Origin of the sequence: Aurantimicrobium sp. (assembly GCF_036667855.1) — a bacterium.
Taxonomy (GTDB): domain Bacteria; phylum Actinomycetota; class Actinomycetes; order Actinomycetales; family Microbacteriaceae; genus Aurantimicrobium.
On the sequence record NZ_JAVWTF010000005.1, the window covers coordinates 1 to 57,507 of the forward strand.

Here is a 57,507-nt window from a genome sequence, read left to right on the forward strand (position 1 = left end):
GGCGCGGGTGTCACCCGAGCAGCGCAGGCCGATCATTGCTTGGCGGTAGAACCCCAGTTGCATGGGGTCGGTCACAGCGACCACCTGCATCACGCCGGCATCTGTCAGCTTCTGCACGCGCTGGCGCACAGCAGCCTCCGAGAGACCTACCGCCTTGCCAATTTCGGCATAGGAGCGACGACCGTCTTCTTGCAGCTCTTCAATGATGGCCTTGGACACATCATCGAGCTGCGCGGCGCGAGTCTTAGAGTTCATGGGGTTGATTCTGACAGGAAAAAACACCCGAAGCAAGTGAAACCGCACATTTATGTGGATAAAACTACGAAATCCTCAGAATTACCCTTCTTTTACTATCGGTTTTCGCCTTATGCTGGGTTCATGAGTACTCACGCATTGAAGAACTTCATCAACGGCCAGTTCGTCGAATCCACCACAGACGAGCGTCTGGACATCCTCGACCCCGCCACCGAAGAGGTCTATGCCACTAGTCCCGTCTCTAGTGACAAGGATGTTGCCGACGCCTACGGCGCCGCGGCAACAGCATTTGAAGCATGGGGCGAGACCACCCCGAGTGAGCGTTCCCTGGCCCTGTTCCGCATTGCAGATGCGATGGAGTCCCGTGCTCGTGAGTTTGCCGAGGTGGAATCTAAAGACACCGGTAAGCCACTCGAGACGCTCGTGGAATACGAAATCATGCCCTCAGTGGATCAGATTCGTTTCTTTGCCACCGCAGCACGCCACCTGGAAGGTAAGTCTGCCGGCGAATACATGGCCGATCACACGTCCATGATTCGCCGCGAACCCATTGGTGTGATCGGACAGGTCACGCCCTGGAACTATCCGCTCAACATGGCGGTCTGGAAGTTCGCTCCGGCTATTGCGGCGGGTAACACCATCGTGCTCAAGCCCTCTGACACCACCCCTGCCTCCACGATGTTGCTGGCAGAGATGGCATCTGAATTCCTGCCCGCCGGTGTCTTCAACGCTGTGATGGGTAACCGTGACACAGGTAAAGCCATGGTGGAGAACAAGACTCCCCAGATGATCTCCATCACCGGTTCTGTTCGTGCGGGCATGGAAGTGGCCAAGAGTGCAGCTACCGATCTCAAGCGCGTCCACCTCGAACTTGGCGGCAAGGCCCCTGTCATCGTCTTCGACGATGCAGATATTCCTTCTGCCGTCGAGGGCATCGTCGGTGCCGGATACTTCAACGCTGGCCAGGACTGCACCGCAGCAACACGTTTGCTCGTGCAAGAAGGCATCTATGACGAATTCATGGCAGAGCTGGTGAAGTATGCGCGTGCGAACGCCATCACCGGTTCACCGCTGGATGCCAACACCATGTTTGGTCCCGTCAACAACGTGAACCAGCTGGCTCAGGTGCAGGGCTTCATTGAGCGTCTGCCAGATAACGCCACCATTGAACTTGGTGGCAAGCGTCAAGGCACCACCGGCTACTTCCACGAAGCCACAATTGTTTCTGGCCTCAAGCAAACAGATGAGGTTATCCAGAACGAGATCTTCGGGCCAGTTATGACGGTGCAGAAGTTCACTGACGAAGCTCAGGCACTGACCTGGGCGAACGACGTGAACTACGCCTTGGCTTCTTCGGTGTGGACACAGAACCACGGCCGCGCCATGCGCATGGCAAAGAAGCTCGACTTTGGGTGCGTGTGGATCAACACGCACATTCCCATTGTTGCTGAGATGCCTCACGGTGGCTTCAAGCACTCCGGATACGGCAAGGACCTCTCTGGATACGGATTTGATGACTACACCCGCATCAAGCACGTGATGAGCTACATCGGAAACTAAGCCGGAGTAATTCCGAGGTTTATTCCTGCACGACTGGGCCCGCTGTGAGCAATCACGCGGGCCAGTTCTGTAATGGCCTGTGCTGCAGGATCTGCAGGGTTGGAGAGCACGATCGGGGTTCCCTCATCGCCGCCTTCACGCAGACCTAGGCTCAGTGGAATCTTGGCAAGAACTTCAACTGCCTTGTCTTGACCAATGCTCAGCTCGTTGGCAACGGTCTCTGCACCACCCTCACCAAAGAGAGCGAGAGCTGAACCATCTGGCAGAACAAGTGGACCCATGTTTTCCACGACGCCCAAGATGCGTTGGCCAGTCTGGCGGGCCACGACGCCGGCCCGCACAGCAACCTCACTTGCTGCAGTCTGGCCCGTGGTGACCACGAGCACTTCAGCGTTGGGAAGCTGTTGGCCCACGGTGATGGCCACATCACCGGTGCCAGGAGGCAGGTCTAGCAACAAGAAGTCGAGGTCGCCGAAGTAGACATCGGTCAAGAACTGGGTGATGGTGCGTTGCAGCATGGGTCCGCGCCAGGCCACGGCCGCATTGGCGTTCTCCACAAACATGCCAATGCTGATCACCTTCACGTCGTGGCCAACCGGGGGCACAATCATGTCATCCAGACGTGTGGGCTTTACTGCCACACCATCGGGAGCAAGACCCATCAGCGCGGGGATGGAGAAGCCATAGACGTCGGCATCCAGGATGCCGACACGAAAACCTTGCTGTGCTAGAGCAGCTGCCAGATTCGCGGTCATGGTGGACTTTCCCACACCACCTTTGCCACTGGTGACGGCAATAACGCGCGTGAGCGTTCCTGGGCCAAAGGGGTTTTGCTTAGGTCCACCAGGACGCAGTCGTCCCAGCAGCTCAGCACGTTCTTCTGCTGTCATGACCTGAACATCAACAGTGACATCCTCGATGCCCGAGACGCTCAATGCTGCAGCACGAACGTCGCTTTCAATTTTCTGCGCTGCCGGGCAGCCCGAAATAGTGAGACGCACCTCAACTGATGCCGTGTTGTTCTCTGTCGAAACAGAACCAATCATGCCGAGTTCACCTAGGCTGCGGCGAAGCTCGGGGTCGATTACTGCCCCCGCAGCCTCACGAACGAGCTCTGTGTGATTACTCACGTGCTACTTGGCAGAACGAGTGGCAGGACGCGTTGCGGGCTTCTTTACAGGAGCCTTAGCCGCAGGCTTCTTGGCAGCAGGCTTGGCAGGTGTTTCATCCTTCTCGAGTTCCTCGAGCAGGGCACGCAGTTCAGCCTTGATGAAGTCCTTGGTGGCCATGTCTTTCATTGCCAGACGCAGTGCAACAACCTCACGGGCGAGGTATTCAGTGTCGGCAAGGTTGCGCTCAGCACGCTGGCGGTCCTGCTCGAACTGAACGCGGTCGCGGTCATCCTGGCGGTTCTGTGCCAACAAGATCATGGGAGCTGCATAGGACGCCTGCAGTGACAGGATCAGGGTCAGTGCCGTGAAGCCGATGGCATAGGAGTCAAAACGCCATGCCTCGGGAGCAAAAGTGTTGAACAACATCCACACCACAGCGAAGATGGTGAGCCCGAGCAGGAACCAGGGAGTACCCATGCCTCGCGCAATGGTTTCGGTGAATCGACCAAAGCGATCGCGTGAACGCGAAGGACGTGGGTTCAGCGCGCTGAAACCTTTGGGGGAGTCGAAGCTTTCATCGTGACGGTTGCTTCGTGCCATGTCAGCCCCTCCTTCCTCGGGTTGCGGGCTTTGCTGCAGGAGCAGCACTCTTCTGTGCGGGACGCTTCTTCGGCGCACGTTTACTCATCGCTGCAGAAGCAGGAGTGTCTTCGTCGTCGTGACTGCGCCAGTCATCAGGGAGCAAGTAGTCGAGCACGTCATCGACGGTGACCACGCCGACAAGGCGGTGGTTTTCGTCAATCACGGGAACAGAAACCAGGTTGTAGCTGGCAAGAATACGGGAGACCTCTGCGGCAGGGGTGTCTACCGAGATGGGCTCAAGACCAGGGTCAATGAGAGCGCCCAGGCGCTCGTGTGGTGGGTAGCGCAGCATGCGCTGGAAGTGAACCATGCCCAAGAAGCGTCCGGTGGGGGACTCATAGGGAGGCAGCGTAATGCAGACTGCTGCTGCCAAGGCAGGTGCAGTCTCATTACGGCGAATCATGGCCAAACCTTCGGCAACGGTTGACTCAGCAGAGAGAATGATGGGCTCAGGGGTCATCAAACCACCCGCAGTGTCTGCACCGAAGCTGAGCAGCAGACGAACGTCGTCTGCTTCCTCGGGCTCCATCAGCTCAAGGAGGTGTTCACCACGCTCTTCGGGAAGCTGGGCAATGAGGTCCGCCGCGTCATCGGGCTCCATCTCATCGAGAACGTCCGCAGCACGCTCGTCGTCGAGCTGCGCCATGATTTCAATCTGGTCGCTCTCGTCCATCTCTTCGAGAACGTCAGCAAGACGGTCGTCGGGGAGCTCTTCAGCAACCTCGAGCATGCGCTCCTGTGGCAGATCCAGCAGAGTGTTGGCCAAGTCAGCAGGACGCAGTTCAGAGTAGGACGCAATGAGGGCTTCGGCAGACTGTGGTTCGCCCGCTTCGGTCTTCTCGGTAATCAGCGACCAGGGAACAAGTGCAGTGGGGCCCTTAGCAAAGGGAGCACCTGCTTGGCGGGGGCGGCGCACAAAGAGCTGAGAGATTGCCCACTCGCCGGGACCGGTCTCTTCGATAGCAGCGTCTTCGATTTCGGCTTCGCCGGAACCGTCGTTGAAGGTGACCTTGCGGCCTAAGAATTCAGCCAACAGGCGGACTTCGCCACCGCGCTGTTCAAACTTGCGGTCAGAGATAGGACCGGTGGTGATGACCTGGCCGCTGCCAATGCTGGAGACGCGGCCAATCGAGATAAACACACGACGCTTACCTGGAAGTTCAGCCAGCAGACCAACCACGCGGGGAGCATTGTCCTTGCGGTACACCACGAGGACATCACGAATACGACCCAGGCGGTCACCCGCGGGGTCGAAAACGCCGCTGCCTGTCAGGCGCGCTACAAATACTCGTGTTCCAGTCACGTCTCTAACCTACCCGTTAAGCACTGTTTGCGCCCCTTGTGGAGGCGCAAACAGTGTGTGAACAGTGTTGTTTAGATCAAGGCATCGCTGAGGTGATTGGGGGTTCCAAAGCGGTGCGCGGTGATGCTCACAGCCTGCTCGCGCAAGAAGGGGAGCATTTCGATGCGGCCTGCCAGAAGCACAGGACCTGCATAGACGGCCACATCAGGGCGACCGTTGGTTGCCGCGGTGACCTGTGCTGCGGAGCCTCCAATCAGGCGGATGCGAGCATTGGTTAGATCCAACTCGTTCAGGCTAGAAAGCCAGGAGCCGTCTGAACGCTGGTCAACGCGAATACCGGTGGCTTGCAGTGCCCAGAGGTAACGCTCACCAAGGTTTGCAGGTACCGAGATGGTGAAGTTAGATTCTGCACGCATGGCGGCCAGCACCACGCGGAAGAGTTCAACTGGGTTGCCTGCTTCCATGAGGCGAATCTGGGTAGGCACCGAGCGGTAACGGAAGACGTTGCGCTCCACACCCAACTGGGACACATCGATTGCCTGACCAAACTCAGTTGACCACGAGAACTGGTCCAGGCTTGCAGCCTGGCGAACCCACGCCAGCTCGCCACCATTGAGTGTCTCCGAACGCTCGATGGCGTCAAGAAGAGTGAGCACGTGCTTGGAGATGGGAGCCTGGCCGATGTCTGCTGTGGCAGCAATTTCCCAGTTCCCGAGACCAAAGAGGTAGTTGGGGCCACCTGCCTTTGTGCCAGCACCCACAGCAGACTTCTTCCATCCACCGAAGGGCTGGCGCTGCACAATGGCACCGGTAGTGCCACGGTTGACGTAGAGGTTTCCAGCCTGAATGGTGTCCAGCCACAGGCCTACTTCGTCAGCATCCAGGGAGTGGATGCCCGAAGTGAGGCCGTAGTCAATGGCGTTGACCAATGCAATGGCTTCTTCAAGCGTGCGGGCAGTCATGATGCCGAGCACAGGGCCGAAGTATTCGGTGAGGTGGTATTCGCTACCGGCCTTCACGCCGTCGCGCACACCAGGAGACCATAGCTTTCCGGTTTCATCGAGCTGTGTGGGCTCAACGAGCCACTTTTCACCCTTGCCCACTGAGGTGAGCGCAGAAAGCAGCTTGCCCTTCGCTGGTTCAATGATGGGACCCATCTGGGTGGTGGCGTCCTGGGGGTAGCCGACCTTGAGGCTAGAGACGCCATCGATGAGCTGGTTGCGGAAGCGCTGTGAGGTAGCAACCGAACCGACCAGAACAACCAGGGAGGCAGCAGAGCACTTCTGACCTGCGTGACCGAAGGCCGAGTAAATGACATCCTTGGCTGCCAGGTCAAGGTCAGCACTCGGGGTGACAATAATGGCGTTCTTTCCGCTGGTTTCTGCGAGGAGTGGAAGGTCATGACGTAGTGAACGGAACAGCTCAGCTGTTTCGTAGCCACCGGTGAGGATCACGCGGTCAACGCGAGGGTCCGAGACGAGCTTGCTGCCGAGGGCGCGGTCTCCCATGTTGACCAACTGGAGAGCATCGCGAGGAACACCTGCCTCCCAGAGTGCTTCCACCATGACCGCACCACAACGACGAGCCTGGGCTGCGGGCTTGATAATCACAGGTGAACCTGCTGCTAGAGCAGCCAAGGTTGAGCCCGCAGGGATAGCAACGGGGAAGTTCCAGGGTGGAGTGACCACGGTCAGGCCAGCAGGAACAAACTCAGCTCCAGAGATGCGACCGAGCTTCTTGGCCTGCTCGGCGTAGTAGTGAGCAAAGTCAATGGCCTCGGTGACCTCAGGGTCAGACTGGTCAAGCGTCTTGCCGGTTTCGCTGGCCGCTACTTCCATCAACTCTGCACGGCGCGCTTCGAGAACTTCACCGGCACGGTGAAGGATCTCAGCACGCTCTTCTGGCGAACGAGTGCGCCACGAAGCACCAGAACCGGTTGCGGTGGCAAAGACAGCCTCGAGTTCAGCTTCAGAGTTGACGGTGTGTGTGGCCACGGTGTCATTGCCCAGCTGTGAGGTGGCGATGCGAGAAAGGATGCCATCGCCCCAGGCGCGGTTAGCCGCAATCGCAGGGTCTGTGTCTGCTGCGTTCTCGAAACGGTCGGTGGGCATGGGCTTGGCTGGCTTGGTGCGGTCCTGCACGCGGTGTGAAGCAGGGACGGTGTCATCCAGCTCAGCCAGTGAGTTCAAGAAACGAGTTTGTTCGCGTTCGAACAGTGCTTCATTCGCGGAGAGTTCAAACACCGCCGACATGAAGTTGTCCTGAGACGCGCCTTCTTCGAGGCGTCGGATCAGGTAGGCAATGGCAACGTCAAACTCGGCCGGGTGAACAACGGGTGTGTAGAGCAGGAGTCCGCCCACGTCCTTCTTGACGGCTTCGGCCTGACCCTGGGCCATACCGAGGAGCATCTCGAATTCAATACCGGACTGAACGCCACGCTTGCCGGCAAGAAGCCAGGCGTAGGCCACGTCAAAGAGGTTGTGACCGGCAACACCGATGCGGACGTTGCCAATGCGGTCAGGGTGCAGGGCGTAGTTGATCACGCGCTTGTAGTTGGTGTCGCTGTCCTGCTTGGTGTGCCAGGTAGCCAGTGGCCAGTCGTGCAGAGCAGCCTCGACACGCTCCATGGGGAGGTTGGCGCCCTTCACGACACGAACCTTGATGCCTGCACCGCCGCGTGCGCGGCGAGCAGTAGACCATTCCTGGAGCTGGATCATGGCGGCGAGGGCATCAGGCAGGTATGCCTGGAGCACAATGCCAGCCTCGAGGTTGAGAAGTTCAGGACGGTCCAAGATGCGGGTAAAAACCGCAATGGTGATGTCGAGATCCTTGAACTCTTCCATGTCCAAGTTGATGAACTTAGGGCTAGCGCTCTCGGCGGCTAAGTGGAACAGGGGGAGAAGGCGATCAACCACGTGCTCCACGTCCTGCTCAAATGCCCAGGCAGAGTGAGGAGCAACAGTGGAAGACACCTTGATGGAGACGTAGTCGACATCATCTCGAGCGAGAAGGGCACGAGTTCCTTCGAGGCGGCGAGCAGCTTCGCGCTCGCCAAGAACAGCTTCACCCAGCAGGTTGACGTTGAGGCGAACACCGGGCTTGCGTAACTTGGCAATAGCTCCACCGAGCTTGGCATCGGTGGCGTCCACGATGAGGTGGCCGACCATGTTGCGCAGCACCTTGCGAGAAATGGGTATAACTACACCAGGAAGAATCGGAGCGACCAGCCCACCCACGCGCACTGCAGCGCGCATATACCAGGGCAGGAATGCAGGAACCTTGGGGGCGAGTTCCTTGAGATTACGCGCAGCAACACTCAAGTCTTCGGGGCGAACCACGCCATCCACGAACCCGACGGTGAAGGCAAGACCGTTGGGGTCCTTGAGCACACCGGCCAGCATGACGGCGCTGGAATCAACGGGGAAACCCTGTGCTTCGGTCAACCATTTGCGAACTAATGCAATGGAATCTTGGGCAAGTTCAGGCGAGAGAGCATCTGCGGTCATGTTCTTAGTCTGGTACCCAAAAGACTTAAGATAAAGCGCACATTAGTTACTAATACTCATTAGAATTACTTAACCTTTAAAGGAGTGCCATGCTCGACCTCAGACGACTCCGTCTCCTGCGTGAAGTCAAGCTTCGTGGCACCCTCGCCGAGGTGGCAGAAGCGCTCAACTACAGCCCCTCTGCTGTATCCCAGCAGCTTGCCCTGTTGGAAAAGGAAGTGGGTATTCCCCTCCTTCGCAAGTCTGGTCGCCGCGTCACCCTGACGCCCCAGGCCGAGATCCTTGTAGCCCACACTTCAACCGTTCTGGAAGTGCTTGAACAAGCAGAAGCTGAGGTCACCACCTCGCTCGAGCGTCCAGCAGGTTTGGTGCGTTTGGCGGTATTCCAATCAGCAGCGCTTGCGCTTCTTCCTGATGCGTTGACTCTTGTTCGGAGCGAATACCCAGAGATGCGGTTGGAAGTAACCCAGCAAGAGCCTGAAGCCGCCCTTCACGCCACCTGGACTCGTGACTTCGACCTCGTTGTTGCTGAGCAATACCCCGGCCATGCTGCTCCTCGTCATCCTGAGCTCGACCGTGTTGATCTGACCACCGATCCCATTCGCTTAGGCGTCACCAAGAAGCTCGTTGCTGAACACAACATCAAGGCCTTGGCTGACACTGCTGGTCTGCCCTGGGTGATGGAGCCTCGTGGCACGGCATCCAGGCACTGGGCTGAACAAGCCTGCCGACAGGCAGGGTTTGAGCCAGATGTGCAATTCGAAACGGCAGATATTCAGGCACACATTCGTCTCGTGGAGTCCGGCAATGCTGTGGCCCTGCTGACGGGTCTGGCATGGGTGGGTAGACCTGTGACTGTGGAGCTCATCGACCTGCCTGGTAACCCTCGAAGGACAGTGTTTACCGCAGCTCGTCGTGCCAGCGCCAAGAGCCCGGCCATTGTGGTGTGCCGAGACGTGCTGGCCCGCACAGCAGAGATAATTACTTCGACCGAAGAATAGTTCTCGTCGGGGATTTCCACGCCCACCACAGCAATGGAAGCTGCAGTGGAATGCGGACCCAGGCAATCACCGTGAGCACGGTGTTGTCAGAGCTCAGTTGATCGAAGGCGAACCAAATGTTGGCAGGCCACACCGCCAACAAGGTGAGAACTGTCAGCATAGGAGCCCAGTTCCAGCGTTTGAGCAGTCCCAGAACACAGGTCAGCTCCACGACACCGGAAACATAGACCAGAGCAAGATTCGTACTCTCACCGAGCTCCGGTGGCATCAGCCACATGAAACCACCGGGGGAGACCAGGTGCAGAACGCCACTGACCGTAAACAGCGCAATGACAATCCAACTACCGACACCGCGCTGGGTCATGGCTACTTCCTCTTTTTCTTGGCTAGGGCGTCAGCTTTGATCTGAGCTGCCTTCTGTGCCTTTGCAGCAGCGGCATGGGGTGCAAGCCATGCCTCCACGTCATCAGCGGTGCGAGGCAAAGCAATGGTGAGGTTCTCTGCACCGGTGGCAGTGACCAGGATGTCATCCTCGATGCGCACGCCTATGCCGCGGTATTCCTCAGGCACGGTCAAGTCATCAGGCTGGAAGTAGAGCCCGGGCTCGATCGTGAAGATCATGCCTTCCTTCACGATGCCGTCCATATACATCTCACGACGAGCTTGTGCACAGTCATGCACATCAATACCCAAGTGGTGACTGGTGCCATGAACCATGTAGCGGCGGTGGTGACCATTTTCGGGAAGAAGTGCTTCTTCTGCCGTCACAGGGAGCAGGCCCCACGCGGCTGTCTTTTTCGCAATGACACCCATGGCGGTGTTGTGTACGTCACGGAACGTGATGCCGGGCTTCACTATGGCGAAGGCAGCATCTGCTGCTTCGCGCACAGCTTCATACACCTTGCGCTGAATCGGTGTGAAGGTGCCATCAACAGGCAGGGTGCGGGTGACATCGGCGGTGTAGTAGCTGTCTCGCTCGACTCCAGCATCAATCAAGATGAGGTCGCCGTTGTTGACCACACCATCATTGGTCACCCAGTGCAGGATGCAGGCGTGTGCGCCGCTGGCGGCGATCGTGCCATAGCCCACCCCATTACCTTCAAGACGTGCACGTGAAGCAAATGCGCCCTCAACAAGGCGCTCGCCGCGCTTGTTGCCGGCGATAGCGGGCAACACACGAGCGATATCAGCGAACCCGCGAATGCTGGAGGCAACCGCTTCGCGCATCTCGTTGATTTCATATGCGTCCTTGACCAAGCGCATTTCAGAGAGGTCCTGAGCAAGGTCTTCGGGAAGTGCCGTCACTTCAGCATCCTTGGCAGGAAGTTCATCCAGGTGGCGGGTGGCAATTGCGAGATCACCCGCAACCTGCGCAAGGGAAGGTCGTGGACCAATCCAGAACTCACCAATGTCGCTATTGGCATAGAACTCGTCAGAGTCTCGCCCCGCGCGCTCGCGGAAGTAGAGAGTGGCTTCGTGACCTGATGCTGTGGGTTCCATCACCAACACAGAGTCAGGTTCACTGTCGGAACCCCAGCCGGTCAGCCAGCTAAAGGCCGAATCAGCCCGGAAGGCATAAAAGGTGTCATTGCTGCGGCGTTTCATAGCGCCAGCAGGAATGACCAGACGCTTGCCTGGATATTTCTTGCTCAGTTCAGCACGACGTGCTGCGGCATAGGAAGCCTGTTCGCGAGGTGCGGGAATTTCTTCAGCACGGTCAGCCCACTGGCTGGAGATGTAGTGCTTAAAGGTGTCAGATCCAGGAGTTGTTGAGCGGTTCTCTGTGCCTTTAGGGACCTCGTGGGTGGCTTCCTCAGCGTTCATGCTTCCAGTCTGTCACTGCTGGGAGCAGAAAGTAGGAGTTGTCCCCAGCCGGGCATAGAGTGAAAGGGTGGAAGCATTCTTGAGAGCCCAGGGTCCAATAGACCTTCACCTCCACAGCAATGTCTCCGATGGTACCGGATCCCCTACCGATGTTGTTCGTGAAGCACATGCTGCCGGTGTTCGCACCATGGCTCTCACTGACCACGACACTGCAGCGGGCTGGGATGAAGCCCGGGAAGAGTGCCTGCGCCTAGGGATGACATTTATCCCCGGCATGGAGTTCAGCTCGCGCATTGAACATGGCAGCATCCACATCCTGGCGTATCTGATTGACCCCAACTTCGCTCCGCTTGCTGAGGAACTGGACAAACTTCAAAATGACCGCGAGAACCGTCTTCGCCAGATGACGGAGAACGTCAGTGCTGACTATGACATCACCTGGGACCACGTGATGGAGCAGGTTGCTGCCTCAGGTAAATCACTGGGGCGCCCTCACCTGGCAGATGCTCTCGTTGCGCAGGGCATTATTGGTGAACGTAGTGAGGCTTTTGATGGCATCTTGTCCAAGAATGGCCCCTATTACGTCTCGCAATACGCGTTAGATCCCGTCTCTGCCGTGAAGCTCATTCGAGCTGCCGGTGGCGTTCCGGTGATGGCTCACCCCACCACCAGGGGGCGCGTGGCACCGATGGAATACATCGACCGTCTCATCGAGGCTGGTCTCGGTGGCTATGAAATTGAGCACAGAGAAAACATGGAGCCGGGGAAGACCATCTTGCGCGAAATCTGTCTCGAACGCGGGCTGATCATGACTGGGTCAAGTGACTATCACGGCACGGGTAAGCCCAACCAGCCAGGGGAGAACACCACTTCACCTGAGATGCTCGCCAAGATTATTGAGCAGGGAACAGGCGCTTCGCCCAGTTATCCGGCGTAGAAGGTGCCTTTGCCCTTCACGGCAGAGGCAATGCTGGGGATTTTGCCATCGCCATAGGCGGCAACGACTTCTGAAATGACTACTTCGTAACCGTCATACCAGCGCTGAACACCGGCCTTCGCGCTGAGGTGATCGGGAAAGCGCGAGAACTCTTTCAGAGTCTCTTTATCGGCGAAGTAGTAAATGGAGTTCTTCACGCCACCTTCGGGTGCGAGCCAGCGCTCAACACCAAGATAGCCAGGCATCGCCTGAACGAATTCTTCAATGGCGTCGTCGAGACGGTAGAACTCGTCATCGTAGGTGCCGGGTTTGAAGATGAACTGTGCAGAGAACATGTTTCAGTTCTACCAGCTGATCAGAGCAAATTGATTGGGTCCAATAGCTATCAATGCGCAATAGATAGCAAAGATGGCTGCAATGACGCCCAAGATTTGGAACTGGTGATCCATGGTGAAGCGAAACAGATTCGTGAGCTGAACATTGCCCTTTTCGCCGCGGAACAAACGCCACAGCGGTGGCAGCAGCACAGGCACCATCGCCACGATGTAGACAAGTAACACGGTGGGCAGCTGGAGCCACCAGGGAACATCCGCTGCTGTCACATCGTGAATAGCGGGCACCAACATGGCAAAGCTGGTGATGTCTTTAATGCTCAAGGCAAAAGCGAAAGCAAAGAAGGTGACAGTCTTGGCTTTTGCAATGCGGTGCGTCAGTCCTTGTTCTGCCTTCTTGGCCAAATCAGGGTGGGGAATAAACAGCCACACAGCAATACCAGTCAGCACCACAGCTGCCGTGGACCAGACAATCCCACCAATAATGTCGGGGGAGTGAGGTGCTGGTTTGGGCAGAGAAGCGAAACCTGCCGTCAGCAAAATACACGCCAGCAAGAAGGCGCTACCGGAACCGGTAGCCACCGCAATGCTGCGTCTAATCCACTTCGAGGAACTGGTGGAAAGAAGTTGAAGGCCCAGAAGCGACGGAGTGAACGAAGCACCGATGGCGAGCGGAATAACCCGCACCAACAGCTCTACTTCGGCCACTCCGATGTTCATGGAGAAACTACTTATGCTCCGCCGAGACCTGGACCGCGACGACGGTTACGGGTGCGGGTGCGCGACGGGTTGTTCCCGTCGTGGTGTTCGTCTCCGCGACCATCGTGTGCTCCACCGGCAACGCCATGGGTGCCCTCGGGGCTGACGTGCTTGGGTGGGTTGTTGGTGCGACGGCGGTTACGATCGCCAGAACCTTCACGCTTTTCACCCTCGCGCTGACGACCGGTGTGACCTTCGGCGGTCTTGGTGGGAGGAGTGGACTTGAGGCGACCCTTGGCATCGGTGGGGATGTTCAGGTCGGTGAAGAGGTGAGGGGATGACGAGTAGGTCTCGGTGGGTTCTGGCTGACCGAACTCGAGAGCCTTGTTAATCAAGGCCCACTTGTGCAGGTCTTCCCAGTCCACGAAGGTCACCGCGATACCGGTCTTACCGGCACGGCCGGTACGACCCGCGCGGTGCAGGTAGGTCTGGTCTTCGTCAGGGATGGTGTGGTTGATCACGTGGGTCACGTCATCAACATCGATACCGCGAGCAGCAACGTCAGTTGCAATAAGAATTTCCTTCTTGCCCGACTTGAACTGGGCCATGCCACGTTCACGCTGCTCCTGGTTGAGGTCACCGTGCACGGCAACAGCGGGGAAGCCCCGGTCGGTGAGCTCTTCCACCAGGCGTGACGCTGCACGCTTGGTGCGGGTAAAGATGACGGTCTTGCCGCGGCCTTCAGCCTGGAGAATACGAGCAATGACCTCGTCCTTATCCATGTTGTGGGCGCGGTACACCAGGTGCTTAATGTTGGCCTGAGTAAGACCCTCATCTGGATCGGTGGCACGAATGTGGATGGGGTTGTTCATGAAGCGACGAGCCAAGGCCACGATGGGGCCAGGCATGGTTGCTGAGAACAGCATGGTGTGACGCTTGGGAGGAGTCTGCGAGAAGATCTTCTCGATGTCGGCCAAGAAGCCCAAGTCAAGCATCTTGTCTGCCTCATCGAGAACGATTTCTTCGATCTCAGAAAGAGAAAGTAAGCGCTGGTTAGCGAGGTCAAGCAAACGACCGGGGGTTCCGACGACGATTTGAGCGCCAGCCTTGAGCTGCTCTACCTGGCCCTCGTAGGACTTGCCACCATAGATGGAAACAACCTTGGTCTCACGGTTGGAAGTGGCTAGTTCCATGTCTTCAGCAACCTGAACGCACAGTTCACGGGTGGGCACAACAACAAGCACCTTCACACCGGGGCCGGGGTTGGTTCCGAGGCGCTGAATGATGGGCAAACCAAAGCCGAAAGTCTTACCAGTACCGGTTTTGGCCTGTCCGATGATGTCCTGACCGCCCAAAGCGAGGGGGATGGTCTGCTCTTGAATGGGGAAGGGTTCAAGAATTCCCTTTGAAGCCAACGCTTCAACAATGTCAGCGTCGATATTTAAATCTGCAAAAGTCACGTAGGTGCCTGTCGTGTAAAAAGGTTCTACGCCTTTTCATTCGTCACACAGGCGTAGGGCTACCGATCCGTTGCCGGTAGCGACGTAACAAGCCTATCTCGCCTCGCTCGTATGCCGGTTTAGGCATAGGCTTGATACGTGGTCTTTTCTTGGTTTGGCATGCGTAAGCGCAGAGTCGTTGCGCCTACCCTCAAACCTCGTCAAGAGAAGGTTGAACGCGAAGACAAGGTCGACCTCAAGGACATGTCTCCTGATGTTGTGCCCTTCGTGGCGCAGGTTGCCTACTTCGAGCTCGCTGTCTTTGAATCATTGACGCGCGCTGTCACCGCTGCCCCCACCCTCGCTGCCAAAGAGGGTTTGAGTGCAGCAGCTGGTGAAGTTCTGGCTAAACACCACGGCCTCGTTGCTGAGCTTCGCAAGAAGAAGGTGGATCCTGCCGAGGCTATGGCGCCTTTTGCACCAGCCATTGACAAGTTTGAAGAGCTCACTGGTGGACGCGACTGGTATGAGATGCTGCTCGGTGTTTACCTCACCGCAGGTTTCTTGGATGACTTCTTTGTTCGTTTGGTGCCCAGCCTGCCTAAGGCACTTGCTGGCCGCGTAGAGATCTTGTTGGAAACAGATCGTTCTGCAGAAGTAATCGTTGCTTTGCTCAAGGAAGGCATCGAAGCAGATCCCACCCTGGCGTCACGCCTGGCTGTGTGGGGACGCCGCCTTGTGGGCGACACTCAGCTTGTTGCGCGCTCTGCCCTGCTCATGTCTGACAACCGTGCAGACGACGAACAGCGCATTGAGCCTGTCTTCACAGACCTCATTGCAGCGCACTCGCGCCGAATGGATGAACTAGGGCTGACTGCCTAGTTCCACTTTCCCGTCAAGGGAGTATTAGCCAACGAAGCCGATACGACGGTTCTGGTCAGAGCCGAGCTCGACGAACGCAATGTTGGCAGATGCGACAAGGTAAACCTTGCCCTTGTCGTCCGAAAGCTTGAGCACGGAGGACGTTCCGCTCAGGGAGTTCGCAACGAGGGTCTCAACTTCAGCAAGAGACTGCGAGGTTTCCAGACCAATCTCACGAGATGTGTTGATCATGCCAATGCGAATTTCCATGTGAAGACCTTTCGTAATCCGAACAAGCCAACACTATGACAAAAAGCGGGGCCCACCATATCGGTGAGCCCCGCTTTCGCGCAGAGAGTAAACAATGTTGACCGTTCGGAGTGATAAGATTGCGCTATGGCAACTCCTGCTCAGGCCGAAGGTGGCATCCTTTCAGGAATACGAGTTCTCGATTTTTCTCGTGTCCTTGCCGGCCCCTACGCCACGATGACATTGGCTGACTTTGGTGCAGATGTCATCAAAGTGGAAAGTGCCGAAGGTGATGACACCCGTGGCTGGCGTCCACCCGTGGACGAACAGGGTGTCTCGACCTATTTCTCGAGTGTGAATCGCAACAAACGTTCGGCGATCATCGACCTGCGCACAGCCGAAGGTAAGGCTCAGGCTCAAGAACTTCTTGCCACCGCAGATGTGGTGATTGAAAACTTCCGCCCTGGGGTTATGGCCAAACTGGGTTTCAACTTCGAGGAAGCCCAGAAGATCAATCCGGGAATCATTTATTGCTCCATCACCGGGTTTGGCTCTGGAAAAGGTGCCAGCCTTGCTGGCTATGACCTCTTGGTTCAAGGCCTCGGTGGTCTGATGAGTGTTACGGGCTCACCTGAGGGTGGGCCCACCAAAGTGGGCGTGGCCTTGATTGACATCATGACGGGCATGAATGCGGTGCAGGGAATCTTGCTTGCACTCACTGCTCGTGCCAATGCCGAACCCGGTCAGTGGAAAGGTCAACTCATCCACGTTGACCTGATGACCACCCTGTTGGCTGCCATGACAAACCAAGCATCAGCCGCACTGAATGCAGGAGTGACTCCTGCCAGGTTGGGCAATGCCCACCCCAGCATTTCTCCCTATGAGCTCTATGACGCTGAAGATCGACCACTGCTTATCGCGGTGGGTAATGACAAACAGTTCCACACTCTGGTTCGATTGCTGGGTGTTGAACAGCTAGCTACTGACCCTCGTTTTGCTGATAACCCCAGCCGTGCCACGCACCGAGAACAACTTCGAGAACTCCTCGAAGAGGTGCTCATGACGAAGCCAGGTGCGCACTGGGTGGAGCTACTGAGTGCTCAGGGCGTTCCTTCCGGGTTGGTCAACACCCTGCCAGAAGCTTTTGATTTTGCTGACTCGCTCGAGCTGGATGCCGTGGTGGAGATACCCACCGCTGATGGTGAACACACCTATCGACAGGTTGTGAACCCCATCCATATCCCTGGCCGAGGGGCCAGTTACAGGCTTGCTCCGCCCTCGCTGGGAGAGCATAGTGAAGATGTCCGCTGGCTCGATGAGAAGCCTTCGGATTAACAGGTAAGGAAAACAATGAGTACTACTGAATTCCCGGATGTTTCTGTCATGGATGAGGTCTTCGACCTCCACGCGCTTCTGCAGCCAGACGAAATCGAATGGGCTTTGAAGGCTCGCAGATTCGCTCAGACTCACATACGTCCGGTCATTGAGGACGACTTCGACAAGAAGTACTTCCGCAAGGAACTCATTCCCCTCATTGCTGAGCAGGGCTTCCTCGGCATGCACCTCAAAGGCTATGGCTGCGCTGGGGCATCAGCTGTGAGCTACGGCCTGGTCTGCCTCGAGACAGAGGCTGTCGACAGCGGGTGGCGCACCTTCATCTCCGTCATGGGGTCACTCGCCATGTCAGCGATCTACAAATACGGCACGGAAGAGCAGAAGAACCATTGGCTGCCTCAGATGGCCAAGGGTGAGAAGCTCGGCTGCTTCGGCCTGACCGAACCTCAGGGCGGAAGTGACCCTGCCAACATGCTCACCACCGCCACCCAGGTGGGCGACACCTGGGTGATCAACGGTGCCAAGCGCTGGATTGGTCTGGCAACCTTGGCAGACCTCGCCATCATCTGGGCCATGACCGATGACGGCGTTCGCGGCTTCATCGTTCCCACCGACACCCCGGGCTTTAAGGCCACCGCAATCGACGGCAAGCTTTCTATGCGTGCCTCGATCCAGTGTGAGATTGAACTCGACAATGTGACCCTGCCCGCAGATGCAATCCTGCCGGGTGCCAAGGGTCTTTCTGGTCCCTTCGGCTGCCTCAACGAGGCTCGTTACGGCATCATCTGGGGTGCCATGGGGGCTGCTCGTGCCTGCCTTGATGCTGCGATTAATCGCTCGAAGGACCGTGAGGTTTTTGGCAAGCCCATCGGGTCTTTCCAGCTGACCCAGGCCAAGCTCGCGGACATGACACTCGAATACGAGAAGGGTGTTCTGCTCGCTCTTCACATCGGCCGTCAAAAGGACGCTGGAACGCTCAACATTGCTCAGATCAGTGTGGGCAAACTCAACAGTGTGCGTGAGGCTCTCAAGATTGCGCGCGAAGCGCGCACTATCCTCGGTGGCGACGGCATCACTGGTGAATTCCCCGTCATGCGTCACATGGCCAACCTGGAATCTGTGCGCACCTATGAGGGCACCGATGAGATTCACCAGCTCGTGGTTGGTCGAGCATTGACAGGACTCAACGCCTTCAGCTAAAGCTTTACAGCCCGGGGTAGTCCTCGTTGTAGGCATCGAGGACTGCTTCGATGGGTCCATCGAGTTTGAGGGATCCCTTGTCGAGGTAGAGGCCGCGTGTGCAGAAACGCTCGAGGTCTCTCTCATTGTGAGAGACGAAGAAGAGAGTGCGGCCTTCGGCGAGCATCTCTTCGATGCGGACGTAGCACTTGTTCTTGAAGGCCTTATCGCCCACGGCAAGAACTTCGTCCACGAGCAGGACTGGTTCTTCCAGGCTCGTGACCACTGAGAATGCCAAGCGCACCTTCATGCCGCTGGAGAGGTGCTTGTAGGGGGTATCGAGGAAGTCTTCAATCTCGGCGAATTCGATGATGTCATCGAACTTTGCCGCGACCTGCTCACGAGTCATACCGTGCAGGCCTGCGGTGAGATACACGTTGTCTCGGACCGTGAGGTCATCGACGAATCCACCGGTGATTTCAATGAGGGGAGCAACGCCCGCATTGACGTTGACGTCACCCTCATCGGGGATGAGTACGTTAGCCACCAGCTTGAGCAGTGTCGACTTGCCCTGACCATTACGCCCCACCACGCCGATGGCTTCACCAGGGTGAACCTCAAAGCTGACGTGCTGGAGAGCCCAGAACTCGTTGGGCTTAGAACGACGTGCCTTGGTGGAGAACAGGTCCTTGAAGGAGCGACGCCCCTTGTGGTTGCGACGGAAGCGGATGCCGGCGTCGGTGACAGTAATCACAGCGGAAGAAGTCATTAGATCTCCTTCAATACAGAGCGCTCAGCACGTTTGAAGACCCACAGTCCCACAGCCAATATTGCGAGAGACATGGTGGCAGAAATGCCCACAACTGCCCAGTTCAGTTCTTCGGGGAAGAACGCTGCGCGATAGAGATCAAAGATGCCTGCAAGAGGGTTGAAAGCTGCCCACGGCTGGATTGCAGCAGGTAGATCACCGAAGGCATAAATAATCGGCGATGCATAGAACAAGAAGCGCAGCACCAACTTGATGGCGCGTTCCAGGTCCCTGAAGAACACCACCAGTGGTGCCACGATCAGGCCGATACCGAAGGTGAGGATGGCTTGCACAAGGATAGCCAGAGGGAAGAAGACAACTTCCCAGCTGAGTTGAGCTCCGGCAAATACGGCAAACAAGGCGAGGACCGGAAGTGCAAACAGGAACTCAATACCCTTGCCCAACACAATGCTGGCAACCCAAATGCTGCGGGGGATGGCTGTGGAGCGAACAAGCTTGGCGGACTTCAGGAAAGCACGTGTCGAGTCCGAGACGGCACCGTTGAACCACATCCACGGCAGGAGTCCCGCCAGCAGGAAGACAATGTAGGGCTCTGTGCCGGCAGCGCGCTGGAACACCTGGGTGAAGATGAGCCAGTAGATGCCACTCATGATCAGTGGATCAAGAATCGACCAGAGATATCCCAGTGCACTGGTGGAGTAGCGAACCTTGAGGTCGCGACGAGTCAGCAGCCAGAGGGCATGGCGATAGCGCGCGAAAGAAGACCGTTGATACGGTGACTGTTCCACAGATGCGCTCACGAAATACGAGCCTACGGCTAGTTAGAGCCTGAGGGGTTAAACGAAGAGGTTGGCGCGCTCGAGGTCCTCAGCGAAGTCGATTTCGACGGCGTAGAGGTCAGAGATGTCAACAGGCTCAACCAAGACACCGTCCTGCTCGATAGCGAGCTCAAGGCCACGCTCGAAGTAGTCCTGGTCGTTCACCTTGGTGAGCTGACGCAGCAGAACTGCCTTGTCCTTAGCGGAGATGTAGTTGATACCTACTGCCTCGCCCAGGCCGCCCTTGACGGTCTTGGAAAGTTCCTTGATGTAACCCTCGGCAGTGGTGGTGTACTTGACCTCTTCGTCTGAGACGGAAGAAGTGTTCACAGAGACGAAGGACTGGTCGCGCACGATCAGTTCAGATGCACGCACGAGAGCTGCGGGGTCGAAGACCACGTCACCGTTCATCCATAGAACGCCACCCGTGCTGGATGCACGCAGTGCGCGCATGAGCGACTTGGAGGTGTTGGTGGTGTCGTACTGCTCGTTGTAAACAAAGTTCACGTCGGGGAAAGCCTCGATGATGTGCTCGAGCTTGTAGCCGACAACAACAGTGATGTGTGCGTCTGCACCGAAAGCGAAGCGAATGTTTTCCATCTGCTGCTGCATGATGGTGCGACCGTCGCTGAGTTCAGTCAGGGGCTTAGGAAGTGAGCGGCCCAAACGGCTACCCATGCCTGCAGCAAGAATGACAACCTGCGTAGTCACGATAAATCTCCTTGTGTGGTGTATTCGATGCACCAGGGAAGAAAGCAAAACGGGCATCAGAAAATGTCGATAGATACGACACCCCGTTATGTCTCCTTCAGTTTACCCGGCGTTTACCCGAAAAATCCAGACATTTCGGCACTTTGTTGCTCATTCGTGTCCATTTTCACAGGGTTCACTCAGGGGGCTTCCGCCTCATAGAATTGGCATATGAGCTCGACATTCCCTGATGGCACTCCACTGGAGACCGGTGGCGGCACCGCAACCCTGGACCGTGAGCTCGAAGAACTCCTGCGGAATGAGCAGTTAGAAGATGGCGATCACGATCGTTTCTCTCACTACGTGAAGAAAGACGACATCTTGAAGTCGGCTCTCTCGGGCAAACCCGTCAAGGCTCTCTGCGGAAAAAAGTGGACTCCGGGTCGTGACCCCGACAAGTTCCCGGTCTGCCAGACCTGTAAAGACATCTACGAGAAGATGGCGAATGACTAGCGGGAAGTTCAACCGCAACGCCCCCATCGGTGTCTTTGACTCCGGAGTTGGTGGCCTCACCGTTGCCCGGGCAATCCGTGACTCTCTGCCTCACGAATCGATCATTTACATCGGTGACACCGCTCACTCGCCCTATGGCACCAAAAGCATCGCGGATGTCCGCACGTATGCCCTGAATGTGCTTGACAATCTGGTTGAGCAGGGCGTCAAGATGCTGGTCATTGCTTGCAACACCGCCAGTGCTGCCATGTTGCGCGACGCTCGTGAGCGTTATGACGTTCCTGTAGTGGAAGTGATTCAGCCTGCGGTGCGCGGTGCGCTCGCTGCGACGCGAAACAACCGCATTGGTGTGATTGCCACTGATGCCACCATTACCTCTCGTGCCTACAACGACGCCTTTGCCGCAGCACCTCATCTCGAGCTCTTCACCCAGGCAGCACCTCGATTCGTTGAATTTGTTGAAGCAGGCCAGACCAGCGGTGCTGATGTTCTTCGGGTTGCCCGTGAATATCTGCAACCCCTCATCAAGGCAGATGTCGACACCTTGGTCCTCGGGTGCACCCACTATCCCTTCCTGCGCGGTGCTATCTCCTATGTCATGGGAGATCACGTTCGACTGGTAGCCAGCGACAACGAAACAGCTAAGGACGTTTACCGCGAACTGGTGAACCGAGAGCTTGACCGCGTAGACCCCACACCTCCCACCTATCGCTATGAAGCAACTGGAGATAACACCGCAGAGTTCCTGCGTTTGTCCTCGTTGTTCCTTGGCCCCCAAGTCCTCACCGTGGATTACACCCCCACCGGTGCTATCGAACTTCCCCTCACCTAAAGGAACCCATGTCAGAGAACATCACACGTGCCGACGGCCGCGCCGTTAACCAGCTCCGCGAAATCACTATTGAGCGCGGCTGGAGCGAACAAGCTGAAGGTTCCGCGCTGATCTCCTTCGGAAAGACCAAGGTGCTGTGTACGGCTTCCTTCACCAGCGGCGTTCCCCGCTGGATGACCGGCAAGGGCAAGGGTTGGGTCACCGCCGAATACGCGATGATTCCTCGCTCCACCAACTCTCGAATGGACCGTGAAGCAGTCAAGGGCAAGATTGGTGGTCGCACCCATGAGATCTCGCGTTTGATTGGTCGTTCGCTGCGTGCCGTGGTCAACACTAAGGCCCTCGGTGAAAACACCATCGTGATCGACTGCGACGTTCTCCAGGCAGATGGTGGCACTCGCACCGCAGCCATTACCGGCGCCTATGTTGCGCTCGCCGAAGCCATTCAGTGGGGCAAAGACAACAACCTCATCCCCAAGAGTGCAGAACCCCTCATTGACAGCGTTGCCGCAGTCTCGGTGGGCATCATTGATGGCACCCCCATGCTCGACCTCGCCTATGTCGAGGATGTCCGCGCAGAGACCGACATGAATGTCGTGGTCACTGGTCGCGGTCTGTTCGTTGAAGTTCAGGGCACCGCCGAAGGCGCTCCCTTCGACCGCAACGAGCTCACCGCTCTTCTTGATCTGGCCGTTGCCGGTGCTGAAGACCTCACCAACTTCCAGCGTCAGGCACTTGCCTAACTCATGAACACCTTCGTGCTCGCCACCCACAATCAGCACAAGATTGAGGAATTCAACGCGATACTTGGCGAGCTCGTTCCCGGCATTAACGTCATCGGTTATGACGGTCCTGAACCCATTGAAGATGGAGTGAGCTTTGCCGAGAACGCGCTGATCAAAGCGCGTGCGGCGGCAGCACACACCGGTCTTCCCTCACTCTCTGACGACTCGGGCATTTGTGTTGATGTTTTGGGTGGCATGCCCGGAATCTTCTCGGCACGCTGGGCAGGCAATGCTAAAGACAACGCTGCTAACGTGCAACTGTTGCTGGATCAAATGAGCGATGTGCGAGACGGTGACCGTGGAGCTCACTTCACCTGCCACATCGCTGTGGTGATTCCTGAGACCCAGGAAGAGTTTGTCGTGGTGGGGAACTGGCCCGGCACCATTGCCCGTGAGGTTCACGGTGTGAACGGTTTTGGCTATGACCCTGTGTTTATTCCTGAAAGCTTTGAGGTCACGGCAGCCATTCTGGATCCGGCTGAGAAAAACAAACTGAGCCACCGCTCTCGCGCATTGCAGGCGTTAGCTGACAGACTCAGCTCATGAATGATTTAGCTGGCGCACGAATTCTCGTTACTGGAGCCACCGGAGCTCTGGGCTCACGTATTGCCGGGCACCTCGCAGCGCAGGGTGCTCAGCTGGTGCTCACCGGGCGTGACGCAGACAAACTGCAGGCCCTAGGAATTCCCGCAGAACTGTTCACTCTTGATCTCTCTCTGCCTGGTGCTGCAGCGTCACTGATTCAGACCGTAACGTCAGCAGGTCAGCTTGACGGCATTGTTGCCGCGCATGGTGTGGTGGCATTTGGCCCTGTTGCCGAGCTTGATTCTCAGACACTTGGCTCCTTGCAGGCATTGAACCAGACCAGTCCCATTGAACTCATCACCTCCGCCATCCCCGCGCTGTTAGCGTCCAAAGCAGCAGGCCGGGAACCGTTTGTGCTCACCATCTCTGGTGTCATCGCAGATATGCCCACGGCAGGCATGGCGGCGTATGGCGCGAGCAAGGCAGGGCTGAAGTCCTTCGTCTCTGCCACGCAGCGTGAACTTCGCCGTGAAGGCATTCGTGTGCTGGACACGCGTCCACCTCACACCGAAACTGGTCTTGCATCCAGGGCTATTGCCGGTGTTACTCCCACGATGCCTCAGGGCTTAGATCCTGATGCTGTGGCTGCACGCATCGTGGCAGCCATCGTGAATGATGAAAAGGATGTTCCTGCGGAACTCTTTAGCTAGTTCAGATCGGTAGCGGTGCCAGAAATCTTCATTCTGGAACCACCAATGGTGAGCATGATGGAGCTGGGACGCCCCATGTCATCGCCTTGGAAAATCGTGACGTGGTCACCTGAACCATAGACACCTGTGTCGCGAAAGTAAGCACCCAGTGCGGCAGCGGCAGAACCGGTTGCGGGGTCTTCATAGATACCCACGGATGGTGCGGGGTTGCGTGAGTGCCATCTGCGACCGTGAGGGTCGCCCTCGTCGGGATAGGCCAGCTGGATGGTGGTCCAGCCGTGTTCCTTCATCAGGTCACCGAGCACATCAAAGTCGTAGTCCATCGAGGCGAGTGTCTCGCGGCTGTCTAAGACCAAGATGGGGTGGGCATTACCCACGAAGCCAACGGCAGGAGTGAAGCGGGTGTCCAGATCAGACTCATCCCAATCCAGTGCATCCAGGATGTCGTAGACCAGGTCGGGATCCAATGGCTGCAATGTTGCTGGGGGAGAAGTGAGCGTGGCAACGACGGAACGTCCTGCCACGGTGACATCAACTTCAACCGGGCCTGCATTGGTGCTCAGTTCATAGACTCCATCACCGTATTCGCGGCCCAACACAACTCCCGAAGCAATCGTGGCATGGCCACAGAAAGCAACTTCTGCTTCGGGGGTGAAGTAGCGAATCTGGTAGCTGTTCTCTCTGTCCTTGTGGGGAAAGAGGAAGGCAGTTTCGGAATACCCCACTTCGTGGGCGACAGAAAGCATCTCTGCATCGCTCATACCCTCGGCGTTGAGAACGACTCCGGCAGGGTTACCGCCTTCGGGGTCGTCGCTGAACGCAGTCAGACGCAACACCTCAGGAGCGGACATAGCTTTTCCTACTTCGTGGTGACGTCAGGCTCGTGCTGACCGTCGTGCTTCTGTGAGAACACGTCAGGCTTGAGAGCGAGCTTCTCTGCCTCGTCGTGAGTGACCTTGAGTGCTTCAGGGGAGTGCTTGTGTGCAGCTTCCTTCTTGGCACGACGAGCCTTCATCACGGCCTGGATGTAGTGGTAAACGCTGGGGATCAACACGATGACAACGACTCCGAGCAGAACGATGTCGATGTAGTCCTGAACGAATGCCGCGACGACGGGAATGTGTCCCACGCCATAACCCAGTGCGGTCAGACCGGAACCCCAGATGATGGCACCGATGAGGTTATAGAGGGTGTACTTTTTGTAGTTCATGTGACCCACACCAGCTGCCACAGGGGCGAAGGTGCGCACGACGGGCACGAAGCGAGCAATGATCACGGCTAGTCCGCCGTAGCGAACGAAGAAGCTGTTGGTGCGTTCGACATTCTTCTTACTGAAGAAGCCGCTCTCGTTTTTTTCGAAAATACTGGGGCCGAATTTATGGCCAATCAGATAGCCCACTTCACCACCGATGAAGGCGGCGGCGCTAATGGCAGCACACACAACAAAGATGTTCGCGCCGAAAGTGTCGGTGACGGTGAGGACACCAGCCGAGATGAGGAGGGTGTCTCCAGGAAGGAGAAACCCAACCAAGAGGCCGGTCTCAGCGAAGACAATGAATGCCACACCGAGGAGGGCATAAGGCCCAAAGCCGTCAATCAGGTTTGCAGGGTCAAGCCAGGGAATCAACGAGGTGTGCATAGTGGTTCCAGCCTACCTGTTGGCTCGGAGCGTGCTTTCAGCTAATTCGCAGGATTTTGCTGACGGTCGCGGCGCTCCACAACCCAGGTTCGGATGCTGAAAATGATGGACGCGGTGATGAAGAAACCTGCAATCACATAGGCAGCTGCTTTGACCCCAGGAATGCTTGCTGCGTAGTAACCGACGAGGGTCAAACCAACTCCCCAGGCAACTGCGCCAACAAAGTTGCTGGTGAGGAACTTGAAGTAGTTCATCTTGCCAATGCCGGCAACCCAGGGAACAAATACGCGAGCCCAGGGAATGAAGCGCGCAATCACGACGGACCACCAGCCATAGGAGTTATAAAACTTCTCCACCCGGGCAATGATCTTTTTCATTCGTGGACCGCTCTTGCGATCAAGATAGGGGCGTCCGAGGTGGCGACCCAAAATAAAACCAACCTGGTCGCCAACAAATGCTGCGATACCAACGCCCAGTGCCAGAATCCACACGCTCAACTGAGGAGTTGCTGCCGTGACGAGACCGGATGCGAACAGGAGAGAATCGCCAGTAATGAAGGGGATGAACGCACCAACGAACAATCCAGTTCCGGCGAATACCAATCCCCACACCACGAGATAGAACACCACAACACCTACTTGTGAGAACAGATCAGTCATCTGTCCATCAAGTGCCGAGGCGTGCAACATAGATGCTCTTTCTCATGAGGTTGATCGAGAAGTATTTGTACGGGAGAAGGGACTTGAACCCTCACGCCTCTCGGCACCAGAACCTAAATCTGGCGTGTATACCAATTTCACCACTCCCGCGAGTGTTACCTGACTAGTTTATGTGTCATTCTGGTTCCACCGCTCACTCCCTCCTGAGAGGACACAACGTACGTGACCCCTGCACCACAGCACCGTTTCCTACTCCTAGATGGGATGCGTGGCGTTGCCGCCCTCGGTGTTCTTGCTTTTCACGTCACCGTCAGTGCAACCTCAGATTTCCAGCAGCTGGCTTCCTTCTATCTCTTCGTGGACTTCTTCTTCGTCCTCAGTGGCTTTGTGCTCTGGCCCAGCATGCCTCAGCGCAGCAAGCAGCTGGGCCGCACATCAGGCATCTTCATTCTCAAGCGTGTTTTTAGATTTTGGCCACTGGCTATAACCAGCCTCATTGTTGCGTTGATAGCCATTGACTGGGAACGCAATGTGTTGGTGGCGAAAGATAACTTCAATGCTCCTTATGGCAGCCTGGCGGGATTACCCGCAGATGAACGGGTCCATATCCTCGTCATTGCTTTCCTGCTTCTTCAGGTGTTGCTGGCTTCTGCCATTGCGATCAACGTTCCGCTGTGGTCCCTCTCTGCTGAGTGGATTGCCAACGTCATTTACGCTCCCCTGACAGCTGTGAAGTGGGGAATGGGAATCATCCTGGCCATCATCGCTGGCTACGTCATGCTCTGGTATGGATTGACCTCAGATGCGTCCTTCATTGAATACAGCGGACCTATCCGAGGTTTTGAGGCGGTGGGTCGTGCGTTTCTCGGCTTTGGCTTGGGACTCTTGCTACGCAAGTATCTGACTCAGTTATCTCGTTTTCGTAACTGGTGGATGCTGGTTATCTCCATTGCATTGGTGGTCTCTCTGTTCTTCATCGAAGATGCCTGGCACTGGGATTCTTACCGCTACAACATCACCTACTTCGCTGCCCCCATCTTTGCTCTGCTGATTCTGCAGCTGACTAAGTTCGAAGTCACCCCGGGAACGCGCAAAGCCAAGGTGTTGTCCTTTATGGGTGTCTATTCCTTCGGTGTGTATGTTTTCCACCAGCCCCTGATCCAGTGGACCAACATTGTGTTGGGCACACCCAGTGGTGCCTACCCACCTGGCAAATGGGTCTACTTCTTCCTGGTTGAATCCGTGAGCATCACGATTGTGTCAATCTTGTTCACGCTCATTGCCCGCACGTTAGTGGAGGCACCACTGCAGCGCATTGGCAAGCGCTTGATCCAGAAAGCGTCGTCGAAACTATCCGCGTAGACTTGTCTCGTGGCTAAATTCGTCAAAACCCCCTTCACCATTGAGGTCTATGACCTCATGCACCGTCCCGGTGAGCACCGCGAGCGTGAGCTCGATATTGCTGCGCCTGAAAAGTTGGGCGAAGGAATTATTGCTGTTCCTGCGGGCGAAAATATCCACCTTGACCTGCGTTTAGAGTCGCTCGGCGACGGTATTTTGGTCACCGCTGAGGTCGAAACAACAGCTCTGGGAGAGTGCGGAAGATGCCTCGAACCCATCGAGCAGGACCTCGAAGTCGAATTTCAGGAACTTTTCGCGTATTCTGTTGACGAAGCATTTGATTATGAGGTTCACGACGACCACGTGGATCTTGAACCTCTAGTCAGGGAAGCGGTAGTGCTCGCACTTCCGTTCCAGCCGGTTTGCCGGCCAGATTGTGCTGGTCTCGATCCTGAGACTGGTGAGCGTTTGGCAGAACCACTGGATACCACGCTGGAAGAGACGATTGACCCGAGATGGGCCGCGCTGAGCCAGCTGACTGCTTCCGCAGACAACGGTGACACAAGCACCGGTAAAAAGAAGTAAGTAAGAAGAGAAGAGATAGCCATGGCTGTTCCCAAGCGCAAAATGTCGCGAGCTAGCACTCGCATGCGCCGTGCCCAGTGGAAGGCAACTGCTGCCACCCTCGTCAAGAGCGTTGACGCTAACGGCAAGGTTTCCTACAGCCTTCCTCACCGCGCCAAGGTTGTTGAAGACTCTGCCGGCACCCCACTCTTCATGGAGTACAAGGGCCGCAAGGTAGCTGACGTTTAGTCACACCCTTATAGGCGAGTGAGCATGAGCTCTCCTGCTTCTGGTCATCAGACCGATATCTCGAGTCTCTCGAGTTCTCTTGGCATACCCCTGAACGGGGAGCTCTACGAGCTTGCCTTGACGCACCGCTCCTATGCCTACGAGCATGGCGGCATTGCCAACAACGAGCGCCTGGAATTCCTCGGCGACTCAGTATTGGGTCAAGCCGTCACGGTCATGCTCTATACCAACTACCCCGACTTGGATGAGGGTGACCTGGCCAAGCGCCGGGCTTCCTTGGTCTCCACACTGGCTTTGGCTGAAGTGGCTCGCAGTATTGAGCTCGGCCAATACATTCGCTTAGGTAATGGCGAAGAACTCACCGGTGGACGCAACAAGGATTCCATCCTGGCTGACACCGTAGAAGCACTCTTTGGTGCCACCTATCTCACCGCAGGTCCCGAGGTTGCCAATGCCCTCGTGCTGCGCCTGATTGAACCACTGCTGGACAACCCCGAACGCTTCGGCGCTGCTATGGATCCCAAGACCAGCCTGCAAGAAGCTGTTGCCAAGCTGGGTACTGCTGTTCCTGTGTATTCGGTTGAAGCAGCAGGTCCTGACCACGCACGCGTCTTCACCGCCACTGTCACCGTGGGTGAACTCGTTACCGCCACCGGCACAGGCACCAGCAAGAAGCACGCCGAGATGGCAGCTGCCCTCACTGCGTGGTCATCGCTCGGCGAGACGAACTAACTTCCCTATGCCTGAGCTTCCCGAAGTTGAGGTGGTGCGTGCAGGGTTAGAACCTGCACTGGTCGGTGCTCGGATTGACTCTGTTCAGGTATTCGATCCACGTTCGCTCAAACGTCATGACGCGAGACGTGGAGATTTTGTCGGCATGCTTCAGGGAGCAACGGTGCTCTCTGCCGAGCGCCGAGGAAAGTTCATGTGGTTCCCTCTGGGCTCAGGCGATGCCCTGGTGACTCACCTGGGCATGAGTGGTCAGGTTCTCTTACGAGATCTCGATGCAGCACCAGATCGCCATTTGCGCATCCAATACGTCATCACGCATCCAGAGCATGGCCAGCTCGTGGTTAACTTCGTCGACCAGCGCATCTTTGGATCGATGGCTGTGGATGAACTGGTGGAACAACCTTCGGGCCTTGTTCCCTCTCAAGCAGCCCACATCGCGCTGGATCCCCTCAATCCGTTCTTTGATGACGAGCTATTCATCACGCGGCTGCGCAAGAAAAGCACAGGCGTGAAGAGAGCCTTGCTGGATCAGACACTCATTAGCGGCGTGGGGAACATCTATGCCGATGAGTCGTTGTGGGCGGCAAAGATTCACGGGGAGAAACCTTCAGACACGTTGTCGAAGGCGAAAGCACGTGAGCTCCTGGAGGCAGTGCGAGCAATCCTCACCAAAGCATTGGGGGAGGGTGGCACCAGCTTCGACGAGCAATACGTGAACGTGAACGGTGAATCGGGTTACTTCTCCCACAGCCTCAACGCCTATGGACAGCAGGGCAAACCGTGCCCACGTTGCGGCACACCCATTCGGCGGGTGACGTTCATGAACCGTGGTTCACACTTCTGCCCGAAATGTCAGAGGGTGGCATAAGACTGAGCTCAGTTTTCTCTGGTTTCGAAGGGAAAGAGAGGTAGTTATGTACATAACAAGTTCTGAGTTGTACAATTCAGATATGTCTATTGTGAGTGTGGCTGACGCCCGAAACAACTTCTCTGAGATCATTACGCAGTCTCAGACCGAAGCTGTCTTTATCGAACGCCGGGGCCAACAGGCAGCAGTTCTGGTGAGCCCCGAGCATTACGAGCGCATGATGGTTGCACTTGAAGACGCAGAGGACGTTGCAGCATTTGATGCAGCAATGGCTGAAGAGGGCCCCAACATTCCGTGGGCTCAAGTGAAGTCAGATCTGGGTTGGGTGTGACCTACTCGATTGAACTTCGCCCGGCTGCAATTCGTGCACTGAAAACAATTGGGCATCAAGACCGGGACCGTGTTCGCGGAGCTATAGCTTTGCTCGGTGAGGAGCCACGCCCTCCAGGCGCTCAAGCACTGCAGGGGCGCCCAGGTCTGCGCGTGCGAGTGGGGAATTACCGCATCATTTACACCGTTGACGACAACGTGTTGGTCGTCGTCGTCATTACGCTGGGACACCGCAGAAATGTCTATGAGAAATAAAGTTATTCTTCACGTATCCCTTCGAAAGTAAGCTCGCAGTCATGACTATCTCTGCACCGGAGACTCCCTACATCGCTATAGAGCTCGGCATACTGCAGGGAAACATTGCCCGCGCTGCTGAGGCAGCGCGCACGGCAGGCATTGCTCTGCGTCCCCACGTGAAGACACACAAGATCATCGAGATCGCCCGCATGCAAGAAGCCGCCGGGATTCTCGGTATCACGGTTGCCACCCTTGGTGAAGCTGAAGTGTTTGTGGAGGCAGGATTCCCGGATGTCTTCATTGCCTATCCGCTCTGGTTGACGCCTATTAAGGCAAAGCGATTAGATGCTCTCCTTGATCGAGCCACTATTCGGATGGGGATTGATTCGCTGGAATCGGGAAAGAAACTTGCCGAGCATCTTCGAGGCCGTGCTTCTCTGATTGAACTACTCATCGAAGTGGACTGCGGTCACCACCGCAGCGGTATTGCTCCTGAGGGCGTGGGGAAGTTGGCAGTTGGTCTTCGAGATCTGGGTCTTGAGGTGTCCGGGTGCTTTACCTTCCCTGGACATAGTTACTCAGTCGATGGCCGTGCCGCAGCGGCTCAGGACGAGGCGCGGGCGTTGTCTCATGCACAGGAGCAGCTTGTTGCAGCTGGCTTCCCTGACGCCAACATTGTCAGCGGTGGATCTACACCGTCGCTGGCTGAGGCAGATGCTTCGGTGGTGACCGAGCAGCGTCCGGGTGTCTATGTCTTCAACGATGCACAACAGATTGAGCTGGGTTCGTGTGACTGGGACGACGTTGCCCTGACCGTGCATGGAACGGTGGTGAGTGTTCGTGGTAGCCGGGTGATTGTGGATGCGGGAAGCAAGGTACTCGGTGCCGATAAAGCCCCTTATGCCAGCGGCTATGGTCGTGTGCTGGGACAGCCCGATGCGCGCATCGTGGCGCTGTCTGAACACCACGCCACCATTGAGTTCCCTGAAGGATATGCGCCCGTTCTGGGTGATGTTCTGCCGGTTATTCCGAACCATGTGTGTAACACCGTGAACCTCGCAGATGAGGTTTTTGTCTTCGATCGTGGTGTTGTTGTGGACCGCTGGAAGGTCGCTGCGCGGGGAAGAAATTCCTGATTTTTCTATTTATCTTGATATCGAGATAAATGAGGAGTATTGTTCCGGTCATTGGAACCTTATTTCTTGAGGCCTGAAAGGGCAGATATTTCATGAGTCCAGCACGTACTACTGCCGGTGCACCTATCTCCTCGATTGGTCGCGGCATCGCCGTTCTTGGTTGTTTCAATGAGCGCCGCCGCGCACTGACGCTGTCGGAACTGTCTGAGAAGTCCCTGCTTCCCATGTCGAGCACACACCGTGTTGTTGCCGAGTTGGTTGCGGGTGGTTTCTTGGTTCGCGGATCTGACCGTCGTTACCGCATCGGAACGCGCGTGTGGTCGATTGGTCAGCTCGCTCCTGTAAGCGACCAGCTGCGTCACCGCGCCCTCCCCACTCTTGCTCGTCTCTATGAAGAGACCGGTGAAAACATCACCCTCGCCGTGCTGGACCGCGGCCAGGCACTCTACGTTGACCGTATTGGTGGCGAACGTTCCGTTCACACCGCATCTCGTGCGGGTGGACACCTTCCCCTGCACACCACAGGTGTGGGCAAGGTGTTGCTGGCGTGGCAGAGCCCCGAGGCTATTGAGAAATATCTCAGCCGTCCGCTCTCTCGCACCACTCCCTACTCGATCGTGGACCCCGTCAAGCTCAAGACCGAGCTGGTTGAGACCAAGACTCGTGGCTATGCCGTGGCTCGCCAGGAGAGCACAGCAGGTAACGGATCTGTTGCTGTTCCTATTCTGCGAGGTGGCCGTTGTGTGGCTGCTGTGGGTGTGGTTGCTCACCTGACACACATGGATATTCCTCGTTTAGTAGAGGTGCTTCAGCAGGCTGCTGATTCGATTCGTAAAGAACTCGAAGACGACCACTAAATCGGTGGTTTTGTCGGGCTTTTATATCCAGTAAATTTGTTAGTTAGTGCGTTCGCACTGCTGACCGGGGAGCCTTCGACGTGTATCTAAAAAGCCTGACGCTCAAAGGCTTTAAGTCGTTTGCCCAGCCGACCACTTTTGCCTTCGAGCCCGGTGTCACCTGTGTGGTGGGACCCAACGGTTCGGGTAAGTCCAACGTCGTTGATGCGCTCGCCTGGGTTATGGGTGAGCAGGGTGCAAAGACTCTCCGCGGCGGCAAGATGGAAGACGTCATCTTCGCGGGAACCTCCACCCGCGGCCCGCTAGGCCGCGCCGAGGTTCTGCTCACCATCGATAACTCTGATGGTGCTCTGCCCATCGAATACTCCGAAGTCACCATTAGCCGAACCCTGTTCCGTAACGGCTCGAGTGAATATGCCATCAACGGTGAAAACTGCCGTCTGTTGGATGTTCAAGAACTTCTCTCTGACTCCGGTCTGGGTCGCGAGATGCACGTCATTGTGGGTCAGGGTCGACTCGATAACGTTCTTCAGGCCAGCCCAGAAGATCGCCGCGGTTTCATTGAAGAAGCTGCGGGAATTCTCAAGCACCGTCGCCGCAAGGAAAAGACTGTGCGCAAGCTTGAAGCGATGCAGGCTAATCTCACCCGTCTGACTGACCTCGCAACCGAGGTTCGTCGCCAGCTCAAGCCCCTGGGACACCAGGCCGAGATTGCTCGTGAAGCACAGAGCATCCAGGCTGAGGTGCGCGATGCCCGCGCACGCATCCTGGCTGATGATGTTGTTCAGTTGCGCACCACTCTCGACGCCCATAACAAGACCGAGTCTGAGCGTCACAGTGAACGTATCGTGCTGCAAGAACAGCTTGAGCGCACCATGTTGCGCGTGCGCCGTCTCGAAGCAGACCAGAGTGCTGATGATGTTGAGTCAGCCCGCAAGACTGTCTTCGCTCTTGAATCTATTCAGGAACGTCTACGTGGTCTCTATAACCTCGCTAATCAGCGTCTCGCCCTCCTCGGTGCAGACACTGACCAGCAGCCATTGGGCTCGGGTGTGAACCAGGCCATGATCGAGGGCGCTGAGTCTGAGGTTGAGGTTATGCGTGGCATCGTCATTGCTGCTGAAGCTGCCTGGCAGGCTGCCCAGCAGGCGACTGTGGTCGCGCGCGAAAAGCTGGACTCTATTGACGAGCAAATCTCAGCACAGTCCGCTCTGGTTTCTCAGCACGATCTGGAACTGACCAGCCTGCGCGGAAAGAAAGAAGCAGCTGACTCTGCACTGGCTGCCGTGCGCGGTGAAGTTCTGCGTCAACAGAACGCACTGGATGCGGCAACTGAACGTCGTGTTTCTGCTCAAGAAAACTTGGCCCAGGTTGAGTCAGATTCTGCTGACACCACCGCGGGTGAAACAGGTCTGAACGACACCTATGAATCTGCTCAGGCTGCTGTGGTGGAAGCAGATGCCACCATCGATCGACTGCGTGATGAACTTCACACTCTCGAGCGTGAACGTGATGCACTCCAGGCGCGCACCGGCGCACTCTCGATGGCTCTAGATCAGAAGGATGGCTCCTCTGCTCTGGTGAAGGCCAAACTCTCCGGTATTCGTGGCCTTGTGGCCGAGCACATTCAGGTTAAGGCCGGTTTCGAAGCAGCAATCGCAGCGGGACTTGGTTCCCTCTCTGATGCTGTGCTGGCCGATGACATGGACTCTGCCATCTCGGCACTTGCCAATGTGGATCGTGACGACCTCGGTCGCGTGGAAATTGTTGTTGCGGCCAAGCCGGGCAAGAGTGCAGTCTCCTTACCCAGTGTTGTGGGTGTTGTCCCCGCCTCTGACGTGGTGACTGCGCCGGAAGGTGTGTTGGCACTTCTCGCATCCACCGTCATCGCCGATGACCTGGATGCAGCACGAGCTGCATGGAAGCAAGGCTTGGACACCTCCGATGCCAACGTCACCATCATCACCAAGGCTGGTGAAGTTCTCACCCGCTTCGTCCTGCGCGGTGGTTCCGGTTCGAAGCAGAGCCGTATTGAGCTTGTCTCTGATCGTGACGCAGCCCAGAAGCGCCTCGATGAAGTTATTGGCCTTATCGACAAGGCACGCCTGGATCTTGCTGACCAGCGCGGTGTTGCCCAGGTCGCCAAGGAACGCTCCACCGCAGCACTTGCTGCACTGCGTGAATATGATTCACAGCTGGCTGCCCGCTCGGAAGCACTCAACCGTGCTCGCGTTCAGGTCGAAGCAGCTATTGCTGAATCTGAGCGCCTGAGCGCCTCACTGGCACTAGCTGCCACTTCTGTTGAGGAAGCAGAGCAGAACGCTCACCGTGCCACGAGCGAACTTGAGTCTGTCGAGTCTCGTCCGCGCCCCATCCTGGACGTCTCTGCTCGTGACGAACTCTTTGCTGAACTTGAACAGGTTCGTGAAAAGGAAGTGCAGTCACGTCTGGAGCTCGAAACGGCGCGTGAACGTGTTCGTGCTGAAGAACTTCGCGTGGAGAGCCTGCGCCAGCAGCTCGACGCTGACCGTGCTGCAGCAGAAGAAGCAGCACGTCGTGCTGTTGTTCGCCGCCGCCAGATTGATGCCGCTGCCGGAGTTGCTGAAGCACTGCCTGCCGTTCTGGACTCCGTCGATCGTTCCGTTTCGGAAGCACGTGTTCTACTGGGTCAGCGCGAAGCGGACCGTGCAGCACAGAACCAAGAACTCATCACCCTGCGTCAAGAAGAATCACAACTCCGTGAACGTCTGCACTCGATCACAGAGAACGTGCACGGGCTGGAACTGCAGATCTATGAAAAGAAGATGCAGCTCTCTGGTTTGCTCGAGCGTGCAGGTAATGAACTTGGTCTCGTTGAGGACGTGCTCATTGCCGAATACGGCCCCGAGGTGGGTATTCCTGTTGCTCTGGATGCTGATGCACCTGCGGACGCAGAGCCAGAAACCAAGCCATATAACCGTTCTGAACAGCAGACTCGACTAGAGAAGGCAGAGCGTAAGCTCGGTCAGCTCGGTCGTGTGAACCCGCTGGCGTTGGAAGAGTTTGCGGCACTGGAACAGCGCCACACCTTCCTCACCGAACAGCTCACCGACCTCACCAACACCCGCAAGGACTTGATGACCATCATCGAGGAAGTCGATTCCACGATGCAGTCTGTCTTCCAGGCAGCCTTCGATGACACTCAAGCAGCATTTGCTGAAGTGTTCCCCATCTTGTTCCCCGGTGGGTCAGGAAGCATTGCTTTGACCAACCCCGATGATCTCCTCACCACCGGTATTGAGGTCATGGTCAAGCCTGCGGGTAAGAAGATTGACCGTCTGAGCTTGCTCTCTGGTGGTGAGCGTTCGCTGGCTGCCGTTGCTCTGCTCGTGGCCATCTTCAAGGCGCGCCCTTCGCCGTTCTACATCATGGATGAGGTTGAGGCCGCTCTGGACGATGCCAACCTGGGTCGTCTGCTGGCGATTTTCGAAGACCTGCGTAATTCCAGCCAGCTCATTGTGATTACTCACCAGAAGCGCACCATGGAAATCGCGGACGCACTCTATGGAGTCTCGATGCGCCAAGACGGTGTCTCGGCTGTGGTCGGTCAGCGCGTGGCAGCGAAAGAGTCCACTGAAAAGGAAAGTGCGTAAGCTTTCGCAAGCTTGCCGCCTTGGTTTGCACAAATGAGCACTCCTGACGACAACACTCGCATCAACGTGAACGATGACACCGTCATCGGCGTTGATGCCAGTGATGACACCATCATCAAGATTCCGATTGATGAAACAGTTGTGGGTTCAGTTGAGATCATCGATGACAGCACGGTTATCGGAGATGTTGTCCCGTCTGAGGAAACAGTCATCACCAGTGATGACACGGTCATCCCAGAAACGACAGACGAATACAACACCCTCATCGGCTCTCTCATGGACACCTCCTTGGGCCTCAGTGGTCTCATTGAAGAAGTTGAGGAGAGTTCTGGTGACGTCAGGGATACAGCTCCGCAGCAGGAACTCATCTCCCGTTTTCGTTTGCGTCACATCAATGGCACCAAGTACGAACTGACCAAGCCGTTGATCATGGGGCGTCTGCCTGCAGCGCCCCTGCGTGGTGATCGCGGAGTGACTCTCGTTGTTCTTGCCTCACCTGATGGTGTTGTGTCGTCCACTCATGCCCGTGTTGAGGTGCTCGGCGATGTGGTGGTGGTGACCGACCTGCGCTCAACCAATGGCACCCGTGTGATCAATCCTGGGCAGCCCACCGTTCTACTTGCCCCTGGGGACTCGATGGCGCTCGGAGTTGGCGCGATTATCGACCTCGGTGACGGTAATAGACTTGAAGTTCTTGGTTAGCCGTTTTTCTTTCGGTTGTAGCCCCATAATCTTGGAGATTTTCCTGTGACTGCCCTAGGCCAGAACTCGACCGGCACGACTGTTGTCGACACGAGCACTGGTGCGAGCGTTACCCTCTCCTGGGCTGCCGGCACGGATGTGGGAAACCACCGCGCTAACAATGAAGACTCCTTTGCCATTGCCTGCCCCGTCTTTGCAGTCGCCGATGGCATGGGTGGCCACAGCGCCGGCGACATCGCCAGCGACTGCGTCGTGCAGCGCATTGCCGGTCTAGAAAAGCCTGGATTTGCAGACTTAGACGCTCTCGAGATGGCACTGGCCATGTCGGTAGTGGACCTGCGCAACAAGCTCACCGAAGATCAGCAGGGTGCGGGAACAACAGTGACCGGCGCTGCCCTCGTGCAAGAGGGCGACCAGCTGCAGTGGGCAGTGTTCAACATTGGAGACTCACGCGTCTATGTGAAGCTCGATGAAACCTTTGAACAGGTCACCGTGGATCACTCGGTTGTGCAGCAATTGGTGGATGCCGGAACCATCACCAAGGAAGAGGCGGACTACAACCCTCACGCCAACGTGATTACCCGTGCTGTGGGCATCATCGATGAGCCCATTCCTGACTATGTGGCACTTCCTGTCGTCCCCGGCATGCGTTTGCTACTGTGTTCTGATGGCTTGACCAAAGAGCTCACCGATGTCGGTATTGAGCACTTTTTGACCAACGCTCCCACGGTGGAGGATGCCGTGAGCGAGCTCATGAACGCCGCGCTGACAAACAGCGGTCGTGACAACGTCACATTGATCGTCATTGACGTTATTGCGGTCACGGTGGGGCACACCGAATCCTCAGTTTCACCTGCCTAAACTTGCACGTGCGCTGAATTTACGGCGTTATTTGCGTTGAGCTCTCCGAGACTCAATCCAGGTTGACGAAGGTGGTGGGACATGTCGAGACGACTACCCTCAACTCCGCCTGTCCTTTCTGGATTCACATTCGTCCGCGTGCTGGGCTCCGGCGGTTTCGGTGACGTGTTTCTTTATGAACAGCAGCTGCCCCGTCGCAATGTTGCAGTGAAGGTTCTGCTGCCTGAGGTTGTGAACCCTCGCGTGCGGGACATGTTCCAATCCGAGGCTCAGTTGATGTCCCAGCTAAGCACGCACCCCTCGATCTTGAGTGTCTTCGAGGCGGGTGTGAGCGCCGATGGTCGCCCCTATCTCGTGACAGAGGTGTGTGTCAGCGGTTATGGCGAACGCTTCCGAGCAGAGACCATCCCGGTTGCTGAAGCCCTGCGCACCGGCATTCGTATTGCTGCAGCCCTCGAGACTGCTCACCGCGCCAATGTGTTGCACCGTGACATCAAGCCCGGCAACATCTTGGTTACCGCCTATGGCCACCCCGTCTTGAGTGACTTCGGTATTGCCTCTTCGGTGTATTTGGGTGATAACTCCAAGGCTGTAGGACTTTCGGTGCCCTGGTCTGCTCCTGAAGTAATTCGTGAGAGCACCACCGGTTCAACAGCTTCAGAGATCTGGTCGCTGGGAGCCACGGTGTATTCGTTGCTGGCTGGGCGCAGCCCCTTTGAGATCCCCGGCAAGGACAACTCTCCCGGTCACCTCGCTGGCCGCATCTTGAAATCTAAGCCGCAGCCCATTGGTCGGAGTGATGTTCCTGCCCGTCTGGAAGAAGTTCTCAATCAGGCGATGAGCAAGAACCCCATCGACCGACCACACTCGGCACTTGAGTTTGCTCGGCAGCTGCAGCAGGTTGAGACGTCAATGGGCTTAGCTCAGACTCCTCTGGATGTTGTCGGTGATGAGTGGGGTTCCACCGCGATTGTGATCAACGACAACGATCGCACCGCACTGTCCCCGCTCGATGCCCACTCCACGCCAAGTTGGCGACGCCAGGGATATAACTCCACACCGGCTGAACGTGATGAGCTTGCGCTCGTCGCTGCGCGCCGCCGGCGCAAGCTCCTGATTTCTGTCGTCACGGGTGTGGTGGCAGTAGTGACCATCGTCACTCTCGTCTTGGCAACGGTGGCCGGATAATCATGATCCGTTCGTGGTTACGCCGCCTCCTCGGGGCAACCCCACGCCGTCGCACCATTATCAAGTGGACGGCGGCGACCAGTGTGCTTTCACTTCTGGTCATCGGTGCACTCGTGGCCACCGGGTATCAAGCACAGCGCGTGAACCTCGATGACGGTGCAGTCTGGGTCACAAACGGGGACAAGCAGGCCATTGGCCGAGCCAATACCAAAGTCTTTGAACTCAACACCGTACTCACCACAGATTCCAGTCAGATGGATCTGGTGCAAAACGCTCAACACGTGTTCCTCATCAATGACGCCACGCGTTCATTGGATGTGGTTGATCAGGCAACCGGAGAGGTCTCGGAGAGCATCCCACTTCCGCAGGATGTGACCTATGCGGCGCTCTCTGGTGACAATGTCATTTTGCACGCCCCCAGCTCTGGTGATGTGTGGGTTATCCCCGCCGCAACGATTTCAAACTTTGATGCGCAAACCCAGCCCGCCAACTTTACGGTTGGTGCGGACTCTGTTGTGGCAGTCAATGCGCAAGGTCTTCTCGTGGGCGTCAGTGCCAAGCTCAGCACCCTCTCCAGCATCAACACTTTGACTTCCGTCACTCCCGAGTCGAAGACTCTGGATGCGCAGCTCACCACGGGCAAGCTCGAGATCACGCTGGTGGGGGACCGGTGGGCTGTGCTGGACCGTGAATCAGCAACGCTCATCACCGCTGGCCGTGTCATCTCTGTGAGCGCAACCGCCACTGAACTAGCTCAGGCGAAGCTGCAGCTTCCCAGCGCCGTGGGCGTGAACGCGAGCAATAACGCGTCTACGAATGTCTCGGGCACCTCATCTGTGCTGTTGGCAACCAGTTCAGGACTTTCCGCCATCAACCTCGACAGTGGTGAGACGTCACTCATTACTGCGTCAAACGGCCGCCCCGCTGCTCCTCTGATTGAGGGGGAGTGTGGTTATGCGGCGTGGTCTGGTGGCACCGTGTGGTCGAAGTGCGGTTCAGCTGGGGACAGCACGGACAATGCAGAATCCATGTCTGGATCTGCCCAGCTGACGTTCCGCGTGTCTGATGGTGTTATTGCGCTTAATGATGCTGCCACTGGTTTGGTCTGGGCGGTGCAGGGTGGAGTTCGCCTCATCGACAACTGGGATTCACTCCTGGCTCAGCAAGCTCAAGAACAGCAGGTAGTCCAAACCAATAACGCTGATGCCCCTGAGTATGACAAAAACCCAGCACCCCCGGTTGCGGTCGATGACGATCTGGGTGCCCGTCCAGGTCGTGTGACTGCTCTCCCTGTTCTTCTCAACGACTACGACCCCAATGGTGATGCGCTCGTCATTGACTCGGTGACAGGTATTCCTGCCGGGCTCGGTGAGATTTACATCAACGCTGACCGTAATCAGGTCATGGTTCGTCTTGCCCCTGATGCTGCCGGTGCTACCCAGTTCGACTACACGATTTCTGACGGCCGCGGCGGCGAAGCCTCCGCCACCGTCACGCTCAACATTCGTCCTGATTCAGAAAACTCTCCACCTGTTCAGGCTCGCCCCACACGCACTTCTGTGGCCATGGGCGGGCAGGTCATTGTGAATGTGTTGGGTGACTGGGTCGACCCTGATGGCGATGCCATCTTCGTTGCTGCGGCAACAACCGAGGAACCAGACTCACTGTCCTATTCACCCGCAGGTCGTGTGGCATTCACCGACTCTGGTCGCGGGGGTGGTGGAAACAAGCAGATTGCGCTTGAAGTCTCTGATGGCCGTGCCTCAGGTTTTGGCTCCGTCCAGGTCAGCGTGAAGGCAGCTGGTCAGGTGCCCATCGTTGCTGAAGCATTTGCCGTGATAGCGGTTCAGGGCCAGCCGGTCACCATTAATCCTTCCCCACACATTCGCGGGGGATCTGGTGTGCTGAGCCTGACCGGTGTTCCGGCTGTTCCTGGTGTGGATATCGTTACCGACTTTGCCAACTTCTCCTTCTCTGTAACCGCGTCCCGCACAGGATCCACCTATGTCACCTATGCGGTGACAGACGGTGATGCCACCGGATCGGGTCTGGTGCGCATAGATGTGATTGATCCGCCCGAAGTTTCAGCTCAGCCGATCACCTCTGCCCACGCGGTCTATGTTCCGCTGCAGCAGTCCCGCACGGTTGATGTGACCGCCACCGACCGCGATCCTGCCGGCGGTGTGCTCGTGGTCACGGGAACCATGAATGTTCCTCTTGAATCAGGTATTCAAGTAGAGGTAGTCGACCACAGACTTGTGCGGGTGACGCTCACTAAGCCACTAGATGCAGCCGTGTCCTTCGGATATCGCATCAGTAACGGTATTTCTCAGAGCGAAGGCACTATCACGGTTGTGCAAACACCAGCACCACCGGTTGCCCAGGCACCTGTTGCTGTTCCCGATGTGGTGGCTGTGCGCGTGGGAGATGTCATCAGCATTCCTGTCCTTGCCAACGACATTCACCCTGACGGTGGCCAGCTCACCTTGGCACCCACCCTGGATCAAGACGTTCCCTCCGGTGCAGGACTGCTCTTTGTCTCGGGGAACCAGCTGCGTTTCCTTGCTGGCAACAACCCGGGAACCTACTCGGCCGTGTACCGCGTCAACGCAGATAACGGCCAGTGGGCCAGTGGCACGGTCACTATCTCGGTTCGCGCCATTGACGAAGACACCAACCAAGCACCTACCCCGCGCACAGTGACCGCCCGAGCTATGTCTGGTCAGACCGTGCGTATTCCAATCCCATTGGTCGGTATCGATCCTGACGGTGACTCGGTGCAGTTTGTGGGTCTCGACACCAACCCTGAGAAGGGCTCCATCACGTCAGTGGGTGGTGACTGGATTGAATATGAAGCTTCTGCCTATGCAACCGGTACTGATTCCTTCAGCTATTCGGTTGTTGACGCTCTTGGAGCGCAAGCAAGTGCGACCATTCGCGTCGGAATTGCAGAGCCACTTGCCGGTGGCCGCAATCCCATTGCGGTAGCCGATAACGTGATCGCACGCCCGGGATACACCGTCTATGTCCGTGCCTTACAAAACGACAGTGACCCTGATGGACGTCCGCTCTCCATTGTGACGGTGACCCCTCAGGATGATTCCGTCACGGCAGAAATCGTGGGCGATCTGGTCAAGATCACCGCACCTTTGACTCCAGGACGCTATGGCCTGATCTATGAAATAGAGAATGACCTGGCAGGTTCCGCCTCCAACTTCATCACTCTCGATGTTCAAGCACAGGCACCACTGGCTAAGCCCGTTATCTCCGATGCGGTGGTGAGCCTGACAGACATCCTTGGCCACAACAGTGTCGATGTGAACGTGATGGCGAATGCCTTCTTCGCTGATGGACCGGTATCGAGCCTGCGCCCCACCATTGTGAACGGCTACGGCCAGACTGCCCGTGTGATCTCGAGCAATACGGTTCGCGTGCAGGTGCTGGCACAAAGCCAGATCATTCCGTTCTCTGTCGCTCACCCTGATGACCCCAGTGTCACGTCGACAGCTTTTATTTGGGTCCCCGGCACTGATGATGCCCTACCTCAGCGCAAGCGTGGTGTTGCTCCGCTGACGGTAGTGAGTGAGCAAACCCTGCGTATCAATATCAATGACTACGTCATTGCCGCATTGGGTAAGAACGTGAAGCTGACGGACTCCGCAACGGTTCGTGCGACCCATGCAGATGGCTCCAGGCTTGTCGTCAACGACACCACTCTGAGCTACACCAGTGAGGATCGCTACTTCGGTCCAGCATCTATTTCCTTCGAGGTCACTGATGGCGATTCCGCCACGTCACCCGGTGCTCACACCGCCACGATTGTGTTGCCGATTACCGTAACACCTCGAGAAAACATGCCTCCGGTCATGATGGGTGCCAACATTGACCTCGAACCCGGTCAAGAGAAGACCCTCGACCTCGTCCGCGTCACGCGCTATCCCTACGTCGATGACCAAGATGAGCTCGAATACACCGTCTCAGGTGCTGGTCAAGGTGTCAGCGCGACCTTGGACGGTCAGACACTGACCCTCAAGGCCAGCGACGATGCTGCCAAGGGTCGCACCGTTCCGTTGACTGTCACCGTCAAAGACAAAGTTGCGGACGGTTCTCCAGGTCAGATCATTATTCGTATCGTGCCCTCGACCAGGCCTTTGGCTATCCCGGCAACGGACAGCATTGTGGCCAAGCGTGGTGAAACCCAGACCGTGGACGTGCTGGCCAATGACCAAGCCACCAACCCCTTCCCTGGACAGCCTTTGAAGGTCCTTTCGGTTCGCGGTCTTGATGGAGGAAACATTCCTGCGGGGGTCACCGTGACTCCATCTGCAGATAAGTCCACTTTGACGGTGACGGTCTCTGGTAACGCCGACCCTAGTGACACCACGCTTGAATATGAGGTGGCAGACGCCACCAACGACCCCGACCGTTATGTCTGGGGTGTCATCAACATTTCTGTTCAGGATGTTCCTAACGCACCACAAGCACCCACTCGTGCAGCTGGGTTTGTCTCTGGAACACTGACCTTATCGTGGCCAGCACCAGCTGCCAACAACTCGGCTATTTCGAAGTACACCGTCGAAAGCGACGGCGGCTACCGCAAGGAATGCACCTCCACCATCTGTTCGCTGGATGGTTTGCCCACCGGTCAGCGCTTCCGCTTCACCGTGAGTGCCACCAACGCCATTGGTACATCTCAGCTGAGTAACTGGAGTGAGCCACTGAGCGCAGACGTCATTCCAGCAGGGCCTGCCCAGGTCAATATTTCCACCGCGGCATATGATTCTTCTCACCCCGAGGGTGGCGGAATTAATGTCTCCTGGAGTGCTGTGGGAACGCCCTCTGGTGGTAGCCCTGTCAGCAAGTACGTGGTCACCATCATCGAAGATGGCACCACCGTGCGGGCAAGTTACGACCAACCTGCCAATGTGACAAACCTTCCCACGCTATGGCTAACCCCCGGGCACTCTTATGTTGCACGCGTCACTCCGCAGAACAACGCAGACACCGATAACTGGAACACCACCAGCTCTGGATCTATCGTTGCCATCGGTGCACCTCAGCCAGCAGGTGGCCTGGTGGCCACCCAGACTGGCGCCAACGGTGAAACCACGCTGAGTTGGAACCCCGTGGGTGCCAACGGTGCTGGATCAGTGACCTATTACGTCAAGGGTGGAACGTCTTCCTTCTCAGACGGAACCTGCCTCTCGGGCTACCAATCCGGCGCGACCAATGTGGGCTCGGCAACCTCCTGGAATGACAACTCTTCCAAGAGCGTGGGCACTTACAACTACGTTGTCTATGCCGACAACGGCTTTAGTTGCGTTGCCCAGACAACCAGTCTCACCATTGCCCAGCGCATTCCAGGAGCTGCGTCCTATGACGCAGCCAGCTGTCTTGAATTCCCTCTGGCCACACCAGCAGTGACCTGTTCTACAGCTACAAACGGCCAAGAATTTGTCATTCGAGTGGAAAACCCCACTGTTGCCTCGCTGCAGTCCTCCGTCCACACGTGGCAGATCCAGATTGGCAGCAACTGGGTTGATCTCACCGAGGTAGTCGGGGCATCCACTCCGACTTACCAAATCGATAAAACCGCCTACTTCCAAGCCGGAGGAACCTCCGGCACAGGCCAGACTGTTGTTATTCGTGGCTGCACAGCTGCTGGTGACTGCGGTGCTGGCGGTTCCACCTCCAGTGGAACACCTGCTCCCTTCTACATTCCAACCCAGAACTAACCGCTCCATCGAAAGGCACAACATGAGTATGAAACCCGAACAAGCAGCCGGGTTCCAGAAAGTTTTCGACAAGCTCGTCGGAAACGTGGAACAGGTTCTTCTCGGCAAGAATCGAACCGTTCGCCTGGCATTCACTGCCATGCTCAGTGGTGGTCACCTCCTCCTCGAGGACTACCCCGGAACGGGTAAGACCTCGCTGGCTCGTGCCATGGCGCAGAGTGTGCAGGGAAGTCATTCACGTATTCAGTTCACCCCTGATCTTCTGCCCGGTGACATCACCGGTGTGAGCATCTTTGACCAGAAGAAGGGTGCTTTCGAATTCCACAAAGGCCCCATCTTCTCCAACATCGTTCTCGCGGATGAGATCAACCGCGCAAGCCCCAAGACGCAGTCGGCTCTGCTCGAGGTCATGGAAGAGCACCACGTGACCGTGGACGGTGTGACCCACCCCACCGGTGAGCCTTTCATGGTGATCGCGACCCAAAACCCCATTGAGCAAGCCGGTACCTACCGCCTGCCCGAGGCCCAGTTGGACCGCTTCCTCATGAAGGCATCCTTGGGCTACCCCGACCATGCCTCAACCATGCTCATACTGGAAGGCTCTGCCAAGAAGCAGGCTGCTGAACTCGACGGTGTTGTGCCCGCCGAGATGGTGGTCAAGCTCATTGAATTGGCTAAGAGCGTCCACGTTGACCCAGAGATCAATGACTACGTCTCCCGCATTGTCGAAGCCACCCGCTTTGCTCCTGAAGTTCGCCTGGGCGCCTCCGTTCGTGGTGCTTTGGCACTTATTCGTGCGTCTCGGGTTCACGCAGCATCGCAGGGTCGCCACTTCGTTATTCCTGATGACGTGAAGGCACTTGCTGACTCCGTTCTTTCTCACCGCCTCGTGCTGGACCCCGAAGCTGAGTTTGATGGCGTCACCGCCAACAACGTTGTGGGCAAGATCTTGATTGATCTTCCCGTGGGAGCACCTGCCGCATAATGAACTTCCGTGTTGTCACCTCGCGAGGCTGGGGCTGGGCTGTTGTAGCCCTGCTCTGCCTTGTCGTGGGTGTAGCACAGGGATGGATTGAACTCATAGGTTTGGGTGTTGCTGGACTGCTCACCTTTGGTCTGGCCACGCTCTACGCACTCTTTCGCCACTCTCATGAAGTGTCCTTCCACCTCGCTCACGAGCGTGTGGTCGTTGGAGATGAAGCACAGCTCGTCGTGACGGTGTCTAATCCCACTGGTCACTCACTGGCGTCGCTTGATGTGGTTGTTCCCGTGGGGGAGCAGCAGGTGGAGACTCAGGTGGGTCGACTGCGTAAAGCTGCGCAGGACGACATCACCTTGCCTGTTCCCACCGATCACCGTGGCATGGTTCAGGTGGGGCCTGCCCGTGTCATTCGACAAGACCCGCTGGGGCTCATCTCGCGTGAAGTTGTTCACGGGGATGTGCGCACGCTGTTCATTCACCCCAAAACTATCGGCTTGCTCAGCATGAGTACGGGCTTTGTGCGAGATCTGGAAGGTAATCCCACCAGGGACCTCACCGGCAGTGACCTGTCTTTCCATGCGCTACGTGAATATGTTCCCGGTGATGATCGCCGCAACATTCACTGGAAGTCCACGGCGAAGACGGGCCAGTTTATGGTCCGACAGTTTGAGCAGACTCGTCGCAGTCACCTCATGATTGTGCTGGACACTGAGCCTGAAGTCTTTGCAACCGATGACGAGTTCGAACTTGCCGTCAGTGCGGCGGCATCACTGGGTGTTCGTGCTATTCGCGACACTCGTGACCTCTCTGTTTTAGTGAGCGCTGATGCTAGGCCCGCTTCAACCGGCCGCCTCAGTGCTTTGCGTGAAGCTGCACGAGAGCTGGCTTCACGTCGCCGTGCTGAACGTGGTTCTGCACCTGCCCGAATTCGAGCGATGTCTACTGTTTCCCGCGACCGACTACTCGACGAACTCTCTGGAGTTCACCTGCAAGAGGGAAGCCCCAGCATTGTGGAGCTCTCTCGACTGGCTTCTGCTCAGGCCGCTGATGTTTCTATTGCGTTCCTGGTCACCGGTGCTGCCGTGGACTCCAAGACGCTGCATTCTGCCTCTGTGGCATTCCCTGCCGGGGTTGAAGTGGTTGTAGTGAGCTGTGCTCCGGAAGCCTCCCCCGTCACACGCCGAATGGGCAGACTAACTGTGGCAACCATTGGTCGCCTCGATGATCTCCAGCAACTCCTCGGCAAACGCATGGCGGTGTCGTAATGAGAGCGCTTTTCCTTGCCTTCGCCGTGGTGGTGTCGCTCGTGCCGTTGTGGCCGGTGTATCAAAACCCTGCATTCTTTGTTGCTGTAGCTGGTGGTGCCCTTCTCGGTGCCTTCATTGCACTGCTCTCTGCCCGCGGTAAGTGGTCCGTGCTCCGCACCGCGCTCACGGCAGTTGCTGCCTATCTGATCTTCGGTGTACCTCTGGCTGTGCCGAGCGAAGCATTCCTCGGCTTCCTTCCCAGCCTGCAAGGTGAACTCAATCTGCTCACTGGTGTCGTGCTGTCGTGGAAACAGCTGGTGACGGTCATGCCGCCTGTGGGCGCATACGAAGCTCTTTTGGTACCTGTGTTCTTGCTGTCATTGCTGGGAGTATTGCTTGCGGTTGTGCTGAGCCTGCGGATCATTCGCACGCGAGGAATTGCCTCCGTGGCTGCACTGGTTCCCGTAATCACGCTGGGTGTCGCCATCTGGCTTGGCCCAAGTAGAAGTTTCGCCAGTGTTGTCGTCACCGTGGGTGTGTTTGTTCTTATAGCGATGTGGTTTGCGCTCAGCCGCGTCGGTGTTGCCCGAGCTGGATTCAGGGCAATCGGTATTCTCGTTCTTTCTGCAGTAGTGGCCTCTGCGGTTGTCTCGGTCACTCCCATCACGGACCGCACAGTCTGGCGCACCGAGATTGACCAGCCCTTCGTATTGCAAGACGACACCAGCCCACTCTCTGAATACCGTTCTTTTGTCACCGGCGATGACAAGAACAAGGATCTTCTCTCGGTTACTGGGCTGAGCGCGGGCCAAAGACTCAGTATTGCCACCCTCGATAACTACACCGGGGTGTTGTTCTCCGTCGGCGGCATCGCCGCTGACTTCACCAAACTGCCTGGTTCTATCCCCGCAACCTCCAAGACAGGTGATGAAGTCTCTGCACAGATCACGATCTCAGGACTAAGAGGTGCATGGGTTCCTCTGACAGGAGAGCTCGGCTCGTTGAGCTTCACTGGAGCAGGTTCACGAGCACTCACTGATGCCTTCTATTACAGCCGTCCCGCGGGTACAGGAGCTGTTACCACAGGTTTGACAGAGGGTGATAGCTATCGCACCACAGGTCTTGCTGCACCCGAGGTGTCAATCTCCTCTGTTGGTTCCCTCGAACCTGGTAATGCCATTGTTCCTGCCCCTCAGGTGATGCCTGATGGGCTGGATGCTTTTGTGTCTTTGTCTTCCAAGGGAAAAACGTCTGCAGGGGAACGCGTGCAAGCAGCACTTACCGCATTGACTTCCCAGGGTTACATCAGCCATGGTGGTCCCGATGAGGTTCCCAGCGCATCTGGTCATGGTGCTAATCGTCTCGCTGCTCTCTTTGCGGCAAGTCCCATGGTCGGAGATGCAGAGCAATATGCGGCTGCCGCTTCGCTGATGGCAACACAGATTGGCTTCCCTTCTCGTGTGGTGATGGGCTTTATCGCCCCTGAAGGCTCCGATGCGGGTACTGAAGTGACCTTTACCGGCGCTGAGATGACGGCGTGGATCGAAATCAACACCACCAACGGCTGGGTTGCGGTGAACCCCAACCCTGCGGAACGACCTATCCCGGAAGAGCAGCCTCAAGACCCCACAGAAGTGGCCTTCCCACAAACCGCAGTGGAACCCCCTGCGCAGGATGAACCACAACTCAACGACAACTCAGCACCTGAAGCTGCTGATGAAGAACAGCCCACGGCAGTGGATCCCGTATTGCAAGCCATTCTTGCGGTGCTGAACGTGGTTGGGTGGTCACTGCTCTGGCTAGGTGTTCTTGCGTCTCCGTTCCTCGCAATAGTCATTGCGAAGCGGCGCCGACGCGCAGCGCGTCACAGCGCCGCAGATCCCCGTGAGCGTGTGGAAGGCGCTTGGAGTGAAGTGCGAGATGCCCTGCTTGATCATGGCACTGCTGCATCTGCCTCGATGACGCGTCAAGAATTAGCAGAGTTCACTGCTCTGCCAGCAGCAACCACGGTTGCCGTGCTGGCAGATACAGCCCAGTATTCGGTTGATTCCGTCACCGAATCTGACGTGATTCGTGCCTGGTCCGAAGCAGCTGGTGTGGTCAAGGAATTAGATGCAAACCTGACTCGTTGGCAGAAATTCAGAGCAAAGATTTCAGTGAAATCATTTGGTCTGTCATGGGCTCGCTTCACCGCTTGGTTGCCCAAGCGCCGGTAGCATCACAGTCATGGTGTGTGAGGTATGTCAGAGCGCGCTCCCGGACGGAGCGCTGTTCTGTGGCGAATGCGGCAGTTCTGTCTCCCGCACCCAAGCCATTCCTGTGGTGAAGCCAGAGCCTGTTGCTGAGCCTGCGGTTGAAGTAACTTCTGCACCTGCTGATCTTCCCCCCGCAGAGAGTTTCACTACGGTTCCTGCGCAGGAACCTGAAACAACTTCGACCAACATTATTGAGCAGATCGAGGGCGTTGACCTTTCAGAGCTCTTCGAAGAACCGCCTGCCCGTGTTGTTGAAGCACCCCGTTTTGCTACCGAGAACGAACTCACCTCCATGGTCTCGTTCACCGTCACCCTGGGAACAGGTGAAAGCGTTGAGATCACCCGCAGTGGACTCTTAGGCCGCATGCCCACGCCTGCTGAGGATGAAGAGTTCGAACACCTCATCGTGGTCTCAGACCCGGGTCGATCCGTCTCCAAGACCCACCTTGAGTTCGGTGTTGAGGGCAATGAATTGTGGATTTCTGACCGCAAGAGCGGCAACGGAACCATTATTCGTGAGCCCGGTGTTGTGCCCCGTCGTGCACAACCAGGAACTCACTACACCGTGGTGCGCGGAACTCGGGTGGATTTCGGAGATCTCCACCTCACCATTAGCTAACGCGGAGTTATCCACGAACACTCAGATGTGAGTGATCCGATACTCGACTTCGTGGTGAAGTGCCCCCATGCGCTTCCCTGTCTTTGCCCTTATTGCCCCACTTGTCACCAGTGTTGTGTTGTTCCTGATTACAGGCTCTGCTTACACACTCCTCTTTGCCCTTCTGGGGCCAGTTATGGCGGTTGCCCAGTACTTCGATGGCAAGTTTCATACCAAACGAGAAGCGCTTAAGCAGGCAGAGCGTGAAGACGAGGAAGAGATTTCTCAGTCTCAGCAAAAACAACTCGAAGCACTCGCTCATCGAGAGGAGATGCTCCGGCGCAATCCTCCCAGCAGCGCCTATGCAGAACCCGGAAACAGGATGAGGCCGCCGTGGGCTGCAGGAGCCCAGTCAGCAGGCGACGAGCGTGTGGTGCGACTAGGGGTTGATCGCACAGACGGATTGCCTGTTCTGTTGGATATCACAACAGGTATCGCTGTGAGAGGGACTGATGTTGAGGCGAAATCGGTTATACGTGCGATGGCATTCCAGTTGGCGTGGAATTGGGGAAGCCATGAGATCACGCGTGTGGGGATCGAACTTTCTGCAGAACCAGAACTGGTTGCCTTGCTCTCTCCAACGAAGAGTTTCAACGTCGTAGTGAGCCATATTTCCGATATGGACACCATCCCGGTGGGATTGCGTTATCTGCTCAAAGTGGAGCATGGACGAGCCACCTTGCTCGACACAGTCGATGCCATGGCCGCTCCCATCGAGCTGTCGGTGGATCTGCTCACCCGAGCTGAAGCGAACCTCATCCTGCCCAAATTAGTGGCAGAAACTACTCCCGAAACGAAAGAACGAGAAGTCATTCCCCAACGTGTTGAGACCGTCCTCAACACCACAGGAATGTGGCAGTCCACTAGAGAAAGTTTGGTTGTCAATGTGGGGAGGCAACAGTCATATCCACTCCTGCTTGACCTCGTCACCGCCGGACCACATGCCGTCATCACAGGAATGACAGGTTCAGGCAAGACAGAGTTCCTGAAAACTTGGCTTGTTGCACTAGCTGCCAGTTATTCGCCCGATGAACTCTCCTTCCTGATTATTGATTTCAAAGGTGGCGCCGGCTTTAGCCAGCTCACGGGCTTGGCACATGTTGTGGGAATGGTGACAGACCTTGATAACGCAGAAGCTCATCGTGCCTTGACGTCACTGCATGCAGAGATTCGCTATCGGGAACGGGTCCTGGCGCAGTGTGGAGCAGGGGATATTGCAGCTCTCGGTGAAGGCATTCAGCTCGGGCGTCTCATCGTCATTGTTGATGAATTTCGTGCCGTTCTCGAAGCGTTCCCGGAACTGCAGAGCGTCTTTGTGGACCTCGCTGCAAGGGGAAGATCTCTCGGAATTCATTTGATTCTCTCCAGCCAGCGTGTGGGTGGAGCTCTCGGTGATGCGTTACTGGCGAACTGTGCTCTGAGGGTGGGATTCCGTGTTTCACAGAAACAAGATTCCCAGGCGCTGTTGGGAGATGACGCTGCTTTTGTTCTTCCCCACATCCCAGGCCGAGCTGTGATTGTGGGTACGGGTCTGGATCAGAAAGAGTTCCAAGCAGCATGTCTGACAGAGCAAGACATTGAGGTCGTCGAAGCAAAGACCGATCAATGGCGGCAGGAACATCTCGGATGGTCACCTCGATTGCCGTGGTTACCGCCTCTGCCTTCAGTGATTCGTTCAGTCGACTTACCTGAGCCTCTCGATGGAGCTGCTTGGTTGGGACTGGCAGATATCCCAGAACACCAGGTGCAAACATGGGCACAGTACTCACCACGTTCCGAGGGGAACCTACTCATCACAGGTCCTGCACGTTCAGGGAAAAGCAATGCCTGCCAACTCATTGCTCAGCAGTTGGGCTTTGGTGTGATTGTTGAGGCTGAACAGGCTTGGGATGTTGTCGTTGGGGGAGCAGCACCAGAGGAAGGCTTCGTCGTCGACGACCTTGATGCCATCCTGGATGACTTCGATCTGGAGCATCGTGAGGAATTCATCCAGTGCCTCACGCGCGTGGTGAGGAACGCCCCTAAGAAGGGCAAAGCTGTGGTGTTGGGGTGCAGTGAACACATCCGCGGCGTGACGGGGTTGTTGTCCCTGTTCCCGGCAACTCTTAAGCTTCAGTCGCATGTACAACCCGGCAGGGCTGTGTGGAGTGGGCACGAGGTTCAACTTGTCTTGACGGAGTTTCTAGAGCACCCTGTTGCTCAGGTCGAGAAGCTCGATTTTGACGAGAACACCTCTTATTTGGTTGTGACCCACCGGAAGCGCGAGCTCCTCCTTGCTTGGCAGGAAGAAGAATCAAGACTCTCAGATTTGGGCGAAGGGATTTCTGTTCAGGTTCAGAATTCACCATCCATCGTGGTGGGAACACCGGATGAGTGGATGTCTCAACCTGCACTCCTTGGGGCACTCAAGCACTCCTCTGTTGTGGTGCTGGATGGCTGCACCAGTTCAGAACTTCGAGGTTTGCGTCTGCGGTCGGGTCTGTTTCCTCACACGGGGTATGGAAAAACCCTTGTGGTCGAACCTGATGGCTCGACCACAAGGGTCATTCTGTGAACTTCTTTACGCGAAGATTGCGTCGAGGTCGCTGTATTCCAGACCCGTTGCCTGAGCAACAGGTGCGTTGGTTACAGCACCGGCGTGGGTGTTGAGGCCCAGACGCAGTGAAGGGTCTGCCTTGAGGGCTGCGTGCCATCCGTTGTTGGCGATAGAGCGCAGGTAAGGCAGGGTTGCGTTGGTCAGTGCGTAGGTCGAGGTGTTGGGAACAGCACCTGGCATGTTAGCTACGCAGTAGAACAGCGAGTTGTGAACCTGGAAGGTGGGCTCAGCGTGAGTGGTTGCGTGAGTGTCTGCGAAGCAGCCACCCTGGTCTACTGCGATGTCCACGAGAACGCTGCCGGGCTTCATGCGCTTGACGAGGTCGTTGCTGACCAGCTTGGGAGCCTTAGCGCCAGGAATCAGAACTGAACCGATCACCATGTCTGCTTCAAGACATGCCTTTTCGATCTCGAAGGAGTTCGACGCGATGGTCTTGATGCGTCCGTCGTAGAGAGCGTCGAGCTCACGCAGGCGGAACAAGTTGGTGTCGAGAACAGTTACTTCTGCACCCATACCTGCAGCAACCTGCACGGCGTTGGTTCCAGCAACACCGCCACCAAGAACTACAACCTTGGCTGGGTGAGTTCCGGGAACGCCAGGAACGAGGAGGCCGGGGCCACCGTTGGGCTTGAGCATAACGTTGGCACCGAGGATGGGAGCAAGACGACCTGCAACCTCACTCATGGGAGCAAGCAGTGGAAGCTGACGAGTGGGAAGCTGAACGGTTTCATAGGCAATACCGGTGACCTTGGCGTCAACCAGTGCCTTGGTGAGCTCAGGCTCAGCTGCGAGGTGGAGGTAGGTGAAGAGAACAAGTCCCTCACGGAAGTACTTGTATTCGCTGGCAATAGGTTCTTTAACCTTGAGCAGAACATCAGCTGCTGCCCAAGCTTCTTCAGCGGTGGCGACGATCTTCGCACCAGCGGCTTTGTAAGCCTCATCGGTGATTGAAGAGCCGAGACCTGCTCCAGCTTGAACGAGAACTTCGTGTCCGTTACCAACGAGTTCGTGCACGCCTGCGGGGGTAATTGCAACGCGGAACTCGTTGTTCTTGATTTCGGTGGGGACTGCGACCTTCATGACACTCCTAGTACGGGCTCATCCCTCGTTGGATGAGTACCTCCCTACTTTATCCCGTCAAGCGACGGAATCGGAAGTATTTTTGAAGAATTCATACGGATTTCGTAAATTTGATTCAAAATTATGAGGATTTCCTCAGGGTGCGAAAGTTCCTCTGGGAAATTACTTCGCTGGGGCAGGGGTCATGTTTGTGCTCAATTCGACCAGTTCGCTCAGTGGTGATAATGTTGACCTTCGGTTCGGAACACAATTTCGAACCAACTGCACCTCTAGCTCAATTGGCAGAGCAACTGACTCTTAATCAGTGGGTTCCGGGTTCAAGTCCCGGGGGGTGCACCAACTACTACAAGGCTAGTCCCCAGTAATCCAGCGGGTTCTAGCCTTTGTGTCTGTCCCCAGTAGTACCATTACGAAACAACAGATAATAGTCGAATCTGGCATATATCTGGCACGAAGGGGCGATAAGTGCCACAAACACCTACTAACACGAATCGTCTGCTCATGGGGGAGCTCGTGGCGAAGCACCTGCCGGGCGCACGCTACTTTATGCCCGAAGCCACCTATCTCGCCTGGGTGGACTGCCGTCCGTTGAAACTGGGGGGTGACCCCGCACAGAACTTTGAAGAGAAGGCCAAGGTGGCGTTCAGCCCAGGATCCTTCTTCGGTGACGCAGGGGCGGGCCACGTCCGCATTAACTTTGCTACCAGCCCCACAATATTGACGGAAGCTTTGCTTCGCGCGGGAACCGTCCTGCTCTAGGGCTTATTCCTCGGGCGTCGAGGATTCGTGACGGCGACGACTGGCACGGATACTGAGCCAGATGATGACCAGAGCGGCAAAGGCGATGACGGCCAGGATGGCGAGCCAGGGGAGTAAGAATCCCAGCGCCACCACAAATACGCTGCCGGCGTTAACGAGAGCGGACCAGCCCTGAGAAAGGCCATCCCAGAAACTCTGGGACGTTGGCGCTGCGTCGGTAGTGGCAATTACTGAGACGGACAGCGTCGCCAAGTCGACTTGGTTGGACAGGTAGTCCCGCTGGGAGACCAAGCTGTCGAGTTCGGCTTGGCGCTGAGCAAGAGCACTTTCGGCGGCCAGAAGGTCGGCCGTGTTGGTGGCGTTCGCCATCAAAGCGGTGAGGCGGTCAACGGAGGTTGTGAGGCTGGCAATGCGAGCATCCACATCGGTTACCTGCAGCGTGACGTCGCTTTCGCTCTGGCTTGACGAAACGAAGGTTCCGAGTGCCAGCACTTCGGCAGTGGCAGCATCGAACTTGTCGGCAGGGATGCGAAGAGTGACGTAGATGCTCTCGCTTTGGTATTCGCTGGCTGGGGAGTTGCTGCTGTCTTGAACGTAGCCTCCCGCGTTGGCGGCGATTGTCGCGAGTTCCGGGGCAACCTCGAGGGGGTGGTCGACCGCGACAGAGACGGATGCCGTCTTGATCACGGAACGAGAAACGTCGGTGCTGACGCTGCCACTGGCGTCTGACGCGACGCTCCCGTCGGCGTTTGTCTTGAGGCCCTCGGCGGTCACCATGCCCGAGTCCATTCCTGGTTCCACGGCCGAAATCGAATCGACCGACCCCGTTGTCAAGCCACCAGTGCCCGAAGCACAGCCAGCTAACAGCAACGTAGAAGCAAGGGCACCCGCCACAAGAAATCGTTTCATGACAAAAGTGTAATGGGGGACGAAATCTGCTGTCACTGCGTCTTCAGTAAACGCTCAGGTTATGACGGAGGCGACTCAGTATTGAATGGGGATGGGCTCTGTGTCGGGGATGGGGCTGAGGTCGCGGTTGCGCAGGTCGGGACTCCACGGCTTGGCGATGAGAGCAGCGACGGTTCCCGTGCCGGCAAACAGGGCGGCCACGATGATGGCGGCGGAGGGGCGGGGTGATGCAATTCACCCTAAAAAAGCCCCGCCTAAGGGCAATACCGAATAAAAAAAGTTCACTGACTACGTCGCGGGGGTTGCTGGATTACTCAAAGAAACAGGGCGATCCTGAACTGTGGATAACCTGTCTATCTGGCACGTATCTGGCACGTTACTTCGAGCGCGACCCTAATTCCCAGTAATTACTTGAAATACTGGCTATTTTGCTACTGTCTCTTAATCAGTGGGTTCCGGGTTCAAGTCCCGGGGGGTGCACAAACACTAAGACCACCTCTCGCCAGGTGGTCTTTTTGTTTGGATAACAGCACACCACTATCCGAGATAATTGACCTATGGCTTCCCCCACAACACCTGCGCCCAACGGCATTGTGTTGATTGACAAGCCACAAGGTTTCACCAGTCATGACGCAGTGGCTCGTATTCGTAAGCTCGCTGGCACCCGCAAGGTGGGTCACGCCGGAACGTTAGATCCTATGGCAACAGGTTTGCTCATCTTGGGATTAGGGCCATCGACTCGTTTGCTCACCTTCATTGTGGGATTGAGCAAGGAATACGTCGCCACGATTCGTCTGGGTTCTTCAAGCACGACCGATGATGCTGAGGGTGACCTCCTGGGTTTTGCACCCCAAGCACAGCTCGATCGTGTGACCGATGAACTCATTGCAGAGGGCATCATTCCACTCACAGGCGAGATCGAACAGGTTCCCAGCACGGTTAGTGCCATCAAGGTGGGCGGCAAGCGTGCCTATGCATTGGCCCGCGCGGGGGAGACAGTGGAGCTCAAAGCTCGTGCGGTCACCATCTATGCCTTCGATGTTCAGAGCATTACTCGTGGATCTGACGAGGAGGGCAACGGCTTCATTGATGTTGAAGTGCGGGTGGAGTGCTCCTCGGGGACCTATATCCGTGCACTTGCTCGAGACCTGGGATTCAAGCTGGGTGTGGGTGGTCATCTCACTGCCTTGCGCAGAACACGTATCGGTTCTTTCCACGTCACCGATGCCCATGATTTAGACAAGCTGGAGAGCGCACCAGAGCTCATGACCCCAGCTGATGTGGCACGAGGAATCTTCTCTGCGGTGGATCTCAATGAGACTCAAGCCGTCGAACTCTCTCAGGGTAAAAAAGTTCTTCTTGAGGGGTATCCCGACAGCAAAGAGCCCGTCGCAGCTATCGGCCCGGGGGATAGGCTGGTGGGACTGGTTACTGTGAAGAAAAACCAGACTCGTGTCGTGGTGAATTTCCCCACTGAAACCGAAGGTTCTTAACTCATGATCGACTGGTTTACTGCCCTGCAGATAGGCGTAGCCGTGACTGGTGGCGTGCTTGCCGTTGTTCTGGGTTTGATGGGGCGCCGACCCAGTGACTTGACCATGGCTTTTGCTGGTGTTGTTGCGTTGCTGTTGATTGTTCAGCTGGCTGTGACCATCGCCGGACCACTCACAGGTAATCGACCTACCGGAAGCCTGTTCGAGTTTTATATCTATCTGATCAGTGCCATCTTCCTGCCCGTAGCTTCCGGATTCTGGGCGCTCATTGATCGCAGTCGTTGGAGCACAGTGATTTTGGGTGTGGCACAGCTCGCTGTTGCTGTCATGCTGTACCGCATGGGACAGATCTGGTTCATTCAGGGCGTCTAGTCCTCGTGAACCTAGAATTGACTCACCATGTCTGACACTTCCTCACCGGTATCTCGACGCTCAGGCGCGGGTCGCATTCTGATTGCGATTTACCTGGTGTTGGCATTGGCGGCTACCGGTCGATCGTTTTATCAACTGGTGGCCAAGTTTGATCAGGCACCCCTGGCGTATTCGCTTTCTGCGCTCGCGGCGGTTGTCTATGTCGTTGCCACGATTGCGCTGATTGCCCCCGGCGCGGTCTGGTACCGCATTGCGCAGATCACGATTGGTTTTGAGCTAGCTGGTGTGTTGATTGTGGGTGCGCTGAGTTTGCTCATGCCCGCACTCTTTGCTCACCCCACCGTCTGGTCCTTCTTCGGTATGGGTTATCTCTTTATCCCACTGGTGATGCCCATTATTGGTCTGCGGTGGTTGCGTAAGCACCCTGAAACGAAATCCGTCTGATGTTTCACTGGCGTTCTCTTGCGGAGGTCCCATCTGGATGGGGGCCCAGTGCGGTCACCATTGGCAAGTTCGATGGTGTTCACGTGGGGCACGTGGAAATTCTCCG

55 protein-coding genes and 2 tRNA genes (1 of these 57 only partly in view) are annotated in these 57,507 nt (G+C 56.6%); 36 read left to right on the plus strand and 21 right to left on the minus strand.

The window, feature by feature from the left end:
* Positions 1–255, minus strand: a 255-nt coding sequence (locus tag RR877_RS02455; RefSeq protein ID WP_332627661.1) for an AsnC family transcriptional regulator, incomplete at its 3' end; no start/stop codon positions are given.
* Between the two features lie 123 nt (positions 256–378).
* Between RR877_RS02455 and RR877_RS02460 the strand changes: the two genes are divergently transcribed.
* Positions 379–1,815 (plus strand): gamma-aminobutyraldehyde dehydrogenase, encoded by a 1,437-nt coding sequence (locus RR877_RS02460; protein WP_332618828.1) that lies wholly within the window; start codon positions 379–381, stop codon positions 1,813–1,815.
* Here the strand turns inward: RR877_RS02460 and RR877_RS02465 are convergent.
* The 4 genes from RR877_RS02465 to RR877_RS02480 form a co-directional block, all read right to left on the minus strand.
* On the minus strand, positions 1,812–2,945 hold the full coding sequence (locus RR877_RS02465; RefSeq protein ID WP_332618827.1) for a P-loop NTPase: 1,134 nt from the start codon (positions 2,943–2,945) through the stop codon (positions 1,812–1,814). The genes RR877_RS02460 and RR877_RS02465 overlap by 4 nt on opposite strands.
* A gap of 3 nt (positions 2,946–2,948) precedes the next feature.
* Positions 2,949–3,527 carry a DUF1003 domain-containing protein gene (locus RR877_RS02470; RefSeq protein ID WP_332551361.1) on the minus strand — a complete coding sequence of 193 codons (579 nt, stop codon included), beginning with the start codon at positions 3,525–3,527 and terminating at the stop codon, positions 2,949–2,951.
* Position 3,528: 1 nt separating this feature from the next.
* Entirely contained in the window at positions 3,529–4,872 is a 1,344-nt protein-coding gene (locus RR877_RS02475; protein ID WP_332627662.1) for a CBS domain-containing protein, read from the minus strand.
* A 71-nt stretch (positions 4,873–4,943) separates the two neighbouring features.
* Positions 4,944–8,378, minus strand: a complete 3,435-nt coding sequence (locus RR877_RS02480; protein ID WP_332551363.1) for a bifunctional proline dehydrogenase/L-glutamate gamma-semialdehyde dehydrogenase — start codon at positions 8,376–8,378, stop codon at positions 4,944–4,946.
* Between the two features lie 89 nt (positions 8,379–8,467).
* Between RR877_RS02480 and RR877_RS02485 the strand changes: the two genes are divergently transcribed.
* A complete protein-coding gene (locus tag RR877_RS02485) occupies positions 8,468–9,379 on the plus strand; it encodes a LysR family transcriptional regulator (protein ID WP_332551364.1) in 912 nt (303 codons plus the stop codon).
* Here the strand turns inward: RR877_RS02485 and RR877_RS02490 are convergent.
* Positions 9,360–9,743 (minus strand): hypothetical protein, encoded by a 384-nt coding sequence (locus RR877_RS02490; protein WP_332551365.1) that lies wholly within the window; start codon positions 9,741–9,743, stop codon positions 9,360–9,362. The two genes, RR877_RS02485 and RR877_RS02490, sit on opposite strands and share 20 nt — an antisense overlap.
* Before the next feature lie 2 nt (positions 9,744–9,745).
* Positions 9,746–11,203 carry an aminopeptidase P family protein gene (locus tag RR877_RS02495; protein ID WP_332618826.1) on the minus strand — a complete coding sequence of 486 codons (1,458 nt, stop codon included), beginning with the start codon at positions 11,201–11,203 and terminating at the stop codon, positions 9,746–9,748.
* Positions 11,204–11,270: 67 nt separating this feature from the next.
* Here RR877_RS02495 and RR877_RS02500 point away from each other — a divergent pair, with 67 nt between their 5' ends.
* A complete protein-coding gene (locus RR877_RS02500; protein WP_332551099.1) occupies positions 11,271–12,140 on the plus strand; it encodes a PHP domain-containing protein in 870 nt (289 codons plus the stop codon).
* Here the strand turns inward: RR877_RS02500 and RR877_RS02505 are convergent.
* Genes RR877_RS02505 through RR877_RS02515 form a run of 3 tightly spaced genes read right to left on the minus strand, consistent with a single transcriptional unit; the run spans position 12,128 to position 14,631 of the window.
* A complete protein-coding gene (locus RR877_RS02505) occupies positions 12,128–12,475 on the minus strand; it encodes a hypothetical protein (protein WP_277495106.1) in 348 nt (115 codons plus the stop codon). The two genes, RR877_RS02500 and RR877_RS02505, sit on opposite strands and share 13 nt — an antisense overlap.
* A 9-nt stretch (positions 12,476–12,484) precedes the next feature.
* The gene (locus RR877_RS02510; protein ID WP_332618825.1) at positions 12,485–13,192 is read right to left on the minus strand and encodes a hypothetical protein; all 708 of its coding nucleotides are present in this window, start codon (positions 13,190–13,192) and stop codon (positions 12,485–12,487) included.
* Between the two features lie 11 nt (positions 13,193–13,203).
* On the minus strand, positions 13,204–14,631 hold the full coding sequence (locus tag RR877_RS02515) for a DEAD/DEAH box helicase (protein WP_110233933.1): 1,428 nt from the start codon (positions 14,629–14,631) through the stop codon (positions 13,204–13,206).
* A gap of 138 nt (positions 14,632–14,769) precedes the next feature.
* Here RR877_RS02515 and RR877_RS02520 point away from each other — a divergent pair, with 138 nt between their 5' ends.
* Complete coding sequence (locus RR877_RS02520; RefSeq protein WP_332627663.1) at positions 14,770–15,492, plus strand: ferritin-like fold-containing protein; 723 nt, start codon at positions 14,770–14,772, stop codon at positions 15,490–15,492.
* A gap of 24 nt (positions 15,493–15,516) precedes the next feature.
* Here the strand turns inward: RR877_RS02520 and RR877_RS02525 are convergent, their stop codons facing one another.
* Positions 15,517–15,741, minus strand: coding sequence for a DUF3107 domain-containing protein (locus tag RR877_RS02525; protein WP_332551102.1), 225 nt, complete (start codon positions 15,739–15,741; stop codon positions 15,517–15,519).
* 126 nt (positions 15,742–15,867) lie between these two features.
* Here RR877_RS02525 and RR877_RS02530 point away from each other — a divergent pair, with 126 nt between their 5' ends.
* Positions 15,868–17,055 carry a CoA transferase gene (locus RR877_RS02530; RefSeq protein WP_332551103.1) on the plus strand — a complete coding sequence of 396 codons (1,188 nt, stop codon included), beginning with the start codon at positions 15,868–15,870 and terminating at the stop codon, positions 17,053–17,055.
* A 15-nt stretch (positions 17,056–17,070) separates the two neighbouring features.
* Entirely contained in the window at positions 17,071–18,255 is a 1,185-nt protein-coding gene (locus RR877_RS02535; protein WP_277495112.1) for an acyl-CoA dehydrogenase family protein, read from the plus strand.
* Between the two features lie 4 nt (positions 18,256–18,259).
* Here the strand turns inward: RR877_RS02535 and RR877_RS02540 are convergent, their stop codons facing one another.
* From RR877_RS02540 to RR877_RS02550, 3 genes are read right to left on the minus strand one after another with little or no spacing between them, the layout of a single operon-like run.
* The gene (locus RR877_RS02540; RefSeq protein WP_277495113.1) at positions 18,260–19,003 is read right to left on the minus strand and encodes an ABC transporter ATP-binding protein; all 744 of its coding nucleotides are present in this window, start codon (positions 19,001–19,003) and stop codon (positions 18,260–18,262) included.
* The gene (locus tag RR877_RS02545; RefSeq protein ID WP_332618824.1) at positions 19,003–19,803 is read right to left on the minus strand and encodes an ABC transporter permease; all 801 of its coding nucleotides are present in this window, start codon (positions 19,801–19,803) and stop codon (positions 19,003–19,005) included. The genes RR877_RS02540 and RR877_RS02545 overlap by 1 nt, the downstream gene beginning before the upstream one ends.
* 36 nt (positions 19,804–19,839) lie before the next feature.
* The gene (locus tag RR877_RS02550) at positions 19,840–20,532 is read right to left on the minus strand and encodes a phosphocholine cytidylyltransferase family protein (protein ID WP_110233916.1); all 693 of its coding nucleotides are present in this window, start codon (positions 20,530–20,532) and stop codon (positions 19,840–19,842) included.
* A gap of 210 nt (positions 20,533–20,742) precedes the next feature.
* Here RR877_RS02550 and RR877_RS02555 point away from each other — a divergent pair, with 210 nt between their 5' ends.
* The 5 genes from RR877_RS02555 to RR877_RS02575 are packed head-to-tail and all read left to right on the plus strand — an operon-like array spanning position 20,743 to position 23,876.
* Positions 20,743–21,024 carry a DUF3039 domain-containing protein gene (locus RR877_RS02555; protein ID WP_110233914.1) on the plus strand — a complete coding sequence of 94 codons (282 nt, stop codon included), beginning with the start codon at positions 20,743–20,745 and terminating at the stop codon, positions 21,022–21,024.
* Complete coding sequence (murI, locus tag RR877_RS02560; protein ID WP_332551106.1) at positions 21,017–21,856, plus strand: glutamate racemase; 840 nt, start codon at positions 21,017–21,019, stop codon at positions 21,854–21,856. Before RR877_RS02555 ends, murI begins: the two co-directional genes overlap by 8 nt.
* Positions 21,857–21,864: 8 nt before the next feature.
* Positions 21,865–22,599, plus strand: coding sequence for a ribonuclease PH (gene rph / locus RR877_RS02565; RefSeq protein ID WP_110233908.1), 735 nt, complete (start codon positions 21,865–21,867; stop codon positions 22,597–22,599).
* A gap of 3 nt (positions 22,600–22,602) precedes the next feature.
* A complete protein-coding gene (rdgB, locus tag RR877_RS02570) occupies positions 22,603–23,187 on the plus strand; it encodes an RdgB/HAM1 family non-canonical purine NTP pyrophosphatase (protein WP_332551107.1) in 585 nt (194 codons plus the stop codon).
* Positions 23,184–23,876: an SDR family NAD(P)-dependent oxidoreductase gene (locus RR877_RS02575; RefSeq protein ID WP_332618823.1), complete on the plus strand. Its 693-nt coding sequence runs from the start codon at positions 23,184–23,186 to the stop codon at positions 23,874–23,876. The genes rdgB and RR877_RS02575 overlap by 4 nt, the downstream gene beginning before the upstream one ends.
* On the opposite strand, the gene RR877_RS02580 is transcribed toward RR877_RS02575, so the two are convergent.
* From RR877_RS02580 to RR877_RS02595, 4 genes are all read right to left on the minus strand, one after another.
* Positions 23,873–24,727, minus strand: a complete 855-nt coding sequence (locus RR877_RS02580; protein WP_110233902.1) for a PhzF family phenazine biosynthesis protein — start codon at positions 24,725–24,727, stop codon at positions 23,873–23,875. The genes RR877_RS02575 and RR877_RS02580 overlap by 4 nt on opposite strands.
* An 8-nt stretch (positions 24,728–24,735) precedes the next feature.
* On the minus strand, positions 24,736–25,515 hold the full coding sequence (locus RR877_RS02585) for a DedA family protein (protein ID WP_110233900.1): 780 nt from the start codon (positions 25,513–25,515) through the stop codon (positions 24,736–24,738).
* 41 nt (positions 25,516–25,556) lie between these two features.
* Entirely contained in the window at positions 25,557–26,204 is a 648-nt protein-coding gene (locus tag RR877_RS02590) for a DedA family protein (protein ID WP_277495116.1), read from the minus strand.
* Positions 26,205–26,242: 38 nt separating this feature from the next.
* Positions 26,243–26,324, minus strand: a tRNA-Leu gene (locus RR877_RS02595).
* 72 nt (positions 26,325–26,396) lie between these two features.
* On the opposite strand from RR877_RS02595, the gene RR877_RS02600 reads away from it, so the two are divergent.
* The 19 genes from RR877_RS02600 (at position 26,397) to RR877_RS02690 (ending at position 52,302) form a co-directional block, all read left to right on the plus strand.
* Positions 26,397–27,536 (plus strand): acyltransferase, encoded by a 1,140-nt coding sequence (locus RR877_RS02600; protein WP_332627665.1) that lies wholly within the window; start codon positions 26,397–26,399, stop codon positions 27,534–27,536.
* A 57-nt stretch (positions 27,537–27,593) separates the two neighbouring features.
* Positions 27,594–28,100 carry a YceD family protein gene (locus RR877_RS02605; protein ID WP_110234889.1) on the plus strand — a complete coding sequence of 169 codons (507 nt, stop codon included), beginning with the start codon at positions 27,594–27,596 and terminating at the stop codon, positions 28,098–28,100.
* A 21-nt stretch (positions 28,101–28,121) separates the two neighbouring features.
* A complete protein-coding gene (rpmF, locus tag RR877_RS02610) occupies positions 28,122–28,328 on the plus strand; it encodes a 50S ribosomal protein L32 (protein WP_110233896.1) in 207 nt (68 codons plus the stop codon).
* A gap of 24 nt (positions 28,329–28,352) precedes the next feature.
* On the plus strand, positions 28,353–29,060 hold the full coding sequence (gene rnc / locus RR877_RS02615) for a ribonuclease III (protein WP_280796387.1): 708 nt from the start codon (positions 28,353–28,355) through the stop codon (positions 29,058–29,060).
* A 7-nt stretch (positions 29,061–29,067) separates the two neighbouring features.
* Positions 29,068–29,928, plus strand: coding sequence for a bifunctional DNA-formamidopyrimidine glycosylase/DNA-(apurinic or apyrimidinic site) lyase (mutM, locus tag RR877_RS02620; RefSeq protein ID WP_110233891.1), 861 nt, complete (start codon positions 29,068–29,070; stop codon positions 29,926–29,928).
* Positions 29,929–30,010: 82 nt separating this feature from the next.
* Positions 30,011–30,259: a type II toxin-antitoxin system Phd/YefM family antitoxin gene (locus tag RR877_RS02625; protein ID WP_110233889.1), complete on the plus strand. Its 249-nt coding sequence runs from the start codon at positions 30,011–30,013 to the stop codon at positions 30,257–30,259.
* Entirely contained in the window at positions 30,256–30,513 is a 258-nt protein-coding gene (locus tag RR877_RS02630) for a type II toxin-antitoxin system RelE/ParE family toxin (RefSeq protein ID WP_110233887.1), read from the plus strand. The genes RR877_RS02625 and RR877_RS02630 overlap by 4 nt, the downstream gene beginning before the upstream one ends.
* A 41-nt stretch (positions 30,514–30,554) precedes the next feature.
* Entirely contained in the window at positions 30,555–31,631 is a 1,077-nt protein-coding gene (locus RR877_RS02635; RefSeq protein WP_110233885.1) for an alanine racemase, read from the plus strand.
* 92 nt (positions 31,632–31,723) lie between these two features.
* Entirely contained in the window at positions 31,724–32,488 is a 765-nt protein-coding gene (locus tag RR877_RS02640) for an IclR family transcriptional regulator (protein ID WP_110233883.1), read from the plus strand.
* An 80-nt stretch (positions 32,489–32,568) separates the two neighbouring features.
* Positions 32,569–36,120, plus strand: coding sequence for a chromosome segregation protein SMC (smc, locus tag RR877_RS02645; protein WP_332551090.1), 3,552 nt, complete (start codon positions 32,569–32,571; stop codon positions 36,118–36,120).
* A 33-nt stretch (positions 36,121–36,153) separates the two neighbouring features.
* Entirely contained in the window at positions 36,154–36,822 is a 669-nt protein-coding gene (locus RR877_RS02650) for an FHA domain-containing protein (protein WP_332627667.1), read from the plus strand.
* A 45-nt stretch (positions 36,823–36,867) separates the two neighbouring features.
* Positions 36,868–37,683 carry a protein phosphatase 2C domain-containing protein gene (locus tag RR877_RS02655; RefSeq protein ID WP_332551092.1) on the plus strand — a complete coding sequence of 272 codons (816 nt, stop codon included), beginning with the start codon at positions 36,868–36,870 and terminating at the stop codon, positions 37,681–37,683.
* A gap of 81 nt (positions 37,684–37,764) precedes the next feature.
* Positions 37,765–38,871, plus strand: a complete 1,107-nt coding sequence (locus tag RR877_RS02660) for a serine/threonine-protein kinase (RefSeq protein WP_332551093.1) — start codon at positions 37,765–37,767, stop codon at positions 38,869–38,871.
* A 2-nt stretch (positions 38,872–38,873) separates the two neighbouring features.
* Positions 38,874–44,606 (plus strand): Ig-like domain-containing protein, encoded by a 5,733-nt coding sequence (locus RR877_RS02665; protein WP_332627669.1) that lies wholly within the window; start codon positions 38,874–38,876, stop codon positions 44,604–44,606.
* A 22-nt stretch (positions 44,607–44,628) separates the two neighbouring features.
* Positions 44,629–45,591: a MoxR family ATPase gene (locus tag RR877_RS02670; RefSeq protein WP_110233870.1), complete on the plus strand. Its 963-nt coding sequence runs from the start codon at positions 44,629–44,631 to the stop codon at positions 45,589–45,591.
* Complete coding sequence (locus RR877_RS02675; RefSeq protein ID WP_332627670.1) at positions 45,591–46,853, plus strand: DUF58 domain-containing protein; 1,263 nt, start codon at positions 45,591–45,593, stop codon at positions 46,851–46,853. The genes RR877_RS02670 and RR877_RS02675 overlap by 1 nt, the downstream gene beginning before the upstream one ends.
* Positions 46,853–49,051, plus strand: a complete 2,199-nt coding sequence (locus tag RR877_RS02680; protein WP_332627672.1) for a transglutaminase-like domain-containing protein — start codon at positions 46,853–46,855, stop codon at positions 49,049–49,051. The genes RR877_RS02675 and RR877_RS02680 overlap by 1 nt, the downstream gene beginning before the upstream one ends.
* 10 nt (positions 49,052–49,061) lie before the next feature.
* A complete protein-coding gene (locus RR877_RS02685; RefSeq protein WP_332619018.1) occupies positions 49,062–49,709 on the plus strand; it encodes an FHA domain-containing protein in 648 nt (215 codons plus the stop codon).
* 67 nt (positions 49,710–49,776) lie between these two features.
* Positions 49,777–52,302, plus strand: a complete 2,526-nt coding sequence (locus tag RR877_RS02690) for an FtsK/SpoIIIE domain-containing protein (RefSeq protein ID WP_332619017.1) — start codon at positions 49,777–49,779, stop codon at positions 52,300–52,302.
* Positions 52,303–52,308: 6 nt separating this feature from the next.
* Here RR877_RS02690 and ald read toward each other — a convergent pair whose 3' ends face one another.
* On the minus strand, positions 52,309–53,424 hold the full coding sequence (gene ald / locus RR877_RS02695) for an alanine dehydrogenase (RefSeq protein ID WP_110233858.1): 1,116 nt from the start codon (positions 53,422–53,424) through the stop codon (positions 52,309–52,311).
* A gap of 263 nt (positions 53,425–53,687) precedes the next feature.
* Between ald and RR877_RS02700 the strand changes: the two genes are divergently transcribed.
* Together RR877_RS02700 and RR877_RS02705 are read left to right on the plus strand one after the other, a co-directional pair.
* Positions 53,688–53,763, plus strand: a tRNA-Lys gene (locus RR877_RS02700).
* 126 nt (positions 53,764–53,889) lie between these two features.
* Positions 53,890–54,183, plus strand: coding sequence for a hypothetical protein (locus tag RR877_RS02705; protein WP_332551295.1), 294 nt, complete (start codon positions 53,890–53,892; stop codon positions 54,181–54,183).
* A gap of 3 nt (positions 54,184–54,186) precedes the next feature.
* On the opposite strand, the gene RR877_RS02710 is transcribed toward RR877_RS02705, so the two are convergent.
* Together RR877_RS02710 and RR877_RS02715 are read right to left on the minus strand one after the other, a co-directional pair.
* On the minus strand, positions 54,187–55,092 hold the full coding sequence (locus RR877_RS02710) for a DUF4349 domain-containing protein (protein WP_332627673.1): 906 nt from the start codon (positions 55,090–55,092) through the stop codon (positions 54,187–54,189).
* Positions 55,093–55,167: 75 nt separating this feature from the next.
* Positions 55,168–55,293, minus strand: a complete 126-nt coding sequence (locus RR877_RS02715) for a hypothetical protein (protein ID WP_332551292.1) — start codon at positions 55,291–55,293, stop codon at positions 55,168–55,170.
* A gap of 356 nt (positions 55,294–55,649) precedes the next feature.
* Here RR877_RS02715 and truB point away from each other — a divergent pair, with 356 nt between their 5' ends.
* The 4 genes from truB to RR877_RS02735 all read left to right on the plus strand — a co-directional run.
* Positions 55,650–56,585 (plus strand): tRNA pseudouridine(55) synthase TruB, encoded by a 936-nt coding sequence (gene truB / locus RR877_RS02720; protein WP_332551291.1) that lies wholly within the window; start codon positions 55,650–55,652, stop codon positions 56,583–56,585.
* Between the two features lie 3 nt (positions 56,586–56,588).
* Entirely contained in the window at positions 56,589–56,957 is a 369-nt protein-coding gene (locus RR877_RS02725) for a hypothetical protein (protein WP_110233852.1), read from the plus strand.
* Positions 56,958–56,984: 27 nt separating this feature from the next.
* Positions 56,985–57,401 (plus strand): hypothetical protein, encoded by a 417-nt coding sequence (locus tag RR877_RS02730; RefSeq protein WP_332551290.1) that lies wholly within the window; start codon positions 56,985–56,987, stop codon positions 57,399–57,401.
* Positions 57,401–57,507: part of a bifunctional riboflavin kinase/FAD synthetase coding region (locus tag RR877_RS02735; RefSeq protein WP_332627674.1), annotated on the plus strand (this coding region is incomplete at its 3' end). Its footprint extends 718 nt past the window's final position; the window shows 107 of its 825 annotated nt. The genes RR877_RS02730 and RR877_RS02735, both read left to right, overlap by 1 nt.

Excerpts from the sequence above, each read along its gene's own strand:
- RR877_RS02460 (WP_332618828.1), top strand. The coding sequence starts at position 379 with ATGAGTACTCACGCATTGAAGAACTTCATCAACGGCCAGTTCGTCGAA.
- RR877_RS02540 (WP_277495113.1), bottom strand. The coding sequence starts at position 19,003 with ATGACTTCTTCCGCTGTGATTACTGTCACCGACGCCGGCATCCGCTTC.
- RR877_RS02665 (WP_332627669.1), top strand. The coding sequence starts at position 38,874 with ATGATCCGTTCGTGGTTACGCCGCCTCCTCGGGGCAACCCCACGCCGT.
- truB (WP_332551291.1), top strand. The coding sequence starts at position 55,650 with ATGGCTTCCCCCACAACACCTGCGCCCAACGGCATTGTGTTGATTGAC.
- RR877_RS02685 (WP_332619018.1), top strand. The coding sequence starts at position 49,062 with ATGGTGTGTGAGGTATGTCAGAGCGCGCTCCCGGACGGAGCGCTGTTC.
- rdgB (WP_332551107.1), top strand. The coding sequence starts at position 22,603 with ATGAACACCTTCGTGCTCGCCACCCACAATCAGCACAAGATTGAGGAA.
- RR877_RS02490 (WP_332551365.1), bottom strand. The coding sequence starts at position 9,743 with ATGACCCAGCGCGGTGTCGGTAGTTGGATTGTCATTGCGCTGTTTACG.
- rph (WP_110233908.1), top strand. The coding sequence starts at position 21,865 with ATGTCAGAGAACATCACACGTGCCGACGGCCGCGCCGTTAACCAGCTC.
- RR877_RS02525 (WP_332551102.1), bottom strand. The coding sequence starts at position 15,741 with ATGGAAATTCGCATTGGCATGATCAACACATCTCGTGAGATTGGTCTG.
- RR877_RS02585 (WP_110233900.1), bottom strand. The coding sequence starts at position 25,515 with ATGCACACCTCGTTGATTCCCTGGCTTGACCCTGCAAACCTGATTGAC.
- RR877_RS02680 (WP_332627672.1), top strand. The coding sequence starts at position 46,853 with ATGAGAGCGCTTTTCCTTGCCTTCGCCGTGGTGGTGTCGCTCGTGCCG.
- RR877_RS02485 (WP_332551364.1), top strand. The coding sequence starts at position 8,468 with ATGCTCGACCTCAGACGACTCCGTCTCCTGCGTGAAGTCAAGCTTCGT.
- RR877_RS02730 (WP_332551290.1), top strand. The coding sequence starts at position 56,985 with ATGTCTGACACTTCCTCACCGGTATCTCGACGCTCAGGCGCGGGTCGC.
- RR877_RS02625 (WP_110233889.1), top strand. The coding sequence starts at position 30,011 with ATGTCTATTGTGAGTGTGGCTGACGCCCGAAACAACTTCTCTGAGATC.
- rnc (WP_280796387.1), top strand. The coding sequence starts at position 28,353 with ATGAGCTCTCCTGCTTCTGGTCATCAGACCGATATCTCGAGTCTCTCG.
- RR877_RS02725 (WP_110233852.1), top strand. The coding sequence starts at position 56,589 with ATGATCGACTGGTTTACTGCCCTGCAGATAGGCGTAGCCGTGACTGGT.
- RR877_RS02510 (WP_332618825.1), bottom strand. The coding sequence starts at position 13,192 with ATGAACATCGGAGTGGCCGAAGTAGAGCTGTTGGTGCGGGTTATTCCG.
- RR877_RS02470 (WP_332551361.1), bottom strand. The coding sequence starts at position 3,527 with ATGGCACGAAGCAACCGTCACGATGAAAGCTTCGACTCCCCCAAAGGT.
- RR877_RS02635 (WP_110233885.1), top strand. The coding sequence starts at position 30,555 with ATGACTATCTCTGCACCGGAGACTCCCTACATCGCTATAGAGCTCGGC.
- RR877_RS02590 (WP_277495116.1), bottom strand. The coding sequence starts at position 26,204 with ATGTTGCACGCCTCGGCACTTGATGGACAGATGACTGATCTGTTCTCA.
- RR877_RS02480 (WP_332551363.1), bottom strand. The coding sequence starts at position 8,378 with ATGACCGCAGATGCTCTCTCGCCTGAACTTGCCCAAGATTCCATTGCA.
- RR877_RS02535 (WP_277495112.1), top strand. The coding sequence starts at position 17,071 with ATGAGTACTACTGAATTCCCGGATGTTTCTGTCATGGATGAGGTCTTC.
- rpmF (WP_110233896.1), top strand. The coding sequence starts at position 28,122 with ATGGCTGTTCCCAAGCGCAAAATGTCGCGAGCTAGCACTCGCATGCGC.
- RR877_RS02640 (WP_110233883.1), top strand. The coding sequence starts at position 31,724 with ATGAGTCCAGCACGTACTACTGCCGGTGCACCTATCTCCTCGATTGGT.
- murI (WP_332551106.1), top strand. The coding sequence starts at position 21,017 with ATGACTAGCGGGAAGTTCAACCGCAACGCCCCCATCGGTGTCTTTGAC.
- RR877_RS02505 (WP_277495106.1), bottom strand. The coding sequence starts at position 12,475 with ATGTTCTCTGCACAGTTCATCTTCAAACCCGGCACCTACGATGACGAG.
- RR877_RS02555 (WP_110233914.1), top strand. The coding sequence starts at position 20,743 with ATGAGCTCGACATTCCCTGATGGCACTCCACTGGAGACCGGTGGCGGC.
- RR877_RS02660 (WP_332551093.1), top strand. The coding sequence starts at position 37,765 with ATGTCGAGACGACTACCCTCAACTCCGCCTGTCCTTTCTGGATTCACA.
- RR877_RS02675 (WP_332627670.1), top strand. The coding sequence starts at position 45,591 with ATGAACTTCCGTGTTGTCACCTCGCGAGGCTGGGGCTGGGCTGTTGTA.
- RR877_RS02580 (WP_110233902.1), bottom strand. The coding sequence starts at position 24,727 with ATGTCCGCTCCTGAGGTGTTGCGTCTGACTGCGTTCAGCGACGACCCC.
- RR877_RS02495 (WP_332618826.1), bottom strand. The coding sequence starts at position 11,203 with ATGAACGCTGAGGAAGCCACCCACGAGGTCCCTAAAGGCACAGAGAAC.
- RR877_RS02575 (WP_332618823.1), top strand. The coding sequence starts at position 23,184 with ATGAATGATTTAGCTGGCGCACGAATTCTCGTTACTGGAGCCACCGGA.
- RR877_RS02690 (WP_332619017.1), top strand. The coding sequence starts at position 49,777 with ATGCGCTTCCCTGTCTTTGCCCTTATTGCCCCACTTGTCACCAGTGTT.
- RR877_RS02650 (WP_332627667.1), top strand. The coding sequence starts at position 36,154 with ATGAGCACTCCTGACGACAACACTCGCATCAACGTGAACGATGACACC.
- RR877_RS02530 (WP_332551103.1), top strand. The coding sequence starts at position 15,868 with ATGGCAACTCCTGCTCAGGCCGAAGGTGGCATCCTTTCAGGAATACGA.
- RR877_RS02710 (WP_332627673.1), bottom strand. The coding sequence starts at position 55,092 with ATGAAACGATTTCTTGTGGCGGGTGCCCTTGCTTCTACGTTGCTGTTA.
- mutM (WP_110233891.1), top strand. The coding sequence starts at position 29,068 with ATGCCTGAGCTTCCCGAAGTTGAGGTGGTGCGTGCAGGGTTAGAACCT.
- RR877_RS02670 (WP_110233870.1), top strand. The coding sequence starts at position 44,629 with ATGAGTATGAAACCCGAACAAGCAGCCGGGTTCCAGAAAGTTTTCGAC.
- ald (WP_110233858.1), bottom strand. The coding sequence starts at position 53,424 with ATGAAGGTCGCAGTCCCCACCGAAATCAAGAACAACGAGTTCCGCGTT.
- RR877_RS02605 (WP_110234889.1), top strand. The coding sequence starts at position 27,594 with ATGCACCGTCCCGGTGAGCACCGCGAGCGTGAGCTCGATATTGCTGCG.